The sequence below is a fragment of the Streptomyces sp. NPDC096176 genome, assembly GCF_044763255.1.
Classification (GTDB): Bacteria; Actinomycetota; Actinomycetes; order Streptomycetales; family Streptomycetaceae; genus Streptomyces.
On the sequence record NZ_JBIWFV010000004.1, the window covers coordinates 1 to 57671 of the forward strand.

The 57671-nt window shown below is 70.6% G+C and carries 41 protein-coding genes (1 of these 41 running past the window's edge); 22 read left to right on the forward strand and 19 right to left on the reverse strand.

Annotation, left to right across the window (positions count from 1 at the left end):
* Positions 1-162 precede the first annotated feature (162 nt).
* From ACIQ7Q_RS11835 to ACIQ7Q_RS11855, 5 genes are read right to left on the reverse strand one after another with little or no spacing between them, the layout of a single operon-like run.
* Positions 163-1473, reverse strand: coding sequence for a DUF58 domain-containing protein (locus ACIQ7Q_RS11835; RefSeq protein ID WP_403859200.1), 1311 nt, complete (start codon positions 1471-1473; stop codon positions 163-165).
* A 7-nt stretch (positions 1474-1480) separates the two neighbouring features.
* Entirely contained in the window at positions 1481-2464 is a 984-nt protein-coding gene (locus ACIQ7Q_RS11840; protein ID WP_403859202.1) for an AAA family ATPase, read from the reverse strand.
* The gene (locus ACIQ7Q_RS11845; protein ID WP_403859204.1) at positions 2461-3705 is read right to left on the reverse strand and encodes a DUF4350 domain-containing protein; all 1245 of its coding nucleotides are present in this window, start codon (positions 3703-3705) and stop codon (positions 2461-2463) included. Before ACIQ7Q_RS11845 ends, ACIQ7Q_RS11840 begins: the two co-directional genes overlap by 4 nt.
* Positions 3702-4388, reverse strand: coding sequence for a DUF4129 domain-containing protein (locus ACIQ7Q_RS11850; RefSeq protein WP_403859206.1), 687 nt, complete (start codon positions 4386-4388; stop codon positions 3702-3704). The genes ACIQ7Q_RS11845 and ACIQ7Q_RS11850 overlap by 4 nt, the downstream gene beginning before the upstream one ends.
* 4 nt (positions 4389-4392) lie before the next feature.
* The gene (locus ACIQ7Q_RS11855) at positions 4393-5610 is read right to left on the reverse strand and encodes a glycerophosphoryl diester phosphodiesterase membrane domain-containing protein (RefSeq protein WP_403859208.1); all 1218 of its coding nucleotides are present in this window, start codon (positions 5608-5610) and stop codon (positions 4393-4395) included.
* 182 nt (positions 5611-5792) lie between these two features.
* Here ACIQ7Q_RS11855 and mtnA point away from each other — a divergent pair, with 182 nt between their 5' ends.
* The 7 genes from mtnA to ACIQ7Q_RS11890 all read left to right on the forward strand — a co-directional run bounded on the left by mtnA (position 5793) and on the right by ACIQ7Q_RS11890 (position 14319).
* Entirely contained in the window at positions 5793-6938 is a 1146-nt protein-coding gene (mtnA, locus tag ACIQ7Q_RS11860) for an S-methyl-5-thioribose-1-phosphate isomerase (RefSeq protein WP_403859210.1), read from the forward strand.
* A 4-nt stretch (positions 6939-6942) separates the two neighbouring features.
* Positions 6943-7632, forward strand: a complete 690-nt coding sequence (gene mtrA, locus ACIQ7Q_RS11865) for a two-component system response regulator MtrA (protein WP_219852863.1) — start codon at positions 6943-6945, stop codon at positions 7630-7632.
* 1 nt (position 7633) lies between these two features.
* The gene (gene mtrB, locus ACIQ7Q_RS11870; RefSeq protein ID WP_403859212.1) at positions 7634-9649 is read left to right on the forward strand and encodes an MtrAB system histidine kinase MtrB; all 2016 of its coding nucleotides are present in this window, start codon (positions 7634-7636) and stop codon (positions 9647-9649) included.
* A complete protein-coding gene (locus ACIQ7Q_RS11875; protein WP_403859214.1) occupies positions 9639-11492 on the forward strand; it encodes an LpqB family beta-propeller domain-containing protein in 1854 nt (617 codons plus the stop codon). Before mtrB ends, ACIQ7Q_RS11875 begins: the two co-directional genes overlap by 11 nt.
* A 101-nt stretch (positions 11493-11593) precedes the next feature.
* Positions 11594-12319, forward strand: coding sequence for a ComF family protein (locus ACIQ7Q_RS11880; RefSeq protein ID WP_403859216.1), 726 nt, complete (start codon positions 11594-11596; stop codon positions 12317-12319).
* A gap of 334 nt (positions 12320-12653) precedes the next feature.
* Complete coding sequence (gene hpf, locus ACIQ7Q_RS11885) at positions 12654-13346, forward strand: ribosome hibernation-promoting factor, HPF/YfiA family (RefSeq protein ID WP_403859218.1); 693 nt, start codon at positions 12654-12656, stop codon at positions 13344-13346.
* Positions 13347-13554: 208 nt separating this feature from the next.
* Positions 13555-14319 (forward strand): response regulator, encoded by a 765-nt coding sequence (locus tag ACIQ7Q_RS11890; RefSeq protein WP_403859220.1) that lies wholly within the window; start codon positions 13555-13557, stop codon positions 14317-14319.
* Between the two features lie 64 nt (positions 14320-14383).
* On the opposite strand, the gene ACIQ7Q_RS11895 is transcribed toward ACIQ7Q_RS11890, so the two are convergent.
* A complete protein-coding gene (locus ACIQ7Q_RS11895; RefSeq protein WP_403860502.1) occupies positions 14384-15538 on the reverse strand; it encodes a winged helix-turn-helix domain-containing protein in 1155 nt (384 codons plus the stop codon).
* Between the two features lie 53 nt (positions 15539-15591).
* Positions 15592-16167, reverse strand: coding sequence for a GNAT family N-acetyltransferase (locus ACIQ7Q_RS11900; protein WP_403859221.1), 576 nt, complete (start codon positions 16165-16167; stop codon positions 15592-15594).
* A gap of 239 nt (positions 16168-16406) precedes the next feature.
* Between ACIQ7Q_RS11900 and secA the strand changes: the two genes are divergently transcribed.
* A complete protein-coding gene (gene secA / locus ACIQ7Q_RS11905; protein WP_403859223.1) occupies positions 16407-19226 on the forward strand; it encodes a preprotein translocase subunit SecA in 2820 nt (939 codons plus the stop codon).
* A gap of 944 nt (positions 19227-20170) precedes the next feature.
* Here the strand turns inward: secA and ACIQ7Q_RS11910 are convergent.
* Positions 20171-20581 carry an Rv3235 family protein gene (locus ACIQ7Q_RS11910; protein WP_403859225.1) on the reverse strand — a complete coding sequence of 137 codons (411 nt, stop codon included), beginning with the start codon at positions 20579-20581 and terminating at the stop codon, positions 20171-20173.
* Between the two features lie 277 nt (positions 20582-20858).
* Here ACIQ7Q_RS11910 and ACIQ7Q_RS11915 point away from each other — a divergent pair, with 277 nt between their 5' ends.
* Both ACIQ7Q_RS11915 and ACIQ7Q_RS11920 read left to right on the forward strand, forming a co-directional pair.
* Complete coding sequence (locus tag ACIQ7Q_RS11915) at positions 20859-21365, forward strand: DUF6912 family protein (RefSeq protein WP_403859227.1); 507 nt, start codon at positions 20859-20861, stop codon at positions 21363-21365.
* A gap of 78 nt (positions 21366-21443) precedes the next feature.
* Positions 21444-22115: an HAD family hydrolase gene (locus tag ACIQ7Q_RS11920; protein WP_403859229.1), complete on the forward strand. Its 672-nt coding sequence runs from the start codon at positions 21444-21446 to the stop codon at positions 22113-22115.
* A 110-nt stretch (positions 22116-22225) separates the two neighbouring features.
* Here ACIQ7Q_RS11920 and ACIQ7Q_RS11925 read toward each other — a convergent pair whose 3' ends face one another.
* The gene (locus ACIQ7Q_RS11925; protein ID WP_403859231.1) at positions 22226-22792 is read right to left on the reverse strand and encodes a DJ-1/PfpI family protein; all 567 of its coding nucleotides are present in this window, start codon (positions 22790-22792) and stop codon (positions 22226-22228) included.
* Positions 22793-23156: 364 nt separating this feature from the next.
* Here ACIQ7Q_RS11925 and ACIQ7Q_RS11930 point away from each other — a divergent pair, with 364 nt between their 5' ends.
* Positions 23157-28124, forward strand: coding sequence for an NAD-glutamate dehydrogenase (locus tag ACIQ7Q_RS11930; protein ID WP_403859233.1), 4968 nt, complete (start codon positions 23157-23159; stop codon positions 28122-28124).
* A gap of 120 nt (positions 28125-28244) precedes the next feature.
* On the opposite strand, the gene ACIQ7Q_RS11935 is transcribed toward ACIQ7Q_RS11930, so the two are convergent.
* The 3 genes from ACIQ7Q_RS11935 to ACIQ7Q_RS11945 are packed head-to-tail and all read right to left on the reverse strand — an operon-like array spanning position 28245 to position 30980.
* Positions 28245-29219, reverse strand: coding sequence for a serine/threonine-protein kinase (locus ACIQ7Q_RS11935; protein WP_403859235.1), 975 nt, complete (start codon positions 29217-29219; stop codon positions 28245-28247).
* A 41-nt stretch (positions 29220-29260) separates the two neighbouring features.
* Complete coding sequence (locus ACIQ7Q_RS11940) at positions 29261-30064, reverse strand: ABC transporter ATP-binding protein (RefSeq protein ID WP_403859237.1); 804 nt, start codon at positions 30062-30064, stop codon at positions 29261-29263.
* Positions 30057-30980, reverse strand: coding sequence for an ABC transporter permease (locus tag ACIQ7Q_RS11945; RefSeq protein WP_403860505.1), 924 nt, complete (start codon positions 30978-30980; stop codon positions 30057-30059). Before ACIQ7Q_RS11945 ends, ACIQ7Q_RS11940 begins: the two co-directional genes overlap by 8 nt.
* Before the next feature lie 176 nt (positions 30981-31156).
* Here ACIQ7Q_RS11945 and ACIQ7Q_RS11950 point away from each other — a divergent pair, with 176 nt between their 5' ends.
* The 5 genes from ACIQ7Q_RS11950 (at position 31157) to ACIQ7Q_RS11970 (ending at position 38691) form a co-directional block, all read left to right on the forward strand.
* Complete coding sequence (locus ACIQ7Q_RS11950) at positions 31157-31762, forward strand: TetR/AcrR family transcriptional regulator (protein ID WP_403859239.1); 606 nt, start codon at positions 31157-31159, stop codon at positions 31760-31762.
* Positions 31763-31903: 141 nt separating this feature from the next.
* Entirely contained in the window at positions 31904-35338 is a 3435-nt protein-coding gene (locus ACIQ7Q_RS11955; RefSeq protein ID WP_403860508.1) for a CDP-glycerol glycerophosphotransferase family protein, read from the forward strand.
* Between the two features lie 126 nt (positions 35339-35464).
* Positions 35465-36709, forward strand: a complete 1245-nt coding sequence (locus ACIQ7Q_RS11960; protein ID WP_403859241.1) for a hypothetical protein — start codon at positions 35465-35467, stop codon at positions 36707-36709.
* A gap of 43 nt (positions 36710-36752) precedes the next feature.
* Positions 36753-38282, forward strand: coding sequence for a methyltransferase domain-containing protein (locus ACIQ7Q_RS11965; protein WP_403859243.1), 1530 nt, complete (start codon positions 36753-36755; stop codon positions 38280-38282).
* A gap of 34 nt (positions 38283-38316) precedes the next feature.
* Positions 38317-38691, forward strand: a complete 375-nt coding sequence (locus ACIQ7Q_RS11970) for a hypothetical protein (protein WP_356631761.1) — start codon at positions 38317-38319, stop codon at positions 38689-38691.
* Here the strand turns inward: ACIQ7Q_RS11970 and ACIQ7Q_RS11975 are convergent.
* From ACIQ7Q_RS11975 to ACIQ7Q_RS12000, 6 genes are all read right to left on the reverse strand, one after another.
* Positions 38663-40915, reverse strand: coding sequence for a bifunctional glycosyltransferase family 2 protein/CDP-glycerol:glycerophosphate glycerophosphotransferase (locus ACIQ7Q_RS11975; RefSeq protein WP_403859245.1), 2253 nt, complete (start codon positions 40913-40915; stop codon positions 38663-38665). The genes ACIQ7Q_RS11970 and ACIQ7Q_RS11975 overlap by 29 nt on opposite strands.
* 33 nt (positions 40916-40948) lie before the next feature.
* Entirely contained in the window at positions 40949-43258 is a 2310-nt protein-coding gene (locus tag ACIQ7Q_RS11980; RefSeq protein ID WP_403859247.1) for a CDP-glycerol glycerophosphotransferase family protein, read from the reverse strand.
* 156 nt (positions 43259-43414) lie between these two features.
* The gene (locus ACIQ7Q_RS11985; RefSeq protein WP_403859249.1) at positions 43415-44314 is read right to left on the reverse strand and encodes a carbohydrate ABC transporter permease; all 900 of its coding nucleotides are present in this window, start codon (positions 44312-44314) and stop codon (positions 43415-43417) included.
* Positions 44315-44411: 97 nt separating this feature from the next.
* On the reverse strand, positions 44412-45758 hold the full coding sequence (locus tag ACIQ7Q_RS11990) for a carbohydrate ABC transporter permease (protein ID WP_403859251.1): 1347 nt from the start codon (positions 45756-45758) through the stop codon (positions 44412-44414).
* A gap of 4 nt (positions 45759-45762) precedes the next feature.
* The gene (locus tag ACIQ7Q_RS11995; protein ID WP_403859253.1) at positions 45763-47127 is read right to left on the reverse strand and encodes an ABC transporter substrate-binding protein; all 1365 of its coding nucleotides are present in this window, start codon (positions 47125-47127) and stop codon (positions 45763-45765) included.
* A 237-nt stretch (positions 47128-47364) separates the two neighbouring features.
* Positions 47365-50628 carry an FHA domain-containing protein gene (locus ACIQ7Q_RS12000; RefSeq protein WP_403859255.1) on the reverse strand — a complete coding sequence of 1088 codons (3264 nt, stop codon included), beginning with the start codon at positions 50626-50628 and terminating at the stop codon, positions 47365-47367.
* 455 nt (positions 50629-51083) lie between these two features.
* On the opposite strand from ACIQ7Q_RS12000, the gene ACIQ7Q_RS12005 reads away from it, so the two are divergent.
* From ACIQ7Q_RS12005 to ACIQ7Q_RS12020, 4 genes are all read left to right on the forward strand, one after another.
* Positions 51084-52721: a serine/threonine-protein kinase gene (locus ACIQ7Q_RS12005; RefSeq protein ID WP_403859257.1), complete on the forward strand. Its 1638-nt coding sequence runs from the start codon at positions 51084-51086 to the stop codon at positions 52719-52721.
* Between the two features lie 132 nt (positions 52722-52853).
* Complete coding sequence (locus ACIQ7Q_RS12010) at positions 52854-54125, forward strand: serine/threonine-protein kinase (RefSeq protein WP_403859259.1); 1272 nt, start codon at positions 52854-52856, stop codon at positions 54123-54125.
* A gap of 117 nt (positions 54126-54242) precedes the next feature.
* Positions 54243-55349 carry a peptide chain release factor 2 gene (gene prfB / locus ACIQ7Q_RS12015; RefSeq protein ID WP_403859261.1) on the forward strand — a complete coding sequence of 369 codons (1107 nt, stop codon included), beginning with the start codon at positions 54243-54245 and terminating at the stop codon, positions 55347-55349.
* Between the two features lie 270 nt (positions 55350-55619).
* Positions 55620-56288 carry an LPXTG cell wall anchor domain-containing protein gene (locus tag ACIQ7Q_RS12020; RefSeq protein WP_403859263.1) on the forward strand — a complete coding sequence of 223 codons (669 nt, stop codon included), beginning with the start codon at positions 55620-55622 and terminating at the stop codon, positions 56286-56288.
* A 114-nt stretch (positions 56289-56402) separates the two neighbouring features.
* Here ACIQ7Q_RS12020 and ACIQ7Q_RS12025 read toward each other — a convergent pair whose 3' ends face one another.
* Positions 56403-56594, reverse strand: coding sequence for a hypothetical protein (locus tag ACIQ7Q_RS12025; protein ID WP_356631783.1), 192 nt, complete (start codon positions 56592-56594; stop codon positions 56403-56405).
* A 255-nt stretch (positions 56595-56849) separates the two neighbouring features.
* Between ACIQ7Q_RS12025 and ftsE the strand changes: the two genes are divergently transcribed.
* Both ftsE and ftsX read left to right on the forward strand, forming a co-directional pair.
* On the forward strand, positions 56850-57539 hold the full coding sequence (gene ftsE, locus ACIQ7Q_RS12030) for a cell division ATP-binding protein FtsE (RefSeq protein WP_389226477.1): 690 nt from the start codon (positions 56850-56852) through the stop codon (positions 57537-57539).
* Positions 57540-57568: 29 nt separating this feature from the next.
* On the forward strand, positions 57569-57671 hold the 5' portion of the coding sequence (ftsX, locus tag ACIQ7Q_RS12035; RefSeq protein WP_403859266.1) for a permease-like cell division protein FtsX. Its footprint extends 815 nt past the window's final position; the window shows 103 of its 918 coding nt (coding positions 1-103); its start codon is at positions 57569-57571; the stop codon falls past the right edge of the window.

Genomic DNA, 57671 nt, shown 5'->3' on the forward strand with positions numbered 1-57671 from the left:
TACTGCAGGGGGGACCCTGTGGGAGAGTAGGACGCCGCCGAACAATCATTGTGGGAAAGCCCCGCACCGTCATGGTGCGGGGCTTTTCTGCGTTTACCCGCCACCCCCTGTACGAGCCGGCGATACGTCCGCCCTGTACAGGAATGATGGCAGCGCCCGCTTTCAGAGGCGGCCGGCGGCTTTCAACGCCAGATATGCGTCGGCGAGGGCAGGCGCGAGTTTCTCGGGTGTCGCGTCGACAACGGTGACGCCGTGGCGCTTCAGCTGCTCTGCCGTGCGACGCCTCTGCGCCTGTGCTTGGGTCCCTGCCGCGGCGTCGTAGACGCCCTCGATGGAACCGCGCGCATTCGTCATCCGTTCGACGTGCGGATCGGCCACGGAGGCCACCAGGACGGTGTGGCGCTGGGTCAGCTGCGGGAGGACGGGCAGCAGGCTCTCCTCGATCGGAGCGGCGTCCAGGCTCGTCAGAAGCACGATCAGCGAGCGGCGGGGAGCGTTCTGCAGAGCGGCCGCGCTGAGTCCTCGTGCATCGGTCTCGACGAGTTCCGGCTCCAGCGGAGCGAAAGCGTTGACCAGGGCGGGAAGGATGTCGCCGGCGGAGCGGCCCAAGACCTGGGCCCGGATACGGCGGTCGTAGGCCAGCAGGCCGACCCGATCACCCGCGCGCGACGCCAGTGCACTGAGCAGGAGAGCGGAGTCCATGGCGGCGTCGAGCCGCGGCACGTCTCCCACACGACCGGCCGATGTGCGGCCCGTGTCCAGGACGACCAGGATGTGCCGGTCCCGCTCCGGGCGCCACGTGCGTACCGCGACGGTGGTCCGACGCGCCGTGGCACGCCAATCGATGGAGCGGGTGTCGTCCCCTGGGACGTAATCCCGGAGGCTGTCGAATTCGGTGCCCTGCCCGCGGATGAGAACGGTTGTACGGCCGTCGAGCTCACGCAGCCGCGCCAGGCGTGAAGGCAGGTGCTTTCGGCTGGTGAAAGGCGGCAGGACGCGGACCGTCCACGGGACGTCGTGATGTCCCTGCCTGGCCGCGAGTCCCAGCGGTCCGAAGGAACGGACGGTGATGCGTTCGGCGTGGCGGTCTCCCCGCCGCGTGGGGCGCAGCGCCGTGGTGACACGGCGGCGCTCGCCGGCCGGCACTGTCAGCTTGTGGCGCGACGCAGCCTGTTCCGACCCCGGTAGCCAACTGCTCGGCGGCCACGCATCGCGGAGTTGCGCCCGGAGCCTGCGCCTGGAGGGGTTGGTGACGGTCAGCTCTACCTTGGCGGCGTCACCGAGTCGAACGGTTGTGTCACCGCTTCGAGTGAAACGGAGCGTTCGCACTGGCGCGGCGAGGGCGTAGTCGCACAGGATTGCGAGTGAGAGAGGCGCGTTGACGGCGAGCATCCCCGTCCAGCTCGGGGCGAGGATGCCCACGGGGAGAGAGCCGAGAGCGGCCAGGAGCGCGGTTCGTCCGGTGAGGGCCATTGCAGCCTCAGCGGGGGACAGGGACGTGGGCGAGGATCGCGGTGATGACGGAGTCGGCTGTGACTCCTTCCATCTCCGCCTCGGGCCGGAGCTGAAGCCGGTGCCGAAGGGTGGGCAGGGCCAGGGCCTTCACATCATCGGGGATGACGTAGTCGCGTCCGGTGAGCCAGGCCCAAGCGCGCGCGGTGGACATCAGCGCCGTGGCGCCTCGAGGAGAGGCGCCGAGAGTGAGTGAGGGGGACTCGCGGGTGGCACGACAGATATCGACGACGTAGGCGGCGATCTCGGCCGAGACCGAGGTCTTGGCGACAGCGGCACGGGCCGCTGCCAGGTCGGCGGGGCCGGCGACGGGACGTACGCCCGCCGCCGCGAGATCCCGCGGGTTGAACCCGTCGGCGTGACGGGTCAGGACGTTGATCTCGTCGTCGCGGGACGGAAGGGGGACCGTCAGCTTGAGCAGGAAGCGGTCCAACTGCGCTTCCGGGAGCGGGTAGGTGCCTTCGTACTCGACGGGGTTCTGGGTCGCGGCGACGAGGAAGGGCTCGGGGAGCGGACGAGGCGTGCCGTCGACCGTGACCTGACGCTCCTCCATCGCCTCGAGCAGTGACGCCTGCGTCTTGGGAGGGGTGCGGTTGATCTCGTCAGCGAGCAGGAGGTTGGTGAACACCGGCCCGGGCTGGAAGGAGAATTCGGAGGTGTGCGTGTCGTAGACCAAGGACCCGGTGACATCGCTGGGCATCAGGTCGGGGGTGAACTGGACCCGCTTCGTCTCGAGTTCGAGCGAGGCCGCCAGAGCGCGGACGAGGAGAGTCTTCGCGACGCCGGGAACTCCCTCGAGGAGGACATGGCCGCGGCAGAGCAGGGCCACGACGAGACCGGTGACAGCGGGGTCCTGGCCGACCACCGCCTTGGAGATCTCGGAGCGCAGGGCCTCCAGGGAGGCTCGGGCGCGGTCCGAGTTCTCGGCTGTCTCGGGGGTCGGGGCGCTCATGAGGTGCGTACCTCTCTTTCGAGGGCGTCGAGTTGGTCTGCAAGTCGGACGAGTGCGCTGTCGTCGGCCGGAGGAGGGCCGAAGAGCAGCTCGCGGATGTCCCACTCTCCGTCGGAGATCTGGGCCGAGACCGCGGGAAGCAGAGCTTCGGGGGAGTGGGTGTCGGCTGAGGAGACACCGAGGAGCGGGGCGAGGCGGGTTCTGGTAGCGGCGCGCAGGGAGGCGGCGGCACGGTCGCGTGCGTTCACCTTGCGGTAGAGGCGGGCGCGTCCTTCGGTGGACTCGGATGCGCGGATGGCCACCGGGAGTCGCTCAGTGACCAGCGGCCCGAGCCGACGGGCGCGCCACACGGCGGCCAGGGCGGCCGCGACTGCGAGTTGCAGCGCGCCCCAAAGCCAGCCGCCGGGGATCAGATCGAAGAAGGCGTCCTCGTCCTCGCCCTCGCCGCGGTTGTCGCCGCCGGGCTCGCCGTCGCGTTCCCCATCGGGTTCGCCGTCGGCGGTTTCTGCGGCCGAGGGGTCGTCGAGTGACGGGATGTACCAGACGAGCTCGGGTCGGGACCCGAGGAGTTGCAGGGCGAGGGAGGCGTTGCCGTGCTGGTCGAGACGTTCGTTGTAGAAGATGTCCGGGGAGCCGAGGAGGACAGTGTCGCCGGTGCCGGGGCCGTCGAGCCTGAGCAGGGTGGGAAGTCCGTCGCTCGGGTAGCAACTGTCGGCGCCCGGAGCGTCGGTGGAGTAGCGCTCACCGCCGAGGTCGGCGCTGCCCGCTCTGCGGGCGGCGGGGTAGTCGCACTGCGGCTCCCTGGCGTCGATCTTGGAAGGGAAGTCCACGGTCACGCCGGGGACGAGGACGCCGAGGGAGTCCGGGCCGGGGGAGAGCAGGACCGTGCGTCCCTCGGACGACTCCGTCGTGGACCGAAGCCGCTGCTGCTGACCATTCGTCAGCATGTCGGGTTCCGTGACGAGAAGGGTCGTGTCGGGGCCCGCCGAAGCGGTGACCTCGTCGAGGGTCGTCACCACTCGGGTGGAGACTTCGCGGTCCTTGAGGAGCTCGGCGACGGCACGGCTGCCGTACGGGTCGGCGGAGCGCGGATCAAGTTGGCCGTGGTGGTCACCGGAACGCAGGGCGGCCATGGCGATGCCCGCCGCGATGAGGAGGGCGAGCGCCAGGAGAAGGCCACGGACGCGGTTCCACACGTGGCGCGTGGTGGGGGACATCGAGGTGGTGCTGGGCGCGGTCATTCTGCCGCTCCCCAGGCAGCGCTGGTCACCTGTGGTTTGGCGCGTTCCAGATTGAGGTCAAGGTCCCGCAAGCGCTCGTACGCCCGCCGGTCGGCGGTGCGACCGCCGTATGTGACGTCGTCGAAGGCGCGGGCTGCCGCGCGCAGCTCGTCGGCGTGGTCGGGGAGGGAGTGGCCCGCCTCGGCTGCCGCCTCGTCGGCGGTGCGGCCGGGCCGGGCGTCGAGGAGGGTCCGTTCCTCCAGCGACCGGACGATGGCGCGCATGCGTTCCTGTACGGCCTGGTTCCAGCGTTCGGCGGCTGCGTGTGCTTCTGCCGCCGTGCGGTGTGCGGAGGCGCTGCGCGGGCTGTCGTCGAACAGCGAGTCGGCGGCGCCTGGCGCGCGCTGGGGCTTTCCGAGCCGCCACCAGAGCGCGGCCGCCAGGGCGACGACCACCAGGATGATGGCGATGAGTCCGATCATGCCGCCCGGTCCACCTCCGGCTACGGTGCCGAAGAGGCTGTCGACCCATTCCCAGAAGCGGTTCAGCGCGCGCTGGAGCAGGTTCGGCTCGTTCTCGTGGTACATCGGCCTGGACAGTTCACGCTCCGCCGCCTCGCGGGCGGGAATGCGCGGAGTGTCCACCGGTACGTCGTCGCTGGTTCGGATCAGCAGTGCTGCCGTCACGCCCCCCGTGCCCAACACCGCATCAGCCCCCGGTGGCGTTGCTGCCGGGCGGCTCGGCCCCGTAGCCGGGGAGACCGGCTGCCCGTGCGAGTTCGAGGTCAAGGGCTTCACGGCGGATGCGCTGGTCCACGTAGAGGAGCACCGTCACGCCGGCGGAGATCGGGTAGGTGATCGAGGAGGCGATCACGGAGCCGATGCCCGTGATGATGAGGAACGCCCAGCCGAAGTCGGGGCTGTTACCGCTGAAGAGATCGCTGAGCGCGACCCCGTCGACGGCAAACGCGATGATCGTGAACGGAATGGCGATGATCATGTTCACGAGAAAGGCCAGCAGCACGGTCAGCAGCGTGATGCCGAAGATGCGCCACCAAGCGCCCTGGACCAGCTTGGCGGAGCGGCGCAGGGACGCGATGACGCCCTGACGTTCCAGTACGAGCGCGGGGGAGGCGAGGGCGAAGCGGATCACCAGCCAGATGATCAGGGTGAGGGCGGCGAGGCCTCCGAGCACGGACAGGAGGACACCCGCGCCGCCGATCAGCAGCCCGGGCAGTACGCCCACCGTCATGACCACGGTGCTGCCCAGGGGGAGGAGCAGGGTGAGACCCAGCAGGTGAGGCAGCCGGGGCCGGGCCTCGCGCCAGGCCTCGGCGAGAGTGACAGGGCGGCCCAGCACCGAGCGGCTGATCACCACGGTGAGCAGTGCGGTGGTGAGCAGTGTGCCGATCAGCATGATGAGCAGGGCCGGGCCAAGAGCCAGCAGGCTGGCCTGCAGAGAGTCGACCGACTGCTGCAGCGCCTCCTCGGGCGTCGCGTTCGGGTCGACGTCGGGAGGGGCGGGGAGCAGGTAGCGCTCCACGAGGATGCTGCAGATCTGCGAGACGACCGAGACCGTGATCGTCACGGCCAGGATCGGGCGCCAGTGCGCGCGCAGCGTCGAGACCGCGCCGTCCAGGATTTCCCCGACCCCCAGGGGGCGGAGCGGAATGACACCGGGCTTGGCCGCGGCCGGAGGCCGGCCCCAGCCGCCGTCCTGCCGGCCTCCGCCCCAGGAGGGAGGGGGCGGTCCGGGGAGCCGGCCGGGGCCGGTCGGCGCAGACCACTGCCCCGGGGGCGGCTGCTCCTTGGACCACTTCGAGGAGGGACCGCTTCCGTCGACGGGCGGGGCAGGGTGCGGCACACCGGAGTTCTGCCCTTCGGAGGGAGCCGATCCGGGCGATGCCCAGCCCGGAGTGTCGTTCACGGTCGTCCACCTCATGGATTGGTCGCGGGGCCGTCTCGTGGAGCCGGCACGTTCACGGCGGCCTTCCGCCTGTCGGGGCGGCCGGTTGGCAGCCATCGTGCCACGCGCAGGCCCTCGGTGGACCGGGGCCCGGGTCTCCTTCGTGCCTTCATTGTCGAAGCCTCAGCGGGCAGACTGGGCGGATGGCTGATCAGTACGCACAAAACCAGGCCGGTGCAGAGCCGCCCAAGCTTCCGGTGCTGCGCTGGGACGAGCCGCCCGAAGGGCCTGTACTGGTACTTCTCGATCAGACCCGACTGCCTGCCGAGGAGGTCGAGCTGGTCTGCACCGACGTTCCGGCCCTGGTGCGGGCGATCCGCACGCTTGCCGTGCGCGGGGCACCGGTCCTCGGCATCGCCGGCGCCTATGGTGTGGCGCTCGCCGCCGTGCGGGGCTTCGAGGTCGAGGAGGCCGTGGCGCTGCTGGAGACGGCGCGGCCCACCGCGGTGAACCTCGGGTACGGGGTGCGGCTGGCGGCCTCGGCTTACCAGACGGCCCTCGCGCAGGGCGGCGACACCGTGCAGGCGGCGGCCGCCGCGCTCACGGCGGCCAAGGAGCTGCACCGGACGGACGCTGAGGGCAGCAGTCGCATGGCGGTGCACGGGCTGGAGCTTCTGGAAGAGCTGCTGCCCGGGGGCGGTCATCGGATCCTGACGCACTGCAACACCGGGGCTCTGGTGTCAGGCGGCGAAGGAACGGCATTCGCCGTGGCTCTCTCCGCGCACCGGGCCGGCCGGCTGCGGAGGCTTTGGGTGGACGAGACGCGGCCGCTGCTGCAGGGCTCCCGGCTGACGGCGTACGAGGCGGCACGCAACGGGCTGCCCTATACGCTGCTCACCGACAACGCCGCAGGGTCGCTCTTCGCGGCCGGCGAGGTGGACGCCGTACTGATCGGGGCCGACCGGATTGCCGCCGACGGCTCGGTGGCCAACAAGGTCGGGAGCTACCCGCTGGCAGTCCTGGCCAAGTACCACCATGTGCCGTTCATCGTGGTCGCGCCGACGACGACCATGGACCTGGCCACCCCGGACGGGGCGGCGATCGAGGTGGAGCAGCGACCGGGGCATGAGGTGACGGAGGTAACATCCCCGCAGTCCGCAGCGGCCGGCGCCGGAAGCGGCGGGCTGTCCGTGGCCCCCCTGGGAACCCAGGCGTACAACCCCGCGTTCGATGTCACGCCGCCGGATCTGGTGACGGCGATCGTCACCGAGGAGGGTGTGTTGTCGCCGGTCACCGGGGGCGGAATAGCGGAGCTGTGTGCCAGGTCACGCCGGGTAACGATTAGCTAATGGGATGATGTCGAATATGAAGGGACGAGTCCTTGTCGTCGACGACGACACCGCACTTGCCGAGATGCTCGGCATTGTGCTGCGTGGTGAAGGTTTCGAGCCGTCGTTCGTAGCGGACGGTGACAAGGCGCTTGCCGCTTTCAGGGAGGCCAAGCCGGACCTGGTGCTGCTGGACCTCATGCTGCCCGGTCGGGACGGCATCGAGGTGTGCCGGCTCATCAGGGCCGAGTCGGGTGTTCCGATCGTGATGCTCACCGCCAAAAGCGACACTGTCGATGTCGTGGTGGGTCTCGAATCCGGGGCCGACGACTACATCGTCAAGCCGTTCAAGCCGAAGGAGCTGGTCGCCCGGATCCGGGCGCGGCTGCGGAGGTCGGAGGAGCCCGCGCCGGAGCAGCTGACAATCGGGGACCTGGTCATCGACGTCGCGGGTCACTCGGTGAAGCGGGACGGGCAGTCGATAGCTCTCACCCCGCTGGAGTTCGATCTGCTGGTCGCGCTCGCGCGCAAGCCCTGGCAGGTCTTCACCCGTGAGGTGCTGCTGGAGCAGGTGTGGGGTTATCGCCACGCCGCGGACACGCGGCTGGTCAATGTCCACGTGCAGCGGCTGCGCTCCAAGGTCGAGAAGGACCCGGAGCGGCCGGAGATCGTGGTGACCGTCCGTGGTGTCGGTTACAAGGCCGGGCCGAGCTGACATGACCGGTGGCAGCGTTGCTCCGAAGCCCGGCGAGCCGGGAGTCCGTACGGGGCCGGCTGCCGGACCGGGGCGGGGGCCCTCGCGATTCGGCCGTCTGCTCCATGGGGGCCGTTTGCTCCATGGCGGACGGCTGCTCCAGGACGGCGCCCCCGGCGGGCCCGTCCCGCGGCTCGTCATGCGCTGGGTCCGCCGTCCGTTGCTGCCCACGCTGAGGCTGTGGCGGCGGAACATCCAGCTCCGCGTGGTGGTGAGCACGCTGCTGATGTCGCTCGGCGTCGTGGTGCTGCTGGGCTTTGTCGTCATCGGGCAGGTGCGCAACGGTCTGCTCGACGCGAAGAGCAAGGCGGCGCAGAGCCAGGCAGCCGGCGGGTTCGCCGTGGCCCGCGAGAAGGCGAACGCACCGGTGGGACCAGGCGGCGGGCAGGACGACAACGCGGCCGACGGGAACGCCCGCACGTGGCGGTCCGACCTGGTCGTGCAGCTGTCCAGTGGCGGGCAGGGCGCGTTCGATGTGGTGGCGCTCAGCGCCGATGCGCAGGGAGCCGGTTCCAGTCGGGCGCCTCGGACGTCCGGCGGCGTGGACCCGGCGAGCATCCCGCAGGACCTGCGGGACGCCGTCGGGCAGGGCGCTGGGACGTTCGAGACGTACCTCAGCATCAAGTACACCGACGACGTGCTCGACCCGGAGCCCGGGCTCGTGGTGGGCACCCAGCTGAACGACATCGAGGGAAACCCGTACGAGCTGTACTACCTCTTCCCGCTGGCGCAGGAGGAGCAGTCGCTCAATCTGGTCAAAGGCACCCTCGCGACAGCCGGGCTGTTCGTGGTCGTGCTGCTCGGGGCGATCGCCTGGCTCGTGGTGCGACAGATCGTCACGCCCGTCCGCATGGCGGCGGGGATCGCGGAGAGGCTCGCGGCCGGCAGGCTCCAGGAACGGATGAAGGTCACCGGCGAGGACGACATCGCCCGTCTCGGCGAGGCCTTCAACAAGATGGCGCAGAACCTTCAGCTGAAGATCCAGCAGCTGGAGGAACTCTCCAGGATGCAGCGCCGTTTCGTCTCGGACGTCTCGCACGAGCTGCGCACACCACTGACGACGGTGCGGATGGCGGCCGATGTGATCCACGAGGCGCGCATCGACTTCGATCCGGTGACGGCTCGTTCCGCGGAGCTCCTCGGTGACCAGCTCGACCGCTTCGAGTCGCTCCTCTCCGACCTGCTCGAGATCAGCCGCTTCGACGCGGGGGCGGCGGCGCTCGAGGCCGAGCCGATAGACCTGCGCGAGGTCGTCCGGCGGGTCATCGGCGGTGCCGAGCCGCTGGCGGAGCGCAAGGGCAGCCGGATACGGGTGGTGGGCGACGAGCAGCCGGTCGTCGCCGAGGCCGACGCCCGCCGTGTCGAGCGCGTGCTGCGCAATCTCGTGGTCAACGCCGTCGAGCACGGTGACGGCAAGGACGTCGTGGTGCGCATGGCGGTGGCCGGCGGTGCCGTCGCGGTCGCGGTGAGGGACTACGGGGTGGGGCTGAAGCCGGGCGAGGCGACTCGGGTGTTCAGCCGGTTCTGGCGGGCTGATCCGGCGCGGGCGCGTACCACCGGTGGTACCGGCCTGGGCCTGTCCATCGCCGTCGAGGACGCGCGGCTGCACGGCGGTTGGCTGCAGGCCTGGGGCGAGCCGGGCGGCGGCTCGCAGTTCCGTCTGACGCTGCCGCGCACTGCCGACGAGCCGCTGCGGGGCTCTCCGATTCCCCTGGAGCCGGAGGACTCGCGGCAGAACACGGAGCGTGCCCGCTCGTCGGGAATACCTGAGGCGAACGGGCACCGCCTGACGTCCGTGCCCGTCCAGGCGGCGCCGGATCGGTCGCCGTTGCCGCCGCGCGCGGCACCCCCCGAGGTCGATCCCGCGGCGCTGCCGGGCAGCGGCTCCCGTGTTGTGGCACGGCCCGGTGGAGAGCGGGGCGACGACTCCGTGGCACAGGCTTCTTCGGACCGGAAGGACACGACTCGTGGGCGCTGAGACCCGTCGTTACGGGCGACTGGGGGCGCGGCGGGCCTCCGCGCTGCTCGGCTGCAGCGGTGTGCTGCTGGCCGGTTGCGCCTCGATGCCGGACAGCGGTGACGTCCACACGGTGAAGGCGTCCCAGCGGGCCGACTCACAGGTCCGGGTCTATGCGGTTCCGCCGAGGAAGGACGCGACCCCGGACGAGATCGTCACGGGCTTCCTGGAGGCGATGACCAGTGACGACACCAATTTCGACACGGCCCGCTCCTATCTGACGCCCGACGCGTCGAAGAAGTGGCGGCCGCAGGAGAGCACCACCGTGCTGGTGTCGGCTCCCGACCCGGGTACGCCGGTGCCCGGCCGCCGGGACAACCCGGGGATGAGCTATTCGCTGCTCGGTCAGCAGATCGCCACGGTCGACGCCCAGCACGCGTATCAGCCCGTCCCTCCCAGCGACTACCGCAGGACCATCCACCTGTCGCAGAAGGGCGGCCAGGACGGCAAGCAGTGGCGCATCGACAGCCTGCCGTCCGGGCTGCTGCTGGGCGCGTCCGACTTCGAGCGCAACTACCGCTCGGTCAACAAGTACTACTTCGCCTCCGGGCGCGACGTGATGGTCGCTGACCCCGTCTTCATACGACAGCGGCAGGATCCGGTGACCCGGATGGACCCGGTGACCCAGGCGGTCAAGGCGCTCCTGGAGGGTCCGACGAACTGGCTGAAGCCGGTTGTCGAGTCGAGATTCCCCAGTGGCACGGGGCTCAAGCTCGACGGCGCCAGGTCGCTGGCTTTCGACGACCGCAACGGCCTGAAGGTGCCGCTCGGCGAAAAGGCCTCGCATGTGGGCCGGCCGCAGTGCATGAAGATGGCGGCACAGATCCTGTTCACCATCAGGGACCTCACATCGGCCCGCCTCGAGCAGGTGGAGCTGCTCCGCGCGGATGGTGCGCAGCTGTGCGTGCTGAGCGCCGGGCAGGCGGAGGAGTACGCGCCGGACCATTCCACCGGCCGGCCCGACAACCAGTACTTCGTCGACAACAAGCAGCGGTTGGCGGTCCTCGAGGCCGACGACAACGCAACCGGTGAACCGCAGAACGTGGCGGGGCCGTTCGGCGACGGCCGGCTCGAGATGAGCTCGGTCGGTGTCGCCAGGGACGAGCACAAGGCAGCGGCGGTGTCGGACGACGCCGGCGGGCTGTACGTCTCGTCGATCGTCTCCAACAGCGAGCTGGGCGACCCCGTGATCACGAGTTCGGGCAAGGGGCGTGACAACCGCCTGTCCGCGCCGAGCTGGGACGGCCGCGGCGATGTGTGGGTGGCCGACCGTGATCCGAGCCGGCCGGCGTTGAAGCGTTTGGCGAACGGCGCGGAAGCACCGGAGGAAGTCAAGATCGTCCCCGGGCTGGACGGGGCGCGGATCGAGGCGGTGAAGGTGTCGGCCGACGGCGCGCGGATCGCGCTGCTGCTGACGAAGGACGGCAGTACGACCCTGAAGATCGGACGGGTGGAACGGCAGGGCGGCGGTGACGACGCTGTGGTGACCGTCACCGAACTGCGGCCCGCCGCACCGCAGCTGGAGACGGTGACGGCCGTTTCGTGGGCCGGGCCCAGCCGGCTGGTGGTCGTCGGCAAGGAGGCGGGTGGGGTGCAGCAGGTGCGCTACATCCAGACCGACGGCTCGACCGTCCCCAACGGGATCCTGCCCGGCCTCAACCAGGTGAAGTCCGTAGCCGCGTCGGACGACGAGAGCCGGCCGCTGGTTGCGTATTCGGCGGAGGACGGCATCGTGCGTCTTCCGGTCGGCGCCAACTGGCAGACGCTGGTCAAGAAGGGTTCCTCGCCGGTCTATCCGGGGTAGGCGGCACGGCTCCAGCTCCCCGGCCGCCAAGCCGCCGGGCCGCCGACCGCCGTTTTCCACAGGGGTGGCGGGATGCGTGCCATGTCGGCACAGTGAAGGCCATGCGGGGGTGGTGGCGGGAGATCTCCGGGCTGGTCCTTCCGGCCTTCTGCAATGGCTGCGGCGTGCCGCGTACGCAGCTGTGCGTGGAGTGCGCCGATGCGCTGCACGGGGCTGCAGCACGCCGGGCCAGGCCGGTGCCGGAACCTGCGGGGCTGCCCGTGGTGCATGCCGCCGCCGTCTACGCGGACTCCGTCCGCGCGGTGCTTCTGGCGCACAAGGAGCGGGGCGCCATGGGGCTGGCCGGTCCCCTCGGTGCGGCGTTGGCCGGAGCGGTTCGCGCGGCTGTGGCGGACGTACCGGGTTCGGATGGGCCGTTGCTGCTGGTGCCCGTGCCGTCGGCCCGCAATGTCGTCAGGGCACGCGGCCATGACGCGGCACGGCGTATCGCCCGGGCGGCGGCGGGTGACCTGAGGCGTACGGGAAGAGCGGCCGGGGTGCTGCCGGTGCTGCGGCAGCGGCGCTGGGTCGCCGATCAGGCGGGTCTCACGGGCCGCCAGAGGCTCGAGAACCTCTCAGGGGCACTGGAAGTACGACCCGGCGGGCGACGCCTTCTGGCGGACGGCAGGGCGGTGATCGTGGACGATGTCATGACGACCGGTGCTTCTTTGGCCGAGGCTGCGCGGGCACTGAGTGCCGCGGCGGACCTGGATTCCGCCTGGTTCGATCAGCCGATTGCAGCCGTTGTTGCAGTTTCGCCGCTGTCCTTCGAATTAAACCGGAACTGACCGGGAACTTGCATCGTTGCAGGTAGTGAGGGGGCAAAAACGCCTGATCGGAGGTACCTCCGGGTAGCGGGTGCCGACACCCGTCCGAGAGAGCTATGTTCGGTGTGAGGAATGGCGAACGGGCTCCCTCACCGAATGTGCTGCCGGTTTTCCCGGCCGGGAACGAGCGGCGGCGTCACTCTCGAAAAGTCGGGTGAGTGGAGATGTTGTCGGCTGGGGAGGAGGAGTGAAAGTCGCCAAGTCCGAGGCTTCGGAGACCACCGGAGCCTGGTGCAAGTGGGAGGAGCTCCGCAGCCGCTGAGCGGGCGGAGCAAATCCGGGAACGGAGTTCTGCGTGGACATCGTCGTCAAGGGCCGCAAAACCGAGGTGCCCGAGCGGTTCCGCAAGCACGTGGCCGAGAAGCTGAAGCTGGACAAGATCCAGAAGCTCGACGGCAAGGTGATCAGCCTCGACGTCGAGGTGTCCAAGGAGCACAACCCGCGGCAGGCCGACCGTTCCGACCGCGTGGAGATCACACTCCGCTCGCGCGGCCCTGTGATCCGGGCGGAGGCCGCTGCCGGCGACCCGTACGCAGCGCTGGACCTCGCAACCGGCAAGCTGGAGGCACGACTTCGCAAGCAGCACGAGAAGCGCCACAACCGACGTGGCAACGGCCGTCTGTCCGCGGCCGAGGTGGCCGATGTCGTCCCGGGCGTCGCAGAGTTGAGCGCCGGCAACGGTCGGCCCATCGCCGAGCAGGTGGCGGAGGCCATTCCCACCACCAAGATCGGCTCGATCGAAGTGCAGGGCGAAGGGCCGCTGGTGGTCCGCGAGAAGCTGCACACGGCAGCACCGATGACGCTCGACCAGGCGCTCTACGAGATGGAGCTGGTCGGGCATGACTTCTATCTCTTCGTCGACTCCGAGACGAAGCAGCCCAGTGTCGTCTATCGGCGACACGCCTATGACTACGGTGTCATCCACCTGGAGACCGACCCGCTGGCCGGGTCGGAGGCGGGCGGTGCCGGAGGAGCGCTCGGCGGCTGACGCCGAAGAACCCGTAGCCCCGCCGGCGAAGAATTGGGTGCCCCTGGAGTGCGCTGTGCGCCCCCAGGGGCACCCTCGTGCAACCACAGGATCACCGTTCTGGCGTCCGGGCATGAAAGCATGACGTTGCAAGCCAACCGGTGCGCCGCGTACTGAGGTTGGCGAACCACACATGATCTTCGGGCCACGGCCTTCAGGGGGAGGAACGATGGCGGACGGTTTCGGTCCGGTGCACGGCGATGCGGACCACCCCGGTGAGACACACAGGGACACCGAAGCGCACAGCGACGAGGAGACGGCCGGCTCCGGCAGGGAGCCGATCCGGGTCCTCGTGGTCGACGACCACGCCCTGTTCCGGAGAGGACTCGAGATCGTCCTCGCGCACGAGGAGGGCATCGAGGTCGTCGGCGAGGCGGGCGACGGGGCGGAGGCCGTGGACAAGGCGGCGGATCTGCTGCCGGACATCGTGCTGATGGATGTACGGATGCCGAAGCGCGGCGGCATCGAGGCGTGCACCTCGATCAAGGAGGTGGCGCCGAGCGCGAAGATCATCATGCTGACGATCAGCGACGAGGAAGCCGACCTCTACGAGGCGATCAAGGCCGGTGCCACGGGTTACCTCCTCAAGGAGATCTCCACGGACGAGGTGGCGACAGCCATCCGTGCGGTGGCTGACGGGCAGTCGCAGATCAGCCCCTCCATGGCGTCCAAGCTGCTCACCGAGTTCAAGTCGATGATCCAGCGCACGGACGAGCGCAGGCTGGTGCCGGCCCCGCGGCTGACCGACCGGGAGCTGGAAGTGCTCAAGCTCGTGGCCACGGGAATGAACAACCGGGATATCGCCAAGGAGTTGTTCATCTCGGAGAACACAGTCAAGAACCATGTGCGCAACATCCTGGAGAAGCTGCAGCTGCACTCCCGGATGGAGGCGGTCGTCTACGCCATGCGGGAGAAGATCCTGGAGATCCGCTAGCCGTCGGCCGCCGGATCGTTCCTGAGATCCGCCGACCGAGCGGTCGACACTCAAGCCGCCGCGCTCAGCCCAGGGCCTTGATCAGGTCCGCGGTCAGCTCGGGGCGGTCGACCCGATCGATGCGGACGGTGTCGCAGCCCACCCACTCCGCGGCCTCCCGAAGCGCCTGCGCCATCGGCGCCACGGCCTTCGGTGTCTCCAAGGAGACCTGGCGGGCCACGAGGGTTCTGCCCTCGCGCGCCGGGTCGACGCGGCCCACCAGCTTCCCGGCCGCCAGCAGAGGCATCGCGAAGTACCCGTGGACCCGCTTCGGCTTGGGGACGTACGCCTCGAGCCGGTGGGTGAAGCCGAAGATCCGTTCGGTGCGCGCCCGTTCCCAGATGAGGGAGTCGAACGGTGAGAGCAGGGTCGTCCGATGCCGGCCGCGCGGTGGCGAGGCGAGAGCCTCCGGGTCCGCCCAGGCCGGCTTCGCCCAGCCCTCGACGGAGACCGGCACCAGCCCGGAGTCCGCGACCACCGCGTCGAACTGCTCGCCCTTGAGGCGGTGGTAGTCGGCGATGTCCGCGCGCGTGCCCACGCCGAGCGACTGTCCGGCGAGGCGGACGAGTCGCCGCAGACACTCGGTGTCGTCCAGAGCGTCGTGCAGAAGGGCATCCGGAATGGCGCGCTCCGCAAGGTCGTAGACCCGCTTCCAGCTGCGCCGCTCGGTGCACACCACTTCGCCGTACATCAGCGCGCGCTCCACGGCGACCTTGGAAGCCGACCAGTCCCACCACTCGCCACCGTTGTTGGCGCCGCCCAGGCCGGTGGCGGTCAGCGGTCCCTCGTCGTGCAGACGCTTGATCACCGCGTCGTAGGCGCCGTCCGGCAGGTCGTGGTACCACTGCGGGCGGGCGCGGTATGCGCGGCGGCGGAAGGCGAAGTGCGGCCATTCCTCGACGGGCAGGACGCACGCCGCGTGCGACCAGTACTCGAAGCTGTGCCCGTCCGTCCAATAGGCGTCCTCGACCGCCTTGCGGCCGACGGCGCCCAGCCTGGCGTACGGAATCAGCTCATGAGAACGCGCCAGCACCGAGATCGTGTCCAGCTGTACCGCGCCGAGGTGGCGCAGCACCCCCCGCACCCCGCCGCGGCGGTCCGGCGCGCCCAGGAACCCCTGGGCGCGCAGCGCGATACGGCGGGCCTCGTCGGCGGAGAGTTCGAGCGTGGGTGGCGGCATCGTCATGTCCCGCACGATAGAGGCCGCCACTGACAGCCGGACCGGGGCCGGGGTCAGGAGCGGCTGGGCAGATACGGATGGTTGCTCTTCAGGCCCAGGTCGGAAGGGAGCAGCCCGCCGACCCACACGTCCCGCAGGGTGTCCTTGTTGAGCAGTGCCGCGCGCAGCTCCCCCTCCATACGGAAGCCGACCTTTTCGACGACCGCGCGCGAGGCTGTGTTGCCCACCTCGGCCCGCCATTCCATCCGGGTCGCGCCGAGCCTCATGAACGCCCAGTGCGACACGGCGGTCACGCTCTCCACCATCACGCCGCGGCCCCGGTGCTCCTTGCCCGTCCAGAAGCCGATCTCCCACGTTCCGGAAAAGGTGCGCATGGTCACGGCGACCGAAGCCATCAGAGGTCCGCCCTCGCGCGGCAGGACGGCGAATGTGCACATGGTGCCGTTGCGCCAGCCGTCCGGGACCATGTGCTCGGTGAACTCGGACGCGTGCTGATGCTCGTAGGGGGAGGGAACCGTCGTCCACCGCTGGATGTCGGGATCCTGGCAGGCCTGATGCACGGCCTTCGTGTCCTCAGGGGTGAAGGTCCGCAGCAGCAGGCGTTCGGTGGTGAGTGTGATCGGCTCCATGTCGGGATTCTGGTCAGACCGGCGAGCCGATGCGAGCACTTTTGCCGGTCTCCCGGCACCTTCGGCGCTTCCCGCGCGTTCACCTGATGGCGGACAGCAGGCCTCAGTGGTGATGGACCTCCCGACGCGGCGGGGTCCTCGCTTACGATGGCCGATGCGGTAGGGCCCACCTGCCGTGCCCGCGCCAGTGTCCATCACAGACCCAGTGCCAGGCCCGACCGGCAAGGAGACCAACCTCAGTGTCCGTCTTCAACAAGCTCATGCGTGCAGGCGAAGGCAAGATCCTGCGCAAACTGCACCGCATCGCGGACCAGGTCAACTCCATCGAAGAGGACTTCGTCAACCTCTCCGACGCCGAGTTGCGCTCCCTCACCGATGAGTACAAGCAGCGCTACGAAGACGGTGAGAGCCTGGACGACCTCATGCCCGAGGCGTTCGCGACCGTCCGTGAGGCCGCCAAGCGAGTGCTCGGCCAGCGCCACTACGACGTTCAGATGATGGGCGGCGCCGCGCTGCACCTGGGTTATGTCGCCGAGATGAAGACCGGTGAGGGCAAGACCCTCGTCGGCACGCTCCCCGCCTATCTGAACGCCCTGTCCGGCAAGGGCGTCCACATCATCACGGTCAACGACTATCTCGCCGAGCGCGACTCCGAGATGATGGGCCGGGTCCACAAGTTCCTGGGCCTGTCCGTCGGCTGCATCCTCGCCAACATGTCGCCCTCCCAGCGCCGCGAGATGTACAACTGCGACATCACGTACGGCACGAACAACGAGTTCGGCTTCGACTACCTGCGCGACAACATGGCGTGGTCCAAGGACGAGCTCGTCCAGCGCGGCCACAACTACGCCTGTGTCGACGAGGTCGACTCCATCCTCGTCGACGAGGCGCGTACGCCGCTGATCATCTCCGGCCCCGCCGACCAGGCCACGAAGTGGTACGGCGACTTCGCCAAACTGGTCACCCGCCTGACCAGGGGCGAGGCGGGCAACCAGCTCAAGGGCATCGAGGAGACCGGCGACTACGAGGTCGACGAAAAGAAGCGCACCGTCGCCATCCACGAGGCCGGTGTCGCCAAGGTCGAGGACTGGCTCGGCATCGACAACCTCTACGAGTCGGTGAACACCCCGCTCGTCGGCTACCTGAACAACGCCATCAAGGCCAAGGAACTGTTCAAGAAGGACAAGGACTACGTCGTCATCGACGGCGAAGTCATGATCGTCGACGAGCACACGGGCCGTATCCTCGCCGGCCGCCGCTACAACGAGGGCATGCACCAGGCGATCGAGGCGAAGGAAGGGGTGGACATCAAGGACGAGAACCAGACCCTTGCCACGATCACCCTGCAGAACTTCTTCCGCCTCTACGACAAGCTCTCCGGCATGACCGGTACGGCCATGACCGAGGCCGCGGAGTTCCACCAGATCTACAAGCTCGGCGTCGTCCCGATCCCGACGAACAGGCCGATGGTCCGGCTGGACCAGTCCGACCTGATCTACCGCACCGAGGTCGCCAAGTTCGCCGCCGTCGTCGACGACATCGCCGAGAAGCACGAGAAGGGCCAGCCGATCCTGGTCGGCACCACCTCGGTCGAGAAGTCCGAGTACCTCTCGCAGCAGCTCAGCAAGCGCGGTGTGCAGCACGAGGTGCTCAACGCCAAGCAGCACGATCGTGAGGCGACGATCGTCGCCCAGGCCGGCCGCAAGGGCGCCGTCACCGTCGCCACGAACATGGCCGGCCGCGGTACGGACATCAAGCTCGGCGGCAACCCGGACGACCTCGCCGAGGCGGAGCTCCGCCAAGCGGGCCTGGACCCGGTCGAGCACGTCGAGGAGTGGGCCGCGGCCCTGCCGGCGGCGCTCGAGCGTGCGGAGGCGGCCGTCAAGGCCGAGCACGACGAGGTCAAGGAGCTCGGCGGCCTCTACGTGCTGGGCACGGAGCGCCACGAGTCGCGGCGCATCGACAACCAGCTGCGCGGCCGTTCCGGCCGACAGGGCGACCCCGGTGAGTCGCGCTTCTATCTCTCGCTCGGTGACGACCTGATGCGCCTGTTCAAGGCGCAGATGGTCGAGCGCGTGATGTCGATGGCGAACGTGCCGGACGACGTCCCGATCGAGAACAAGATGGTGACGCGCGCGATCGCCTCCGCGCAGTCCCAGGTCGAGCAGCAGAACTTCGAGACCCGTAAGAACGTCCTCAAGTACGACGAGGTGCTCAACCGGCAGCGCGAGGTCATCTACGGCGAGCGCCGCCGCGTCCTGGAGGGCGAGGACCTGCACGAGCAGGTGCGTCACTTCATGGACGACACCATCGACGCCTACATCCAGGCCGAGACCGTCGAGGGCTTCGCCGAGGAGTGGGACCTGGACCGGCTGTGGGGCGCGTTCAAGCAGCTCTACCCGGTGAAGGCGACCATCGAGGAGCTCGAGGAGGCGGTCGGCGACCGCGCCGGGATCACCGCCGAGTTCATCGGTGAGGCGATCAAGGAAGACATCCACGAGCAGTACGACGAGCGTGAGAAGCAGCTCGGCTCGGACATCATGCGTGAACTCGAGCGGCGCGTGGTGCTGTCCGTCCTGGACCGCAAGTGGCGTGAGCACCTCTACGAGATGGACTACCTCCAGGAGGGCATCGGCCTGCGCGCGATGGCCCAGAAGGACCCTCTGGTCGAGTACCAGCGCGAGGGCTTCGACATGTTCACCGCGATGATGGAGGGCATCAAGGAGGAGTCCGTCGGCTACCTGTTCAACCTGGAGGTCCAGGTCGAGCAGCAGGTCGAGGAGGTCCCCGTGCAGGACGCGGCCGCGAAGACCTCGCTGGCCAAGGAGGACGCGGTGCCGGCGGGCGCGGGCCGTCCCGAGATCCGTGCGAAGGGCCTCGAGGCGCCGCAGCGTCCCGACCGGCTGCACTTCTCCGCGCCGACGGTGGACGGCGAGGGTGGTGTCGTCGAGGGCGACTTCGAGACCGACGGCGGTCAGTCGCGGTCGGACACGGACGGACTGACGCGGGCGGAGCGCCGCAAGGCGGCGAAGAGCGGCGGACGCCGCCGCAAGAAGTAACGGGTACGTCGTACTCGGGACCGGGGCCGGACACCGTTGGTGTCCGGCCCCGGCCGTGTATCCCGGCCGGCCTTCCCCGGCTCCGGGTGCGCCCCGGAGCCGCGCGCCCAGCCCCTGGGGGCGGTCGTGTGGCACTGCGCCCCGGGGGCCGCCCGGCGCCGGGGGCCGAGGGCCGCGGGTGCGGAGGCCTCTGCGGCGTGTCCTCCCGGTCAGGGGGCCGCGGTGGTCGAGCTGACTGAGCGCCCGGCCCGGCGCGCCCGTATGACCTCGGCCCGTGAATCGGGTGCTGTGTGCCGGGAGCGCGCGCCTCGGGGGCTTCCGCAGACCGTTCACCCCACGGCCTTCAGCGCGCGCTCCGGCCCTCGGCCCGCCCGACGCCCGCGGCCCCGCGTGGCCCCCGCCCGACGCTCCGCCCTGGGGTCCGCCAGGGAGCCGTCCTGGGGCCCATGGGATCGGGACCGGGCTGGCCTTCCCCGTATGTCCGGGTCCGGCCGCCGAAGGGGCCGCAGAGGCCGGGCGTGGAAGGGGCGCTACGGGCCAGGTCCGCCGTCCCCTTGCCGGGAGCGCACGCCGGGTGCGCCCCCGGGGACCGCACGCCCCATGGCTCCATGGCCCGGCCCAGCCCGCGGACGAGGCCGCCCCACGGTTTCCAGCGCCCCCGGGCCCCGGCCCTGGGCCTCCCGTGCGCCCCACAGCCCCGGCCCCGGGGTCGTCCCGGGCACGCCCTCGCCCCGGCCCGGGGGCGACGCGCGCCCCGGTTCCGGGCATGCCCGTCGGGCGAGCCCCTTCGGTAGGGGCGGCCTGCTCCTGGGCCCTCCCCACGCGCCGCCCAGGGGCCCGCCATGCGGTCTCGGCGGGGCCAGGGGCCCAAGGCCGGCTTTCGGGTGCCGGGTGCCCGGCAGCGGCCGTAGGGGGCCGGGTGCCCGGCAGCCCCGGAGCGGGCGTCATCGGTCTGCGGCGACTTCGATCGCCGCGCAGCGCCAGCGGCGGTCGGCGCCCTGTTCGAGGCGGAAGGCCATCGCGCTGACCCGGTCGCCGGAGCCGATACGGGCGAAGGCCTCGATGACGCCGGGGCCCGGGTGGAATTCGCCGCAGTGGCGGACCACCGGCATCACCCGCTCCTGGGGTCGTAGCGGTGCTCCCGGGGCGAGGCGTACGAGTTGTTCGTAAGCCTCGCCGATCGTGTGTCCGAGTATCCAGTGGACGGGTCGCTGGCCGCTGAGCACCGCCAGCAGGCGGTCGGCGAACCAGTAGTGGGGCAGATGCTGCCGCCGCGCGCGTGCCATTGCCGCTGCAGCCGCAGCGGCGGCCGGCCGTCGCTGGTCGCGTCGGCCTGCGGGCCGGGTCCTGTCCATGGAGATCGCCCCCGAGGTGCCGTCCCGGTCGTGTACCGGGAGGTGGCTTTGGTCGGTGATCTTCTATGGCGTCGGGAGACGCGCCGCAACGTGCGTCCCCTGCTGTCGAGCGGGGCAGGAAGAGTCACCTATCTGGGTGATGAGGGCCAGCAGGGGCCGGGAAGAAGAGCCGTCGACGGGGCACGAGGTGGACGGCCGACGGGGGAGGGAGCGCACCCCGATGGGGGACGTCGCACGTATCCTGTGGGCGTCCCGAAGACTACGAAAGCGGCCTGCCATGCGCGTGTACGTCCCCCTGACCCTCCCCGGTCTCGCAGCGGCGCACGAGGCGGGCGAGCTGGGCCCCGGACCGCTGGCCGCGTATGCCGTTACGCCCGGGTTGCGCGAGTGGTACGTCTCCGACGACATCGAGGAGCTGGAGTACGCCGCGTTGAACCGTGCTGCCGCCGCGTCGCTGCGCCTGTTGGCCGGTGCCCCGGAGGCGGCCAGGCGGCGTGTGGTCGTGGCCGTCGACGTGGCGGACCAGGACGCGGTCGCCGACCCCGACAGCGTGCTCGACGCGAGCGCGCTCGGTGAGGTGCGGATCGCCTCGGCCGTGCCCTTGGCCAAGGCGGCGGCCGTGCACGTCGACGCCGACGACGCCGTGGACGACGTGTCCGCCGCGGTGGACGCGCTCGGCGCCGCCGACCACGGCGACGACGACGCGCAGTTCACGGTCGACGGAGCGGAGGACCACGAGCTGCTCTGGTTCGGCGTGCAGGAGATCCGGAACATCGTCGCCTGACCGCCTGACCGCCTGACCGCCTGACCGCCTGACCGCCTGTGCCCGGCGTTGTCGTACCCCGCCTGTACGGTTTTCGGCATGGTGAAGACGGGGAACCGCAGCGCTCATCTGGTCTGGGACTGGAACGGCACGCTGCTCGACGACATCAGCACCGTGATCGCGGCGACCAACGCCGCCTTCGCGGAGACAGGCCTCGCGCCGATCACGCTCGAGCGCTACCGCGAGCTGTACTGCGTGCCTGTCCCGCGGTTCTACGAGCGGCTCATGGGGCGCCTTCCGACGGACGACGAGTGGCTCGTCATGGACGCCGCGTTCCACAAGCACTACTGGGCACGGGCCGACGCGTGCGGTCTCGCGGCGGGGGCCGCCGAGCTGCTGGTGCGGCGGCAGCGGTCGGGGCTGACGCAGTCCCTGCTGTCGCTCGCCCCCCATGAGCATCTGATACCGGTCGTGCGGCGTCACGGCATCGAGGAGCGGTTCGTCCGGGTCGACGGCCGGGTCGGCGCGTCGACGTCCGGCAAGGCGGAGCACATGGTGCGCCACCTCGCCGGCCTGGCGGGCGTGAGCGCCGAGCGGGTCGTCGTCATCGGTGACGCGGCCGACGACGCCGTCGCGGCAGCCCACGTCGGTGCGAAGGCGGTCCTCTACACCGGGGGATCGCACAGCCGGGCGAGCCTGAAATCGGTGGGGGTGCCGGTGGTGGACACGCTGGAGGAGGCCGTGGCGGTGGCGGAGGAGCTCGTCGCCTGATGCCGCGTGGCGCTCGCGGCGCCAGCGGCCGGCACCGTAGGCGCCTCGGCGCTCCGGCGCCCGCCCTCGGCCCCGCCGGTGTCAGGCTCGCGGCCGACGCCGACAAACGCCTACGTCGCCGGCGCCGTCGCCCGCAGCACCTTGAGGAACTCCCGCATCCAGGCCGGATGGTCCGGCCAGGCACGCGAGGAGACCAGTGAGCCGTCCACGACCGCCTCGATGTCCTGGAACGTCGCCCCGGCAGCCTGCATGTCCAGCTCCAGCGCGGGATAGGACGTCACCCGGCGCCCCTCCAGGCCACCGGTCGCCGCCGTCAGCAGCGGCCCGTGGCAGATCTGTGCCACGGGCTTGTCGGAGTCGAAGAACGCCTTCAGAATCTTGCGGAGCTCGGGGTCGTTGCGCAGGTACTCGGGCGCGCGTCCGCCGGGGATCACGATGGCGGCGTACGCACCCGGGTCGACCTCCGAGAAGGCCAGGTCGGCCTGCCAGGTGTAGCCCGGCTTCTCCGTGTACGTGTCGAAGCCCGGCTCGAAGTCGTGCACGACGAACTGCAGCTTTTTGCGGGCAGGGGCCGCGATGTGCACCTCGTACCCCTCCTCCAGCAGCCGCTGGTAGGGGTAGAGGACCTCCAGGGACTCGGCGGCGTCCCCGGTGACGATGAGGATCTTCGTGGTCATGGCTGCTCCCGGTGGTTGCTTGCCAAGAGGGCCTGTGTCGCTGTCCAGAGTGTCAAACTTCGGGCCCCGCTTTTGTACACATACGGCTCATGACGGGTCGGGGGTGCGGGGAGATAGCCTGGGGGCGTGATCAGCGCGATATGCCGTGGGGGCAGCGAAGCCCCCGGCCCTCGCCCGGAGCGCTACAGCGCCCGGGCTCTCGCTGACCCTTCCCGTCCGGCCGGCCAGACCGAATTGGCCGATATCGACTCGGACGACTCTCATCGCGGCATAACGTCGACTGCGAACGGACACCCCGTGTCGCGGCGATTCGTCGCATCTTTCACCTACGTCACGCAACGGCGCGCGACAGGAGCCAGAGGACATGCAGACCAAGCTGGACGAAGCCAAGGCCGAGCTGCTCGCACGGGCCGCCCGGGTAGCTGAGAACAGCCCGGCCGGGGGGCACCTTCCGACTGGGACCGAGCAGGGAAAGCGTCCCGACCGGGACACCCTCCTCACGTACCTCCAGCGCTACTACCTGCACACCGCCCCGGAGGACCTGACCGGTCGCGATCCGGTCGATGTCTTCGGTGCGGCACTTTCCCACTACCGGCTCGCCGAAAACCGTCCCCAGGGCACGGCGAACGTCCGGGTCCACACGCCGACCGTCGAGGAGAACGGGTGGACCTGCAGCCACTCCGTCGTGGAGGTCGTCACCGACGACATGCCCTTCCTCGTCGACTCCGTCACCAATGAGCTCTCCCGCCAGGGCCGTGGCATCCATGTCGTGATCCATCCGCAGGTCGTCGTCCGGCGCGACGTGACCGGCAGGCTCATCGAGGTGCTGCCCTCCGGGACGACCGCCAAGGACCTGCCGCACGACGCCCTCGTCGAGTCCTGGATCCATGTCGAGATGGACCGCGAGACCGACCGCGCCGACCTGAAGCAGATCACCGCCGATCTGCTGCGTGTCCTCTCCGACGTCCGCGAGGCCGTCGAGGACTGGGAGAAGATGCGCGACGCCGCGCTGCGCATCGCCGAGGACCTGCCGAACGAGCCCAAGGCCGACGACCTGCCCGACCAGGAGGTCGAGGAGGCGCGTGAACTGCTGCGCTGGCTCGCCGCCGACCATTTCACCTTCCTCGGCTACCGCGAGTACGAGCTCACGGACGCGGACGCGCTGGCCGCCGTGCCCGGCACCGGTCTCGGAATACTGCGCTCCGACCCGCACCACAGCGAGGACGAGACCCACCCGGTCAGCCCGTCCTTCAGCCGGCTGCCCGCCGACGCGCGCGCCAAGGCCCGTGAGCACAAGCTGCTCGTCCTGACGAAGGCCAACAGCCGCGCGACGGTGCACCGCCCGAGCTACCTGGACTACGTCGGCGTCAAGAAGTTCGACGCCGAGGGCAACGTCGTCGGCGAGCGCCGCTTCCTCGGCCTGTTCTCGTCCGCCGCGTACACCGAGTCCGTGCGCCGTGTGCCCGTCGTGCGCCGCAAGGTCGCCGAGGTGCTGCAGATCGCCGGGTTCTCGCCCAACAGCCACGACGGCCGCGACCTGCTGCAGATCCTCGAGACGTACCCGCGCGACGAGCTGTTCCAGACCCCCGCCGACCAGCTGCAGGCGATCGTCACCAGCGTGCTGTACCTCCAGGAGCGCCGCCGGCTGCGGCTCTACCTGCGCCAGGACGAGTACGGGCGCTACTACTCCGCCCTCGTCTACCTGCCGCGCGACCGCTACACCACCGGTGTCCGGCTGCGCCTGATCGACATCCTCAAGGAGGAGCTCGGCGGCACCAGCGTCGACTTCACCGCCTGGAACACCGAGTCGATCCTCTCCCGTATCCACTTCGTGGTCCGGGTGCCGACCGGCACCGAGCTGCCGCACCTCACCGACGCCGACACCGAGCGGATCGAGGCCCGGCTGGTGGAGGCCGCCCGCTCCTGGGCGGACGGCTTCGGCGAGGCGCTGAACGCCGAGTTCGGCGAGGAGCGCGCCGCCGAGCTGCTGCGCCGCTACGCGGGCGCCTTCCCCGAGGGCTACAAGGCCGACCACTCGCCGCGCTCCGCCGTGGCCGACCTCGTACGCCTCGAGGAGTTGACCCACTCCGAGAAGGACTTCGCCCTCTCGCTGTACGAGCCGGTCGGCGCCGGCCCCGGCGAGCGGCGCTTCAAGATCTACCGGACCGGTGAGCAGGTCTCGCTGTCCGCCGTGCTGCCCGTGCTGCAGCGACTCGGCTGCGAGGTCGTCGACGAGCGCCCGTACGAGCTGCGCTGCGCGGACCGTACACACGCCTGGATCTACGACTTCGGGATGCGTCTGCCGCGGACCGCCGCGGGCGGCGACTACCTCGCCGACGACGCCCGCGAGCGCTTCCAGGACGCCTTCGCCGCCGTATGGATGGGTGAGGCGGAGAACGACGGGTTCAACTCGCTGGTCCTCGGCGCCGGGCTCAACTGGCGCGAGGCGATGGTGCTGCGCGCCTACGCGAAGTACCTGCGCCAGGCCGGTTCGACCTTCAGCCAGGACTACATGGAGGACACCCTCCGTAACAACGTCCACACCACCCGGCTGCTGGTCTCACTCTTCGAGGCCCGGATGTCGCCGGACCGCCAGCGGGCGGGCACCGAGCTGATCGACGGCCTGCTCGAGGAGGTCGACGGCGCGCTCGACCAGGTCGCGAGTCTGGACGAGGACCGCATCCTGCGTTCCTTCCTCACCGTCATCAAGGCCACCCTGCGCACCAACTTCTTTCAGCGCGCGGGGGACGGAAGCGGCAAGAAGGGCAAGGAGACGGCGGCCGGCGCCGCGCACGGCTATGTGTCGATGAAGTTCGACCCGCAGGCCATCCCCGACCTGCCCGCGCCGCGCCCGGCGTACGAGATCTGGGTGTACTCGCCGCGGGTCGAGGGCGTCCACCTGCGCTTCGGCAAGGTCGCGCGCGGTGGTCTGCGCTGGTCCGACCGGCGTGAGGACTTCCGTACGGAGATCCTCGGCCTGGTCAAGGCGCAGATGGTCAAGAACACCGTGATCGTGCCCGTCGGCGCGAAGGGCGGATTCGTCGCCAAGCAGCTCCCGGATCCGTCCGTGGACCGCGACGCCTGGCTGGCCGAGGGCATCGCCTGCTACAAGACCTTCATCTCGGCGCTGCTCGACATCACCGACAATTTGGTCGCGGGCGAGGTCGTCCCGCCGGCGCAGGTCGTCCGCCACGACGAGGACGACACGTACCTCGTCGTCGCCGCGGACAAGGGCACCGCGTCCTTCTCCGACATCGCCAACGAGGTCGCGCTCGCCTACAACTTCTGGCTCGGCGACGCGTTCGCCTCCGGTGGCTCGGCCGGTTACGACCACAAGGGCATGGGCATCACCGCACGTGGTGCGTGGGAGTCGGTGAAGCGGCACTTCCGCGAGCTCGGCCACGACACGCAGACCGAGGACTTCACCGTCGTCGGCGTCGGCGACATGTCCGGTGACGTGTTCGGCAACGGCATGCTGCTCAGCGAGCACATCCGGCTCGTCGCCGCCTTCGACCACCGGCACATCTTCATCGACCCGAATCCGGACGCGGCCGTCGGATACGCCGAGCGCCGCCGGCTCTTCGATCTGCCCCGCTCCTCCTGGGCCGACTACAACAAGGACCTGCTGTCGCACGGCGGCGGCATCCACCCGCGCAGCGCCAAGTCGATCCCGGTCAACGCGGCGATGCGCGAGGCCCTCGGCATCGAGCCCGGCGTCTCCAAGATGACCCCGGCCGACCTGATGCAGACGATCCTCAAGGCCCCGGTCGACCTGCTCTGGAACGGCGGCATCGGCACGTATGTCAAGGCCGTCGGCGAGTCGAACGCCGACGTCGGCGACAAGGCCAACGACGCCATCCGCGTCAACGGTGAGGACCTGCGCGTCCGTGTCGTGGGCGAGGGCGGCAACCTCGGCTGCACCCAGCTGGGCCGTATCGAGTTCGACCGCAGCGGCGGAAAGATCAACACCGACGCGATCGACAACAGCGCCGGTGTGGACACGTCCGACCACGAGGTCAACATCAAGATCCTGCTCAACGGCCTCGTCGCGGACGGCGACATGACGGTCAAGCAGCGCAACCAGCTGCTCGCGCAGATGACCGACGAGGTCGGCGCGCTCGTGCTGCGCAACAACTACGCGCAGAACACCGCGCTCGCCAACGCCGTCGCCCAGTCCCCCTCGCTGCTCCACGCCCACCAGCGCTTCATGCGGCGTCTCGAGCGTGACGGCCACCTGAACCGGGCGCTCGAGTTCCTGCCGACCGACCGCCAGATCCGTGAACTGCTGGGCCAGGGCAAGGGTCTGAGCCAGCCCGAGCTGGCCGTTCTCCTCGCCTACACGAAGATCACGGTGGCGGAGGACCTGATCGGGACGGAGCTGCCGGACGACCCGTATCTGCGCCGCCTGCTGCACGCGTACTTCCCCAAGCCGCTGCGCGAGACGTTCGGCGACGCGATCGACGCGCACGCGCTGCGCCGCGAGATCGTGACGACGGTGCTCGTCAACGACACGGTGAACACCGGTGGTTCCACCTTCCTGCACCGGCTGCGGGAGGAGACCGGGGCGTCGATCGAGGAGATCGTGCGGGCGCAGACCGCGGCGCGCGAGATCTTCGGTCTCAGCGGGGTGTGGGACGCGGTCGAGGCGCTCGACAACAAGGTCGCCGCGGACGTCCAGACCCGTGTCCGGCTGCACTCGCGCCGCCTCGTGGAACGCGGTGCGCGCTGGCTGCTGGGCAACCGGCCGCAGCCGCTGGAGCTCGGGGGGACCATCGAGTTCTTCGCCGACCGTGTGGAACAGGTGTGGGCGGCGCTGCCGAAGATGCTGCGCGGTGCTGACCTGGACTGGTACCAGGGCATCCTCGACGAGCTCACCGGGGAGGGCGTCCCGGAGGATCTCGCGCTGCGGGTGGCCGGATTCTCCTCCGCGTTCCCGACGCTCGACATCGTGGCCATCTCGGACCGCAGCGGCCAGGACCCGCTGGCGGTGGCCGAGGTGTACTACGACCTCGCGGACCGGCTCTCCATCACGCAGCTGATGGACCGGATCATCGAACTGCCGCGGGCCGACCGCTGGCAGTCGATGGCCCGCGCCTCCATCCGCGAGGACCTGTACGCGACGCACGCGGCGCTGACGGCGGATGTGCTGACCGTGGGCAACGGGACCTCGACGCCGGAGGAGCGGTTCCAGGCCTGGGAGCACGAGAACGCGGCGATCCTGGGCCGGGCGCGGGCGACGCTGGAGGAGATCCACAGCTCGGACACGTTCGATCTGGCGAACCTGTCGGTGGCGATGCGGACGATGCGGCAGCTGCTGCGTACGCACAGCTGACGGGCCATGCCCTTGGGCGGCGGGCCGGGTCGTGCGTATGCGCGGCCCGGCCCGCCGTTGTTTCCGGGCGCGGCCGGTCCAGGTACGTACGGGGTCCTGCCACAGGCCGCGACAGACCCGTCAGGGCCTGTCGCGGCGGCGCGGGAACCAGCTTGTGGTGCGGGGGTCCTGTGTGCGGTGGGCCGATGCCTTGGTCGCCGCCCGGCCGATGGCCGTCACCGACGACGCGAGCCGCTTCGGCAGCCAGCCTGTGAAGTCCGGCGGCCCGCACATCTCGGCCACCTCCGACCCCGACGGGCGGTCCTCCGGGCGGGCCGCGAGGGTGGCGGTGAGTAGCCGGCGCAGCTCCGGCGGGTGGGCCGACAGGTCCGGCGGCTCGCGGTCGGTACCGGCGATGCGGGTCGCGACGACGAGGCCGCCGCCCTCCCCGTACGGATGGCGTCCCGTGGCCGCCTCCGCGGCGACCAGCCCGAGAGTGAACACGTCGGACGCCGGGGTGAGTCGTCTGCCGAGGGCGTGCTCGGGTGACATGTACTTCGGCGTGCCGACCATGCGGCCGACGGTGGTCAGCACGGATGTACCGTCGGCGGCGCGTGCGATGCCGAAGTCGAGCAGCCAGGGCCCCTCGGCGGTCAGCAGGATGTTGCCCGGCTTCACATCGCGGTGGATGAGGCCGGAGGTGTGCACGGCGTCCAGCGCGCGGGCAGCGCCCGCGGTCAACCGCAGGACGCACGCCGGCGGCAGCGGCCCGAAGTCGACGAGTGCCTCGTCGAGCGGCAGCCCCGGCACGTAGAGGGTCGCGAGCCAGGGCCGTTCCGCTTCCGCGTCGTGGTCGACGACCCGCACCAGGTGGGGGCCGTGGACCCGTCGTGCGGCTTCGACCTCGCGCGCGAACCGCCGGCGGAACTTCTCGCTCTGCGCGTGCTCGCGGCGGATCAGTTTCAGGGCGACGGGCAGCGTGCCGGCACCGCTGTCGCGGGTTCGGGTGAGGAAGACCGTGCCCATCCCGCCCTCGCCGATCCGTGCCTCGAGCGGGTATCCGGCGATCTCGCGCGGATCGTCGTCCCGCAGTGGTTCAGGCCCTCGACCGCCCACTGCCCACCCCCACCATCCCCGTCGGCGTCCGGCACGGGAGCCTACCGCGCGGCCTTCCTGACGGCCCTGGCTCCGGTGAACTCCTCGTACGCCGCGACGACCTCCTTCGCCGGGCCGTCCATTCTCAGGGTGCCTGCCTCCAGCCAGAGAGCGCGGTCGCAGCTCTCCGTGACGGTCGAGTTGCTGTGGCTGACGAGGAACACCGTGCCTGCCTCCTGCCGCAGTTCGTCGATGCGTTCGCGGCTGCGGCGGCGGAAGCGCGCGTCGCCGGTGGACAGCGCTTCGTCGATCAGCAGCACGTCGTGGCTCTTGGCGGCGGCGATGGAGAAACGGAGCCGTGCCCCCATGCCGGAGGAGTACGTGCGCATCGGAAGGGAGATGAAGTCGCCCTTCTCGTTGATGCCGGAGAAGTCGACGATGTCGTCGTAGCGGTCGTGGATCTGCGCGCGGGTCATACCCATCGCGAGGCCGCCGAGGACGACGTTGCGCTCGCCGGTCAGATCGGACATCAGGGCGGCGTTGACGCCGAGGAGGGACGGCTGGCCCTGCGTGTACACGGTGCCCTTGGCCGTGGGGAGCAGCCCGGCGATGGCCTTGAGCAGGGTGGACTTGCCCGATCCGTTGGAGCCGATGAGGCCGATCGCCTCGCCTCGGTACGCGGCGAAGCTGACGCCCTTGACCGCGTGCACCTCCCGCACGCCGGGGGTGGCCCTGCGGGAGACGATGCGGCTGAGTGCGGAGGCGGCGCTGCCCCGGCCTGTGCGGCCGCCGTTGACCTTGTAGGTGATGTGGACGCCGTCGACGACGACGGTGGGGGTGGGTTCGTCGGTCCGGTTGTCAGCCACGGCCGTAGCGCTCCTCAGCCTTCCAGAAGTACAGGAATCCGCCGGCGGCGCAGAGCACGGCCCAGGCCAGGGCCACGGCCCAGACGTGCGGCGGCAGCCGGTCGGCGGTGAACGAATCGATGAGCGCGAAGCGCACGAGGTCGATGTAGACGGCCGCCGGGTTGTACTGCAGCGCGAGGGCCACCAGGTGCGGCAGGTTCCGGTCGCCGACGACCTTGTCGACCGACCACATCACGCCCGACGCGTACATCCAGGTGCGCAGCAGGAACGGCATCAGCTGCGACACGTCGGGCGTGTGGGCGGCGATCCGGGCCATGGCCATCGACAGGCCGGTGTTGAAGCCTGCCTGCAGCAGCAGGGCGGGGACGGCGAGCAGCCAGGAGGCGGTGGGGAACTGGCCGAATCCGACGAGGATCACGATCAGCGCGCCGAGCGAGAAGAGCAGTTGCTGCAGCTGCTGCAGCGCGAGTGCGATGGGCAGGGCGGCGCGCGGGAAGTGCAGGGCTCGCACCAGGCCGAGGTTGCCGGAGACGGCACGGGTACCGGCCGTGATCGAGTTGGCCGTGAAGGTCCAGATGAAGACGCCGGTGACCAGGAACGGCACGAAGTCGGGCACGTGGTCGGCGGTGCCGAGCAGCACGCCGAAGATGAGGTAGTAGACGGCGGCGTTGAGCAGCGGGGTCATCAGCTGCCAGAGCTGGCCGAGGCGGGCCTGGCTGTACTGGGCCGTGAGTTTGGCGGTCGCGAACGCGCTGATGAAGTGGCGGCGCGCCCACAGTTGGCGGACGTACTCGGGGAGGCTGGGGCGCGCCCCGCTGACGGTCAGCCCATGACGTGCGGCGAGCGCGGCGAGGTCGGTGGGGCCCGCGGGGGCAGGGGAACCCGATGGTCCCGCGGGGCCGGTGGAGCCCGCCAGGCCCGTGAGTTCGGCGGCGGTCGCTGTGGTCACGGGGACTCGCTTTCCGGGGTGCGGTCACAGGCGGACAGTGGCCCCGGTTCGATGGAACGGGTCCGTATCGTCGCTACGGCGAGAGTAGGACGACCCAACGTCGGAACGCAACCGTTCCGTCCTTGCGGCGTATGCTCCTGCGCATGACGACGGACTCCAGAAGCCCACGACGCGCCCCCGCAGGAGCAGCCGTGCTCCGAGAGGATGTGACCGACGCCATCCGGGGCGCCGTCTTCGAGGAACTCGCGGCGGTCGGATTCGCCCGGATGTCGATCGAGGGCATCGCGCGCCGGGCGGGAGTCGGCAAGACGGCGGTCTACCGGCGCTGGAAGTCCAAGCTCTCGCTCGTCCTCGACCTGGTTTCCGCCTTCGCCGCCGACGGGCTGCCCGCACCGGCCATGGGTTCGCTGTACGGGGACGTACGAGCGCTCCTGGAAGTGGCCGCGCACGCCCTGCGGCACCCCGTGGCCTCGCAGGTCATCCCCGATCTGCTCGTCGAGGCGGCGCGCAACCCCGAGATCTCGGACGCGATCAAGGCGGCGCTGCTGGACAGTCAGCGGGGCGTGGCCGCCCTCATGGTCCGCGACGCCGTGGAGCGGGGTGAACTCCCCCGATCGACGGACCCGGACCGGGCGTTGGACGTGATCGTCGGGCCGCTGTACTGGCGGCTGGTCGTGGTGCGGGGCGAGCTGCCGGAGGGGTACCTGGACGAGCTGGCGCGGGGAGCGGTGGCGGCACTCCAGGCGTGAGGGTGGGCTTGGACGCACGTTCCCGCCTGCGCCGTCCCGGTGCCGGGGCGTCACCCGGACGGGGGAAGGGGGGTGACCCCGCTGCGGTGGGCGGGTTGTTCTCCGCAGCAACCCCACGCTTCTTGAATGGACGTGCCCACCATGCCGCTTCGGCTCAGCGTCGTCGTTCCCGTGTACAACGTGGAGGACTTCCTCGAGGAGTGCCTGAGCTCGCTCGCCGAGCAGAGCCTGCGTGAGCTCGAAGTCGTCATGGTGGACGACGGATCCACGGACGGGAGCGCGGCGATCGCCCGGCGGTTCGCGGACGAGGACGAGCGGTTCAGGCTCGTCTCACAGGAGAACGCCGGACTCGGCGCGGCCCGTAACGCCGGCACGCGCGAGGCCCGCGGCGAGTTCCTGGCATTCGTCGACAGCGACGACATCGTGCCACCCGACGCGTACGGGAAGATGCTCGGCGCGCTCGACGCCTCGGGTGCCGACTTCGTCAGCGGGAACGTGAGCCGGCTGCGGGCGAGCGGCAGGATCCAGCAGTCACCCATGTTCCGCGAGCCCATGGCCACATCCCGTGCGGCCACACACGTCACACGGCACTGGCCGCTCCTCTACGACCGGATCGCCTGCAACAAGGTGTTCCGCAGGGAGTTCTGGGACCGGCATTCCCTCGACTTCCCCGAGGGCGTCCTGTTCGAGGACATCCCGGTGATCCTTCCGGCGCACTTCCTCGCCGCGTCCGTCGACGTCCTGCACGACACGGTCTACTTGTGGCGTGACCGGGACGGGTCGATCACCACACGGAGGGCGCGCCCGAACGCGGTGCGCGACCGCACCACGTCGGTCACCTCGGCGCGCGACTTCCTGGCACGGGAGCCCAAGTGGGCCGAGGGCAGAAGGCGTTACGAGAGCAGTGTGCTGAGCAGTGACCTCTGGCTGTTCATGGAGGCGCTGCCGGAGGGCGACATCGAGTACCACGAGGCCTTCATGAAGCACGCCGGTGCGTTCGCGGACTCCGCCGACCCGGCCGTCCTCAAGGCGCTTCCGCTCCATTTCCGCGTCAAGTGGCAGCTCGTACGGGAGCGCCGCGTGGCCGAACTGCTCGACCTGCTCGCCTTCGAGAAGAAGCACGGGCGGGACGCGTTCCGACTCCGGGGGCCGCGAGGTCGACGCGCCGAATACCCCGTTCTCACCGCACCGCTGCCGCGCGGTGTCGACCGGCCGGCCCCCGGCGATCTGCCCGTGATGTCCGACATCACGGGGGCGGAGTGGCGTGACGGCAAGCTGTACCTCAAGGGCTACGCGTACATCCGCAACCGCCCGGCGGGGGAGCGGCGCCCGCTCACCCTGGGCTGGCTGCGGGCCGGCAGGCGGCGGGTGGTGCCGCTGCGGCTGCGCGCCGCCGACGCGCCGGAGGCGACCGCCGCCTCGCGGCAGGGGCTGCACTGCTACGACCGGGCCGGTTTCGAGACCGTCGTCGATCCCGCACGGCTCGACGGCCCGACCGCCACATGGAACCTCGAGGTCGGCGTCTTCGGCGGTGGAACGCTGCGCCGCGGGCCGCTGCGGATGCTCGGCAACCGCGCCGCCCCTGCCGTCCACCACGTCCGTGACGATCTGCGCGTCGTGCCGGTGCTCAGCGGCGACAAGTTGCGTTTGAGGACGGAGAAGGTCGCCGCGCTGTGCACCGGGCACACGGGCACATCCGACGGGCAGGTACGCATCGAGGGCGCCGTGCTGGACGGCAGAAGCGCGGCCAAGGCTTTGTGGCTGGAGAACCGGCACACCCAGGAGCAGCTGGAGCTGCCGGTACGGACCGCGGAAGGCGGCGCGTTCGCCGTGGAAGTGGCCGTGGACTGCCTCGGCGGCGCCCCTTGGACGGTCCGCCTCCTGCGCGCCGACGGCAGCCGGGTGCCCCTCGCGACGCGCGACACGACGCCCACCGGCCGCTACCCGTTCGGTGACCGTGACATCGCCGTCGGCGCCGACGCGTCCGGCAACCTCGTCCTGTCCGACCGGCGTGTCCAGCCTCTTGTCGACACGTTCGCCTGGGCGATCCCCGGCGAGCTGGTCATCGAGGGACGGTTCAACGCATCCGCTTTCGAGGACGCCGAGTTGGTGCTGCAGCACAGCAGCACCCATGAGGAAGCCGTCGTGGGGCACGAGCGCCAGGGCGACGGCCGCTTCCGCGCCGTCATCGCGCCAGGGGCCGTACACGGCCCCGGAGGCGAGCTGCCGCTCGCCGAGGGCCGCTGGTATCCGTTCTTGCGTGAGCGCGGTGAGAGCGACCCGGAGCAGTACGCCCCGATGCGGCTGGCGTGCGCCACGCACTCGACCGTGCCGGCCGTGCAGCACGTCCGCGGAAGGGACTTCACCCTCACGCGCCGCTACCATGATCAACTCGTCCTGGAGTCCGGTCCGGTGCTGCCGCTCCATGAGCGGGGCGGCTTCAACGAGCGCCGGATGCGGGACAGGTCGGCCGGCCTGCGGGTCAGGCCGCGCCGCGACACCGTGCTCTTCAGCAGCTTCGACGGCCGCCAGTTCTCCGACTCGCCCCGCGCCCTCCACGAGGAACTGCTGCGCCGCGACACCCCGTTCGAGCCGCTGTGGGTCGTACGCGACCAGCAGGCACGCCTGCCCGCCGGGGTGCGCGCCGTCGCGTACGGCGGCGCGGAATGGCACGAGGCGCTGGCGACCAGCCGTGCGGTGGTCACCAACACCCAGCTGCCCGACTGGTTCGAGCGCGGCACGGACCAGTTCGTGGTGCAGACCTGGCACGGCACGCCCCTCAAGCGCATCGGACGGGACCTGCTCGGCACGGCCCAGGCCAACCACGCGTACATCGAGTCGCTGCCTGGACGCGCCGCGCAGTGGAGTCTGCTGGTGTCGCCCAACCGCTTCTCCACCCCGATCCTGCGGCGCGCCTTCGGCTACGACGGGGAGGTGATCGAGTCCGGCTACCCGCGCAACACCCTGCTGCACGCGCACGACCGGGCGAAGGTCGCCGCCTCCGTGCGCGAACGCCTCGGCATCCCCGAGGGGAAGCAGGTCGTCCTGTACGCGCCGACCTGGCGCGAGGACCGCCCCAAGGGCGGAGGACGCTATGCGCTGGACCTGCGGCTCGACCTGGCGGCCGCACGCGCCGAACTCGGCGACAGCCATGTCCTGCTGGTCCGCAGGCACTATCTCGTCGGCGACCGGCTGCCGGACACGGGCGGCTTCGCGCTCGACGTCTCGCGCTACCCGGACGTGGCCGAGCTCATGCTGGTCAGCGATGTGCTCGTCACCGACTACTCCTCTCTGATGTTCGACTTCGCGCAGACCGGCCGCCCGATGGTGTTCCACACGTACGACCTGGAGCACTACCGGGACTCCCTGCGCGGCTTCTACTTCGACTTCGAGACCAAGGCGCCCGGACCGCTGATCCCGGGGGGCGTGGAACTGGTCGAGGCACTGCGCGACCCGGCGGGCGCCACGGCGCGGCACGCCGAGGCGTACGAGGCGTTCCGCCAGGTGTTCTGCGATCTCGACGACGAGCACGCGGCCGCGGCGGTGACCGACCGGATGCTCGAGGCGATCGGCTGACGCCGCCGTACGGGTGATTCACGCGCCGGGCAAGTGCCGAAGATCGCAGCGCAGTGAACTCCCCAGCATTTAAGTGTGTTTATCGGTGCGGGATGTTGACGTTTCGGATTGCTACGTTCGGCGGCCATGGACCAGCGAACGCGAACACAACCGGCAACTCCCGAGGTACGGCGAGCAAGGGCCGTTGTCATCGGCGTCTCCGCACTCGCCTTCACCGCCAAAATGGTCCTCGCCGCCCTGACGCGAGGACCGGCCGACGTTCGCTTCTTCGACGCCTTCGCCGCCGCGATCGCCCAGGTCGGACCGGTCCGCATCTACGAGCACCCGATGCCGCGGCTGCCCGTCTACAACCATCCGCCGCTCGCGAGCTGGATGCTTCTCGGGTTCGACGAACTGGAGAAACTCGGTATCGCGTTCGGCAGTCTGATCCGCACGCCCGCGTGCCTCGCGGATTTCGTGTCCGCCGTTCTCGTATTCGAGATCCTGCGCCGTCGCCGCTCCCTCGGGGCGGCCATGGCGTGCGGAATCGGATGTGCGCTCAGCCCTGTCCTTTTCGCCACGTCCGGATATCACGGCAACACCGATTCGGTCGCCATCATGTTCGCCGTCCTGGCGGCCTATCTGCTCGCCGACCGGCGCGCCCCGCTCGCCGCCGGTATCGCCGCCGCGCTCGCCGTGAGCGTCAAACTCATCCCGATCGTCGCCGTTCCCGCCCTCGTCGTCGCCGCCGCCCGCGCCGGCAGGCCGGCGCTGACCCGGCTCTGCGCGGGATTCGCTGCCGTTGCGCTGCTGTTGTGGGGGCCGGTGCTCGCCACCGTGCCCGTACCGCTGCGGGAGAAGGTCCTCGAATACGAGGGCGGGCGGGCCCGGCTGTGGGGATTTGTTCGCTTCTCCGACTGGGCGGGCGCGTCCGACTCGTTCATCCTCGCCCTGCACAGCGACTTCCACTTCGTCTTCGTGCTGCTGTGCATGGCCGCCGGTGCCTGGCTCGCCTGGGTGCGGCCCACCGCCCCCGCCTACGCGGTCGGCCTGTCGCTGACCCTGCTGCTCCTGCTCAGCACCGGATCGGCCGTCCAGTACCTGGCCTGGCCCGTCGTCGGCCTCTGCCTCTTCGGACTGTGGGAAGGCCTCGGTTACGGCGTCGTCGTCGGCATCGTCACCGTCTGCGTGTACTCCGGCGCCAGCGCCGTCAGCTGGAACGGCTGGGCGCTGCATCTCGCCGAGGCCGGCTGGCTGCTGCTCGCCGCCGGGATCGTGACCGGCCTGCGCAGAGTGCTCGCCGAACCGCCCGCAAGGGCACCGGACGAGCCGGTGCCCGTCGTGGCCCCACGCACCGAGAAGCCCTCCGCCTCCGCCTCATCGGTCAACTGACCGCACCGAAGACCCGCACCGACGAAAGAGTAGAGAAGCCCTCGTGAAGGAAAGCCCCAGCCCGCGGATCGGCATCCTTGTCGTGGCCTACAACGCCGAGTCGACGCTGGAGAAGACGCTCGACCGCATCCCCCAGGACTTCCGTTCCCGCATCGCCGAGATCCTCATCCTGGACGACGCGAGCAGCGACGAGACGTTCACCGCGGGCTGCCGCTGGTCGCAGCTGGAGGGCATGCCGCCGACCGTCGTCATGCGGCACACCAAGAACCTCGGCTACGGCGGGAACCAGAAGGCCGGCTACGCCCTGGCCGCCGAACGCGGACTCGACATCGTGGTGCTGCTGCACGGCGACGGCCAGTACGCCCCCGAGCTGCTGCCCGACATGGTCGCCCCCATCGAACGTGGCGAGTGCGAGGCGGTGTTCGGCTCCCGCATGATGCGTTCGGGCAGCGCCCTCCAGGGCGGCATGCCGTTCTACAAGTGGCTCGGCAACCGCGTCCTCACCCGCTTCGAGAACAGCCTCCTCGGTTCAGAACTCACCGAGTTCCACTCCGGCTACCGCGCCTACAGCGTCGCGGCGCTGCGCAGGCTGCCGATCGACCGGAACACCGACGCGTTCGACTTCGACACCCAGATCATCGTCCAGCTGCTCGACGCCGGGATGCGGATCAAGGAGATCCCCGTCCCCACCTACTACGGCGACGAGATCTGCTACGTCAACGGCATGCGCTACGCCAAGGACGTCGTCAAGGACGTCCTCGAATACCGCCTCGCGCTCAAGGGTTTCGGCACCTGCCCCTGGATCCCCAAGCCCGTCGAGTACGCCTTCAAGGAGGGCGACGGCTCGTCGCACTCCGCCATCCTCCGCATCCTGCGCTCGATGCCGCCCGGACGCGTCCTCGACGTCGGCTGCTCCGGCGGCCTGTTCGCCGAACGACTGGAGGACCTCGGGCACACCGTGACCGGTCTGGACTTCGTCGAGGTCCCCGGCGTCAGGGAGCGCTGCTCCGAATTCGTGCTGGCGAACCTGGAGGAGGGCCTGCCGCCGGACATCGGCGCCGACTACGACTACGTCGTCGCCGGTGATGTCATCGAGCACCTGTCCCGGCCGGAGCACGTACTGCGGGAGCTGCGCGAAGTGCTGCGCCCCGGCGGCCGGATGCTGTTGTCCGTGCCGAACTTCAGCCACTGGTACTCGCGGCTCCGGGTCGCCGTCGGCGCCTTCGGCTACGACCGGCGCGGCATCCTCGACGAGACCCATCTGCGCTTCTTCACCCGCAGCAGCCTGCGCCGCACCGTACGGGCCGCCGGCTTCGACCAGCTGCGGCTCACCTCGACCGGCGCGCCCTTCTGGTCCGTGCTCGGCGGCGGCCTCACCGCCAGGGCTCTGGGCGGAGTCTCCCGGCTCCTGACCCGCATGCGGCCGACACTCTTCGGCTACCAGTACGTCGCCGTGCTCACCCCGCACGCGGCGCAGACGATCGTCGCCGGGGAGCACATCGATGTCCAAGACATTCTCGACCGTCAGTATGTCCCGGCCGAGCAGGCCGGCCGCGTGGGCGTCGGAGCCTGACTCCCGGTTCCGACCGCCGGCCAGGAGGAAGACCTTGACCCTGCCCAGCCTGCTGCTGCTGCTCTTCGCGGTCTTCTCGTCGGCGGCCGGGCAGATCATGCTGAAACACGGCATGCGGTCGGCCGCCGCCGTGGCCGAGCACAGCGGCGGGTCGCTGGTGATGCGAGCCGCGACGACCCCGTGGGTCGTCGTCGGCCTCGTCGTCTTCGGCGTCTCCGCGGTCGCCTGGATGTCGACCCTGGCCCAGGTGCCGTTGAACGTCGCCTACCCGTTCAACGCCCTGGGCTATCTGCTGATCGTGCTGGCCAGTTCCACCGTGCTGCACGAGCGGACCTCGATGTGGACCTGGGCCGGCTCGCTGATGGTGGTGGCCGGCCTGGTCACGGTGATGGCCGGCCAGCAGCGCTGAGCGCGCCCTCCGGCGCGGTGCCGTGCGCCTGGCGGAGCACCGCCGCTTGATGGCGCTTTGCGGGCGGTGTCACGGGCAGCAGTTCCTCGCCCAGCAGCACATGGCGCACGACCCGTTCCGCGGCCCGGCCGTCGTCGAACGCGCAGAAGCGCGACCTGAAGGCCGCGCGCAGCTCGCGGTTGGCCTCGTTGTCCCAGGTGCCGTCGGAGAAGACCCGGATCAGCTCGTCCGTCGTACGGGTCACGGCGCCCGGTGTGTCGCCGGGCGCGCCGGAGAGCAGGTCGAAGCACACGCCGCGCACCGCGCGGTAGGTCTCCCAGTCGGGGGCGTGCACGACGATGGGCCGGTCGAGGTTGGCGTAGTCGAACATCGCGGACGAGTAGTCGGTGACGAGGGCGTCCGCCGCCAGGTACAGCTCCTCGGCCCACGGATGGCCGGAGACGTCGATGATGCCGGGGTGCGTGGCGAGCCCGCTGTCGTCGTGGAAGTAGTGGGCGCGGACCAGGAGCACGGTGTCCTCGCCCAGGGCGTCGGCGACGCGCTCCAGGTCGAGCCGGGAGGTGAAGGTCCGCTCGTAGTCGCGGAACGTCGGTGCGTAGAGCACGGCCCGCTGACCCGGCCGGACCGAGAGCGACTCGCGGACGGCGCGGATCCGCTCGGGTTCCGCGTCGACGAGGACGTCGTTGCGGGGATACCCCGTCTCCAGGTGCCGTACGGCGCTGGGATAGGCGCTCGCCCAGCACTCCGTCGAGTGCGGGTTGGAGGACAGACTCAGGTCCCAGCGGTCCACCCGGCGCAGCAGATCCTTGAAGTTCAGCCCCTGCGCGGCCGCCGGATACCAGTGCTGGCCCACTCCCATGACCTTCAGCGGCGTGCCGTGGTGGGTCATCACATGGATCTGGCCCCGGCGCTTGACGACCTGGTTGGGGAAGTTGACGTTGCTGAAGAAGTACGTGGCGCGGGCCATCACCGCCCAGTAGCGGCGCGTGCCCGGTACGACGTGATCGATGCCGGGCGGCAGTTCGGCGGCAGCCTTCTGCGACACCACCCACACACCGCGCACATGCGGTGCCAGCTCGGCCGCCTTGCGCTGGATGGCCGCCGGGTTGCAGCTCACGCCGCGGTTCCAGTAGGCGCTGTAGACGGCGAGCTTGCGGTTCAGCGGCAGCAGCCGCTGGAGCCGGTAGTGCAACGGAGAGAGCCGGCGCGCGAGCCGCTTGCGCAGCGCCGGCGTGACGGCCAGCAGCCCTCGGCGGGTCGCGAGCGCCGCGTCGAGGGCCCGAAGCCGCGCGGCCCGGCCGCCGGTGAGCAGCCGCAGCCGCAGGGCCGCGAGACCTCCGGGAGCCCGGTACTCGCGCGGCCGGTGGTCCCGGTGGAACGCGGCGACCGCGCGGACATACGCACGGCGGCGGGTGACCGTCGTGTACGTCTCCAGCAGCTCCTTCGCCACCAGGTCGAACAGCGGCGCGTGCACCGCGTGGAAGCCGGGTTCCCCCTGCAACGTGCCGAAGAGTTCGCCGAACTGCTCGACCACGTCGACCGGACGCACCGTGTCCTCCGGCTCGGCGAGCTCCGGCACGTACCGCTGCTGACGGTGTTCCACACAGGGAACGGGCAGCGCCGCGACGCTGCCCGCCGTCGTGAGCGTGCCGAGCGCGTACGTGCGGTCGCCGTACAGCCCCGGTGCGAACGACAGCTGCCCGGCCTCGTGGAACTCGCGGCGCACCGCGCGGTTCCAACTCACCGCGGCCACACCGAGCAACTCGGGGCGGTCGGCGAGCGTACAGACCTCCGTGCCGCCCATCTCCTTCAGCAACTGGAGGGACCGGCTGGGCTGGGGCGTGCCGCGGAACGGCGTACGGGCATGACCGAACAACAGCAGGTCCGGGTCCTGCGCGGCACGGAGCCGGTCGGCGATGCGCTGCAGCGCACCGGGCAGCAGGATGTGTGTGGCCTCCAGGAACAGCAGGTAGTCGCCCTTCGCCCGCTCGGCTCCCGCGGTGCGTCGGCCGTCGGAGCCCGCCGGCTCCGCCAGGTGGACGGCATGCACCCGAGGGTCACCGGCCGCGATCTCGTCGAGCAACTGCCCGGAGCCGTCCGGTGATCCGTCGGCCACCCCGATGATCTCGAAGTCTGCGAAGGACTGGGAGAGCACCGAGTTCAGGCACTCGCGCAGGCTTCCGCGCACACGACGGACGGGGACGACGACGCTCAGGCGGGGCATGGACACTCTTTCTCGCGTTCTGTCTGCTCTGGTTCAGGCGTGGGGTGCGGGGACGAGGCCACCGACGGCCTCGGGTGCGGCCTTGGGCACGGAGACGGCTGCAGATCCGGGCACCGCCTCGGGCACGACTTCCTTGGCGGGCGCCGGCACCGGCACTCGCGCCGGGGTGCGCTGTTCCTGCGGGACGACGACCGGCAGGCCCGCGGACTCGCCGAGGAACACCCGGCGCACGACGCGCTCGGCGGCGTTCCCGTCGTCGTACGGGCAGAAGCGCTCGCGGAACGCGGCCCGCAGCTGGGCCGAGCGTGAGCCGCGCCAGTGACCGGTGGCGAAGATGTCGATCAGCTCGTCCTCGGTGCGGGCGACCGCCCCCGGCGGACACTCCCGTACGTCGAAGTAGGTTCCGCGCGCCGCCTGGTAGGCGTCCCAGTCGCCGGTGTGCAGGACGATCGGCCGGTCGAGGCACGCGTAGTCGAACATCAGGGACGAGTAGTCCGTGATGAGCCCGTCGGAGGCCAGACACAGGGATTCGACGGACGAATGGCCGGAGACGTCGAGGACGCGGTGGGCGGCGGCGCCGGCGAGCGGCGCGTCGCTGAAGTAGTGGGCGCGGGTGAGGAGTACGAACCGCGGGCCGAGAGCGGCGGCCAGCCGTTCGACGTCGAGCGGCGGGGTCTGGCTGCGGCGGTAGTCGCGGTGGGTGGGCGCGTAGAGGATGGCGGTACGACCCTTCGGGATCCCGAGCGAGGCGCGCAGCCGTGCCACGTCCTCGGCGCCGGTGCGCTGGTACACGTCGTTACGCGGGTACCCGTACTCGAGCACGGTGCAGGCCGACGGGTACGCCCTCTCCCACACCAGCGTGGAGTGGCGGTTGGCGGAGAGCGAGTAGTCCCACTTGTCGACGTTCGCCAGCAGCTGTTCGAAATCCATGGAACGGGCGGCGGCCGGGCGCTCCTGAAGGTCGATGCCCATCGTCTTCAGCGGTGTGCCGTGGTGGGTCTGGAGCATGATCTGGCCGCGCCGCTTGACCAGGCGGCGGTCGAAGTTGACGTTGTTGACGAGGTACTTGGCGCGGGCCAGCGCCGACCAGTATGCGAACGTCCCCGGCCGGAGCCGCCGGGTCCCCGCCGGGACGGTGTGGTGGTGGGCCTCCTGCGCGATCCAGGCCGTGCGGACGTGCGGGACAAGCTCGCGCACCTTCTCCTCGATCGCCGCCGGATTGCAGGAGTAGCCGCGGTTCCAGTACGCGGCGAAGACCGCCAGGTCCGAGCGGACCGGGAGCTGCAGCTGGATGCGGTAGTGCACCCGCAGGGCGGCGGCGAGCAGCACACGGCGGGCGCGCCCCGCGACACGCCGGGTGCGGGAGCGCAGCAGGTCGGCCGCCCACAGCGCACGGTAGACGCGGTGGCCGCCGCTGCGGATCAGCCCATGGCGCAGCCGGCCGCGCAGGGCGGGCGCGGCGCCCGGGGCGCGGTGTCGGCGGCAGTGCGCCCGGGCCCGGCGGAAGAACTCGGCCCGGCTGCCGCGCGGCAGCCGGCCGCGGGCGGTGGCCAGCGTCGAGAAGTGGTCGATCATGCGGCGGTAGAGGACCGGCTTCCAGTGCGCGAGCGCCGGCCGTGCGTCGAGGAACGCGAACACGCGGTCGTACTGGTCGAAGATGTCGAAGTGCTTGCGGCTGGTCGTGGCGAGGATGTTGCCGCCCTGGCGGCGCTGGCGGTAGTGCACGCAGACCCGGTCCAGCGTGGTGATGGTGGACGCGGCGAGCAGGGCGGGATAGGTCCAGGGGGTGTCCTCGTAGTAGCCGGGCGGGAAGGCGAAGCCCTCGCGCTCGACGAACTCCCGCTTGTACGCCTTGTTCCAGACCACCATGAGTAGGTGGAGCAGGCCCGGGCGGTCGTCGAGACGGAAGACAGCCGGTCCCTGATCGGTCAGCAGCGAGGCGAACGTGTTCCGGGCGACCTCGCCCGTCCAGTACGTGCGGGCGTAGTCGTAGATCAGGAGGTCGGGGTTTTCGGTCTCCTCGAGCCGGTCGGCGATGGCCGCGAGGGCGCCGGGGACGAGGCTGTCGTCGCTGTCGAGGAAGAGGAGGTACTCGCCGCTCGCACGGGCGAGGCCCGCGTTGCGCGCCTGCCCGAGGCCGACGTTCGCGGGGAGGTGGACGGCCCGCACGCGGGGGTCGCGCGCCGCGAACTCGTCGATGATCGCACCGCAGGCGTCGGGCGAGCAGTCGTCGACCGCGATCAGCTCGAAGTCGGAGAAGGTCTGTGTCAGCACCGAATCCAGGCATTCATGCAGGTAGGCCTGAACCTTGAACGCGGGCACGATGACGCTGAACCGGGGCACGTCACATCCATGGGTCGGCGCGGGCAGATGGCCCGAAAACGGCCAATGGGGTGACTTGGTTACGCCGCACGTGGCATACGGGGGACGAACACGTAGTGGCGGCCCGATTACGGGGTAACCGGGCCGCCGTCCTTCGCACGTTCTTGTGTCAGCCGGTCACTTGACGGCACCCGCCATGACACCGGAGACGAACTGCCGCTGGAAGGCGAAGAACACCGCCAGCGGAATGATCATCGACACGAACGCGCCGGGCGCGAGCACGTCGATGTTGTTGCCGAACTGCCGTACCTGACGCTGGAGCGCGACGGTGATCGGCGCACTGTCGGAGTCCGCGAAGATCAGCGCGACCAGCATGTCGTTCCACACCCACAGGAACTGGAAGATGCCGAGCGAGGCGATCGCCGGGCCGCCCAGCGGCATCACGACCCGGGTGAACAGCCGGATCTCACCGGCGCCGTCGAGCCGGGCCGCCTCCAACAGCTCACGCGGGATCTCCGCGAAGAAGTTCCTCAGCAGGAAGATCGCAAAGGGCAGACCGAACGCGACATGGAAGAGGACCACACCGATCGTCGTCTCGAAGATCCCGATCACACCGAAGAGTTCCGACACGGGAACGAGGGCGACCTGCACCGGCACCACCAGCAGCCCCACCACGACCATGAACCACCAGTCGCGGCCGGGGAACTCCATCCAGGCGAAGGCGTACCCGGCGAGTGCGCCTATGACCACGACGAGCACGGTGGCCGGGACGGTGATCATCACCGTGGAGAGGAGCGAGTCGGTGATCGCCTGGTTCTCCAGCAGCCGTGAGTAGTTCTGGGTGGTGAGCTCGGCAGGGGCGCTGAACACCTTCCACCAGCCGCTCTCCGCGATGTCGCCGCTGTCGCGCAGGGAGGAGAGCAGCAGGCCGATGGTGGGCATCAGCCAGAACAGGGCGGCCAGGACCAGGAAGACCCGCAGCACCCCGCCGCCGGTGCGGGCCGCGATCCGGGTGGCGAGGGAGTGCTTCGCCCCGGCCCGGGCGCCGGCCTTCGCCGTGGTGTCGGTCGCGCTCATCGCCGGGTCTCCCTTCGCATCCTGCGAATACTGCTGTGCCTGCCCGGGGGGTGACCCCCGGACCCCCGGCAGAGGGCGGGTGCGTTGCGGTGGGAGCTCATCGCCGGGTCTCCCTTCGCATCCTGCGAATGTTGAAGAACATCACCGGCAGCACCAGCAGAAGCAGCAGTACCGCGATCGCACTGCCCAGGCCCAGATCCGCGTCGGTGCCGAACGAGGAGCGGTAGAGCTGGAGCGCGAGGACGTTCGCGTCGTCCTGGGAGGAGCCCGGCGCGATGATGAAGACCAGGTCGAAGATCTTCAGCACGTTGATCATCAGCGTGACCAGGACGACCGCGAGCACGGGCGCCAGCAGCGGCACCGTGATCCTGCGGAACACCTGCCACTCGTTCGCGCCGTCGACGCGGGCCGCCTCCATGAGTTCGCGGGGCACACTCGCCAGACCTGCCGCGATCAGCACCATCGCGAAGCCCGCCCACATCCACACGTAACTGCCGATGATCGCCGGGGTGACCAGGTTCGGTCCCAGCCAGTTGACGCCGTTGTACGGCTCGCGGAAGTTCTCGGCGGGCAGCCGCAGCAGTGCGCCGTCCGCGGAGGCCGGGAGCGTGAACGTCCCGTCGGCTCCGGCGCGGGTGTCCGCGACGACCTTGCCGTCCTTGACCGCCTCCACCTTGATGCCCTTGAGCCCGAGCTCCTCGGTGTCGACGACGTTCGGCTTGCCGCCGCCGCCCCGGGTGAAGTCGAGCCACGCCGTGCCGTGGATCTTCCCGTCGCCCGTCCCGGCCGCCTTCGCCGGCTCGGCGTCCGACGGCATCTTCGCGGGTGCGACACCGACCAGGGGTATCTGTACCGGAGTTCCGGCGGTCACCGGTTCCTTGGTGACGAACGCACCGCCCGCGGCGGGTTTCAGCGGATGCACCGGCAGAGGACGGGCCCGCGGAAAACCGGCCGACTCGGAGAACGTGTCATGCACGCCCACCCAGACGGCGTTGGCCACACCGCGCTCCGGGTCCTGCTCGTACACGAGCCGGAAGATGATGCCCGCGGCGAGCATCGAGATCGCCATCGGCATGAAGACGAGCAGCTTGAACGCGGTTCCCCAGCGGACCCGTTCGGTGAGCACGGCGAAGATGAGGCCGAGGGCTGTGGAGACCGTCGGCGCGACGACGACCCAGATCGCGTTGTTCTTGACCGCGGTGAGGATGGTGTCGTCGGTGAAGATCTCCACATAGTTGCCGAGCCCGGCGAAGCCGCTGCCCGACTGGTCGAAGAAGGAGCGGTAGAGGGAGTACCCGATCGGGTAGACCACGAGCGCGCCCAGCAGCACCAGTGCGGGCAGCAGAAAACCGGCCGCCACCAACTTACGTGTGCCTGTCACGCTCTTGCGCTTGTCGGCGGGGGGCGTCGGACGAGCCGGGCCCCCCGCTGTCACGGCCGACACGACGTCAGCTCTTGTATGCCTTGGCCGCTTCCGACTCCAGCTTCTGCTGAGTGCCGGCGACGTCCTTCGGGTTCTTCAGGAAGTCCTGGAGGATCTTCCACTCGCCCTTGCCGGGCGTTCCGCCGAACGACTGCGGCATCTGGTCCGACATGTCGAAGCGGAAGTCGTCGCCCGACGCGATCAGCGCTTTCGCGATCTCACGCTGCACGTCGTTCGGGTACGCGGCCACGTCCAAGGACTTGTTGGGCGAGATGAACCCGCCGGCCGCCGCCTGGATGGCCGCCGCGTCGGGCGAGGCCAGGAAGGTCAGCAGCGCCTGCGCGCCCTTGCTGTCCTTCAGCGCCACCGCGGCGTCCCCACCGGTCACCACCGGCGGCTTCGCCCCGACGGCCGGGAACGGAAAGACCTTGGCGTCCGTACCGATCTTGGCGTCTGTCTGGCCGATGTTGACGGTCACGAAGTCGCCCTCGAAAACCATCGCCGCCTTGGGGGCGTCGCCGCCGCTGAACGTCTGGGTCACAGACGCGGGGAACTCCGTCTGGAGTGCGCCGTCCGTACCGCCCGCGATCAGGCTCGGCTTGCCGAACAGCTCGCCCAGCGTGGTCAGCGCGTCCTTCACCGACGGGTCGGTCCACTTGATCTCGTGCTTGGCCAACTGGTCGTACTTCTCCGGGCCCGCCTGGGAGAGGTAGACGTTCTCGAACCAGTCGGTGAGGACCCAGCCGTCGGCGCCGGCGATCGAGACCGGCGTGACGCCCGACGCCGAGACCGTCTCGGCCGTCGTCAGGAACTCCTTCCAGGTCTTCGGCGCCGTTGCCCCCGCGTTCTCGAAAACGGTGTTGTTGTACCAGATCAGGGACTTGTTGGCGGCCTTGTAGTAGACGCCGTACTGCGTGCCGTCGACGGCGCCGAGGTCCTGCCAGGCCTTCGCGTAGTTCTTCGCGAGCTGCGCCTTGGCCTCCGGCCCGACGGGCTTGGCCCACTTGCGCGCCACGGCCTGCTGGATCGCGCCGACCTGGGGCAGCATCGCCACGTCCGGCGGACTGCCGCCCGCGATCTTCGTACCGAGGAAGTTGACGATCGGGTCCTGCGCCGGGACAAAGGTGACCGTCGCGCCCGTGCGCTTCTCGAACTCGTCGAGAACCTTGGTGAAGTTCTCCTGCTCCGGGCCGCTCCAGACGGCGGCGACCTCGATCTTCTCGCCGTTCAGCTTGGGCAGCTGGACCGACGCGGGCTTCTCGGTGCCCTTCGTCGGGCCGCCGTCACCCGGCTCGTCGCCGTCCTTGTCGCCGCCACATCCGGCAAGTGCGAGCGCGCCGATCGCCGCGAACACCACTGCGGCCCTGCCCGTACGAAGAGTTCTGTGCATCACTGCCCCGTCTCTGCCGTGCGCTGCTGTCCCGTGTATCTGTTGCGAGTCAGTCCTGTTGCCGGGCCGTCGCCGGTCCGTCCGACAGGTCTACGCCCGCGGTTCGGGTGTCGCAATACCGCCCCCGGCGGCAATCACCCTTTCGTGATGCCCTTGTGACGTGATGTCAGGTCAAACCGGCCGGGCGGCCGGGAGCACTCCCGGGTCGTGCGGTAGCGCCCCGGCGCGGTCCGTCGATCAGGAATGCGCCGGGGTCAGCGGCGCGACGGGTGCCGCGTCCACCGATCGTGCCGCCCGCTCCAGGGCACTCGCCAGCAGCGCCAGGTCCGTCGGTCCGTTGCCCAGCTCCCGCACGGGGCGGCGGGTGGGTGGATCGCCCATCCGCTCCCACTCGAGCGGAACCACAGTGGGTCGCAAGGTCGCCGTTCGCGGAATGCGCCCGGTCACCCGCCCGCTCTGGAACGGCGTCACCCGCCCGTCTGGATGCCCCAGCCTGCCCCGGCCGGGCGCCGGATCGTCCGGCCCGGGCGCCACCGGCGGCGCCTCCAGTACGACCCGCAGCCGCGCCCCCTCGGCCAGCAGTGTGTCCGAGGTGCGGTCCGGTCGCGACGACGTCGCCACCAGATGTACTCCGAGGCGACCGCCGTCCCTGGCCACCGCCTCCAGGGCCCGCACGACGGAACCGGCCGCCGGCCGACCGGGGCTGCCCAGCGCCGGCGCCACCAGCGCGTCGAAATCGTCGACGAGGACCACCAGACGCGGCAGCGGGTCCGGCTCCTGGCTCCTCGTGCGCCCCCCGGGCCGGAGCCTGAGCGTCCCCGAGGACGGCGAGTCCAGATCGCCGCGCTGCTCGGCGGGGCTCGGCCCGCGCTGGCCGACCATGCGGTCCGCAACCTCGCGTCGCGTACGCCACTCGGCGAAGTCCTCACCGTCGAGCAGCTCCGCGCGCCGCTTCAGCTCGGCGCCCAGCGCCTGCGCGAACGCCCGCATCCGCACCGGGTCGCTCGCCACCAGGTGCTCCGTCACATGCGGCAGCTCGGTGCAGACCGCCAGGCCCTCGCCGCGCCCGCCGCCCGCCCCGTCGACCAGCAGCAGGCCGAGCCGGTCCGGACGGCCGGCCGCCGCGAGCGACGCGGCGACGGAGCGGAGCAGTTCCGTACGGCCGCAGCCCGCCGGGCCCTCGATCAGTAGATGCGGGCCCTCCTCGGCCAGATCGACGGCCAGCGGACCCCGGGGGCCCGCCCCGAGGACCAGGGTGCCGTCGCAGGCCGACGCCCAGCGCGCCATCAGCGACGCCGGGGTGGCGCGGGCCAGCTCCAGCTCGTCCAGCAGCCGGGCGGACTGCGGCAGCACCGCGGCCCTGCCCGGGTGCACACCGGCGCCCTCGGCGCGCAGCGGGGCCAAAGCCCTGCCGAACCGCTCCGCCCAGGCCGCGGACACCGCGTCCACCACGCCCACGGTGCCGTGGCCGACCGGCCGGCCGCCCGCCACCCGCATCAGCCGCAGCGCCGTGGCCACGTCCCCGCTCAGCAGGGCGACCGCCCCGCACTCCCGGAAGGGCAGCGAGGCGGCGCAGGCCGACTCGTACGTCGCGGCGACGGGGGACGACGGGGTGGCCGCGGGCGTCTCCGCCAGACAGATCAGGTGGATGCCGGCGGCCCAGCCGACCTCGGCCAGCCGGGCCGTCGTCTCGCGCAGCGCGGCGGAACCGGGGTCCCCGTCGACGATGACCACGGTGCGCGGCCCGCTGTGGCGGGAGGCGGCGTCCGTGACGGCCCACCGCTCGGCGCTCGGCCAGCCGGTGCCGAGCGGGCCCTCGTCCAGGCGGCGCGTCAGCTCCGAGGTGCGGGCGACCGCCTGGTCGCGGTCGTAGGCGAGAAGCAGTCGGCAGTCCTGACCGTGCGCCGGGCGCAGATGCGGCAGCCAGCCCAGCCAGGACCATTCGCTCCTGCGCTCCTCGAGGGTGCGGGTGCGGTCCGTAGTGATGAGCACGATCTCGAGGTCGCCCGGTGAGTGCAGCGCGGCGAGCTGGGCGACGGCGGACCGGGCGAGGCCCGCGAGGCGCGCGCGGGGGCCGGCGAGCCCGAGGGAGCCTGCCTCGCGCAGGGCGACCGTCACGGGCACGGACGGCAGCTCGGCGCGCTCGGCAGTGCCGAGCCTGAGGACGAGGGACTCAGGGTGCTCGGCACCCCGTTCCCACAGCCGGGGGCCGGGGCCGAGCGCGGTGAGCAGGACGGCCGCGGGATCGGGCCAGCTCTCCACGGCGGGCGCTGACGCGGTGAGCGCCGGAGCGGCCGCACCACTCTCCTCGGACGCCGCCCCGCTCCGCCCGCCGGTGAACCGTCGCGCCCAGGCACCTATGCCGCGCTTTCGCTGGGTGCGCTGCGGGTGCGGCACGCCAGGCCCGTCAGGGGTACGGCCGTGCGACTCGCCGCCCTGCTCTTCGGAGCCGGCTGTGCCCGACGCGTACTGCGCGGGAACCCGCGGGGCGGCGTCCCCGGGCGGGCTCTGCATGTGGTGCGTCGCCGCCGACCCGGTGTGCCCGAACGGCGCGTCCGGGGCGGTGGCTTCGCCCGCCGGGCTCGCGGTGCCGTCGGTGCGGAGGGTCGCGCCTGTGGCGCCGTGAACGCCGGCAGCGGCGTCCGGGCGTGACCGCGTACCCGTCGATGCCGGGGCGTCTTGGGCGTCGTGGGCGTCCGCGGCGGCCCAGGAGGGCACCGGTCGGGCGCCGCCGTGGTGCGACGATCGGGCGGGAGTGCCCGTGCGGCCGGCATCGAAGGCCCGCCCATGATCTTCCGGGCCGCCTCCGGGCGTCCGCGCCCCGTCGCCGGGTGAGGCGGCCGGGCTGTGGTCCGCGCGGCCCGGGACGCGGAGGTGGCCCTCGCCGTCCGGGGCGGTGGGGAGGGCCGGCGGCGGGGCTCCGGTGGACAGGCGGAGGGTGGACTCGCCCAGGCGCAGCAGCGCTCCGGCCGGGAGGCGGACCGGGCGGCTTTCCACAGGGGTGCCGTCGACCGTGGTGCCGTTCGTGGAACCGAGGTCGGACACCGTGACCCGGCCGTCGTCCTCGACCGTCACCGCACAGTGGAGCCGGGAGACGTCGGGGTCGTCGAGCGGCACGTCGGCGTCGGCGGACCGGCCGATGCCGACCCGGCCGCCGTGCAGCAGGTGGACGCCGCCCGCGTCGGGCCCGGCGACCACATGGAGCTGCGCGAAGACGTCCGTCCCGTGCGCCTCGTCCTCGGCCGGTGACTGCAGGGCCAGCACGGCCCCGTCCACCAGAGGCGGCTCGCCCAGGGTGCGGCGCTGCGGATCGAGGCGCTCCTGGCCCGCGTACAGCACAACGGTGCCGGAGACGTCGGGACCGGAGACGGCCGCGGCGAGGCCTGAGGCCACCGCGGCGAGCGCCGTCCCCGCGGGCGCGGTGACGATCACGTCGCAGGGGCGCCCGGGGGCCCCCGACGGTCCGCCGCGCGGCGCGAGAACAGTCAGCCGGATCTGCATCGCCGTCAGCCATCCCTTCTGCGCGGGGTACCCGGCAGGGGAGTGCCCTGATCGCCCCCGCCCGGCAGGTCGGCACGCGCCACGGGTCTCCCTCCCCACAGCTCCGTGCTGAGGGCATCCTCGCATCCGCCACTGACAACACGCCCGCCCCCCACCGGTAATTGATCTTGACCGGTCGACCCGCGGAACACATCACGAACAAATCGGGGGCAAATCCGGAAGGAAAAACTCCAGGCCGGGTCAGTTGGGCATGCCGTCCGTACTTACGGACGGCACCGATCGTGATGTTCAGTGCGCGCGGGCCCGGCAACCATCCGTACGATGCCCGCGTCTGTTCTTCGAACAGGGGCGACCGGAAGGACACCCCCTAAAGTGGGACGGAGACCCGGCGGGCCGAAGATCGTCCGATGGACCGGGACCCATGTGAGGATCACGATCAGCAGGGAGCGCATGACGTGCGGCCGGTAGGCAGCAAGTACCTGCTCGAGGAGCCGCTCGGGCGCGGCGCCACGGGCACCGTCTGGCGAGCCCGTCAGAGGGAGACCGCGGGCGCCGAGGCGGCCGTCGCGGGTCAGCCCGGTGAGACCGTCGCGATCAAGGTCCTCAAGGAGGAGCTCGCGAACGACGCGGACGTGGTGATGCGCTTCCTCCGGGAACGCTCCGTCCTGCTGCGTCTCACCCACCCGAACATCGTCCGCACCCGCGACCTCGTCGTGGAGGGCGACCTCCTCGCCCTCGTCATGGACCTGGTCGACGGCCCGGACCTGCACCGCTATCTGCGCGACAACGGCCCGCTCACCCCGGTCGCCGCCTCGCTCATGACGGCCCAGATCGCGGACGCGCTCGCCTCCAGCCACGCCGACGGGGTCGTGCACCGCGACCTGAAGCCGGCGAATGTGCTGCTCAAGACGGACGCCGACGGCCAGATGCACCCGATGCTCACCGACTTCGGCATCGCGCGCCTCGCCGACTCCCCGGGCCTGACCCGGACGCACGAGTTCGTCGGCACGCCCGCGTATGTCGCCCCCGAGTCCGCTGAGGGACGTCCGCAGACCTCCGCCGTGGACATCTACGGCGCGGGCATCCTGCTGTACGAGCTGGTCACCGGGAGGCCCCCGTTCGCGGGCGGCACGGCTCTCGAGGTGCTGCACCGTCACCTCAGCGAGGAGCCCCGCCGCCCCACGACCGTCCCCGAGCCGCTGTGGACGGTCATGGAGCGCTGCCTGCGCAAGGAGCCCTCGGAGCGGCCCAGCGCCGAGAACCTCGCCCGCGGCCTGCGCACGGTCGCCGCAGGCATCGGCGTGCACTCGAACGCCACCCAGGTCGACGCCGCCCTCGGCGTCGCCGCGCTGCTCGGACCCGACCTGTCACCGGCCCCGGTTCCCGGGACGCCGGGCGCCGCCGACCCCACCCAGGTCCTGCCGAACACCGGTGGCGGCAACCCGGCCTACGACCCTTCCGCCGCGACCAGCGTCATGCCGCAGACCGGCCCGTCCGGCGGCACGGCGGACCCGACCGCCGTGATGCCGCCCGTGCCGCAGGGTCAGCCGGGTCCGGAGGACCCGCACCCCTGGCAGTCGCAGCTCCGTGCCGCCCGGGACCGCAACGAGCAGACCCAGGTCCAGTACCTCGACCCGAGCCAGGACCCGCTGCGCCGCCGGCCGCAGCGCCAGGCCCCGCAGCAGCCGCCGCAGCGGCAGCAGCACCGCCCCCAGCCGCAGCCGTACGCGCCGGCGCCGCAGCAGCACCAGCCGCAGCGCCGTCAGTACGCACCGCCGCCACAGCAGCAGCAGTACGCACCCCCGCAGCAGCCGCCGCCCCAGCAGCCCGCGCAGCGTCCGCCCCGCCAGCCGAGGCAGCGGGCGAACCCCATGCGGATCCCGGGGCTCGGCTGCCTCAAGGGCTGTCTGTTCACGGTGCTGCTGTTCGTCGTGGCCGGCTGGCTGATCTGGGAGCTCACACCGCTGCAGGACTGGGTCGCGCAGGGCAAGAGCTACTGGGACGCGATCGGCGACGGCATCTCCGCGGTCACGAACTGGATCTCGGAGCTCGCCTCGGCCAAGGACACCGCCGATCAAGTCGGTAACCAGTAGTAACTCTGTCGTTTTGTCGACTTCTGCGGGCCGATTTATTCCGCAGAAGTGGAGGTTGGTGTCATCCGGGGCACACAGGCCCCGGATGCCCGCGTACGTTGTGGGGCAACGCCAGCCGCTGAGGGAGCAGTCTTGGCACGGAATATCGGCAGCCGGTACACGGCCCACCAGATCCTGGGGCGGGGCAGCGCCGGCACGGTGTGGCTCGGCGAAGGACCCGAGGGCCCCGTGGCCATCAAGCTTCTTCGCGAGGACCTCGCCTCCGACCAGGAACTGGTCGGGCGCTTCGTGCAGGAGCGCACCGCCCTGCTCGGGCTCGACCACCCCAACGTCGTCGGCGTCCGCGACCTCGTCGTCGACGGCAACGACCTCGCGCTCGTCATGCAGCTCGTGCGGGGCACCGATCTGCGTACGCGCCTGGACCGTGAGCGCCGCCTCGCGCCGGAGGCCGCGGTCGCGATCATCGCGGACGTCGCCGACGGCCTGGCCGCCGCCCACAGGGCGGGTGTGGTGCACCGGGACGTCAAGCCGGAGAACATCCTGCTCGACATGGAGGGCACGCTCGGGCCCGCCGGCGCCCACCCCGCGCTCCTCACCGATTTCGGCGTCGCCAAGCTGATCGACACCCCCCGCCGGACCAAGGCGCAGCGCCCCACCGGCACCGGCGCGCCCAACCCGTCGGGAATCATCGGCACCCCCGACTACATCGCGCCCGAGATCGTCGAGGGCCTGCCGCCCCGCGCCGCGGTCGACATCTACGCCCTGGCCACGGTCCTCTACGAGCTCCTGGCCGGTTTCACCCCCTTCGGCGGCGGGCACCCGGGCGCGGTCCTGCGCCGCCACGTCACCGAGACCGTGGTGCCGCTGCCCGGCATCCCCGACGAGCTGTGGCAGCTCGTCGTCCAGTGCCTGGCCAAGGCGCCCGCGTCCCGGCTGCGCGCCTCCGAGGTGGCGTCCCGGCTGCACGACCTGCTCCCGATGCTGGCGGGCATGCCGCCCCTGGACGTCGACGAGCCCGACGCGGAGCCGGCCGCCGAGCCGTACGAGGACACCGTGCGGCCCGCCACGGGGGAGCCCCGCCGACGCGGCGCCGTCCCGCTCGTCCCGGGCGCGGCTCCCGCGGACTCCAACCGCGACACCCACACCTCGATGCGCGTCCCCGCCCCCGACGAGCTCGCCGGCGGCGCCCACGGCACCGCCAGGGCCCCGCGCTCCCCGGGCCAACGCCGCCCGGGCTCGGCCCGCAACAGGTCCACCGCCGTGCGCAGGCGGCGCATCACGCTCTCCGTCGCGGCTCTAGCGGTGGCCGCGGCGGTCGGCGTCGGCGGCTGGCTGGCCACGAGCGACGACGACAGCCCCGCGCCCCCGAGGGATTCCCAGCAGTCGGCGCCCTCGGACCCCTAGGACCTCTCGTCCGGATCCGGCTCGCATGTCCCGGCATCCTGCCGCGAGAGGCCCCGGACGATCTGCGGGCGGTCGGGGCCATCACGGGTCCGTCCGCTCAGCCGTTACGCTGGACCCGTGGCAGTCGTCGATGTATCCGAAGAGCTGAAGTCCCTTTCCTCGACCATGGGGTCGATCGAGGCCGTTCTGGACCTTGACAGGATGAGGGCGGAGATCGCCGTGCTCGAGGAGCAAGCGGCGGCACCGTCCCTCTGGGACGACCCCGAAGCGGCACAGAAGATCACCAGCAAGCTCTCGCACCTGCAGGCCGAGGTCCGCAAGACGGAGGCGCTCCGCGGCCGTATCGACGACCTCGAGGTGCTCTTCGAGCTCGCGGAGGCCGAGGACGACCCGGACACCCGTGCCGAGGCCGAGACCGAGCTGGAGTCGGTGCGCAAGGCGCTGGACGAGATGGAGGTCCGTACCCTCCTCTCCGGCGAGTACGACGAGCGCGAGGCGCTGGTCAACATCCGCGCCGAGGCCGGCGGCGTCGACGCCGCGGACTTCGCCGAGCAGCTCCAGCGCATGTATCTGCGCTGGGCCGAGCGGCACAACTACGGCACCGAGGTCTACGAGACGTCGTACGCGGAAGAGGCCGGCATCAAGTCGACCACCTTCGTCGTCAAGGCGCCCTACGCGTACGGAACGCTCTCCGTCGAGCAGGGGACGCACCGGCTGGTGCGCATCTCGCCCTTCGACAACCAGGGCCGCCGCCAGACCTCCTTCGCGGGCGTCGAGGTGCTGCCCGTCGTGGAGAAGACCGACCATGTCGAGATCGACGAGTCCGAGCTGCGCGTGGACGTGTACCGCGCCTCCGGGCCCGGCGGCCAGGGCGTCAACACCACCGACTCCGCGGTGCGGTTGACGCACATCCCCACCGGCATCGTCGTCTCCTGCCAGAACGAGCGCTCGCAGATCCAGAACAAGGCGAGCGCGATGAACGTCCTGCAGGCGAAGCTGCTCGAGCGCCGCCGCCAGGAGGAGCAGGCCAAGATGGACGCCCTCAAGGGCGACGGCGGCAACTCCTGGGGTAACCAGATGCGTTCGTACGTGCTGCACCCGTACCAGATGGTCAAGGACCTGCGCACCGAGTGCGAGGTGGGCAATCCGCAGGCGGTGCTCGACGGTGAGATCGACGGCTTCCTCGAAGCCGGAATTCGCTGGCGCAAGCAGCAGGAGAAGTAGCGAAGCGCTTTGTCGACAAGGGAACTGCCGCCTACGGGGCGGCAGTTCCCTTTTATGTCACAGTTGCATCCCCGCAGGTCAGGCAACTGACAGTATTTCGGACATCGCGTCCGCTAATGACCTTGACGCTGCTGCGAAAACTGGGAATCGTGGCGCGCGGCATGCGTGTTTATGGGGCGTGTGCGAACGGGGGCCACAGAGCAACGGCCCCTGAACCGCTGCCCCTGACGCTGCTCCGACAACGAGATAGCTACTGGGGGTAGCAGCCAGATGACCAAGAAGACGCGGATCCGTGTCGCGCGTATAGCCGCCGGCGCCGTGATCGCCGCGGGTGCGTCGCTGACCGCCGCAGGCGCCGCGAGCGCCGTCGGGATCGGGATCGACGTCGGCCCCGTCGAGGTGTCCGCCAACGCCGATGAGAACGGCATCGACGCGGGTATCGGCATCAACGAGGGCGAGCCCTGCGAGATCGACCCGACGCTCTGTGAGGAGCCGGAGGAGCCTCCGACCGAGGAGCCTCCGACCGAGGAGCCTCCCACGGAGGAGCCTCCGACGGAGGAGCCTCCCACGGAGGAGCCTCCGACGGAGGAGCCGCCCACCGAGGAGCCTCCGACCGAGGAGCCGCCCACCGAGGAGCCTCCCACGGAGGACCCGGACCCGACCGAGGACCCGGACCCGACGCCCACCGACGACACCGGTAACGACAACGACACCGACGGTGGCGTCATCGACGGTGACGCCCCGATCGGCGGCGACGGCACCGACACCGACAACGCCGGCTCCGAGCCGGTCCAGCAGGGCGAGGCCAAGGAGGAGCTGGCGGAGACCGGCGCCGCCGAGACCACGTTCCTGCTGATCGGTGCCGCGACGATGATCGCCGGTGGCATCGGCTTCCGTATGCTGCCGCGTCTCGTCGGCGGTGGCCGCACCGTTGCCTAAGCGGCACGGTCGTAACCGACACAGCCCGTAACGGCACGGTCGGTGACGAAGTTGCAACGAGAAGGGCCCGGAGTGCTCAGCACTCCGGGCCCTTCTTCGACCGTGGGCGGACCGTCAGACGGTCTGATGTGCCAGCAGGGCCACTGCGGCCACCAGGACCACCAGTAGGGCCAGCAGGGCCGCCGGGCTGAGCCCGGCAAAGGGGCCTTCCTGCTGGAGCCGCTGGCGATTGGCTCGGCACACAGGGCAACGGCCTTCGGCCACGGGGGCCGCGCAGCTGGCGCACACCAACCGGTCATAGGTCATGCGCTCTCCTCCTCCCGCTCCCGCGCGCCGGGGCCGCAGAAGCGGACCGCAAGCACATTTCTCTCCCGACAACGCCCAGGGAAACGCGACTGTTCCCCTACCACTGTGCCAGCTCGCGCGCTTTTCGGCGCGGCCCGCCGGATTACACCCGATCCGCGAACGGACAAAACGCGCAATTCAGGACGTCGACTGCGCGGCCGCGGCGCAGTCGCGTAAGGTCACGCACACCTACTCCCGGCCGACCGTGGTGCACCCGTGATCCGATTCGACAACGTCTCCAAGACCTATCCCCGGCAGAACCGACCTGCCCTGCGCGACGTCTCCCTCGAAATCGAGAAGGGCGAGTTCGTCTTCCTCGTGGGCTCGTCCGGTTCCGGCAAGTCGACGTTCCTGCGGCTGGTCCTGCGCGAGGAGCGCGCCAGTCAGGGCCTGGTCCATGTCCTCGGCAAGGACCTGGCCCGGCTGTCCAACTGGAAGGTGCCGCAGATGCGCCGCCAGCTGGGCACCGTGTTCCAGGACTTCCGCCTGCTGCCCAACAAGACCGTCGCGGAGAACGTGGCGTTCGCCCAGGAGGTCATCGGCAAACCGCGGGGTGAGATCCGCAAGGCCGTGCCCCAGGTGCTCGACCTCGTGGGCCTCGGCGGCAAAGAGGACCGGATGCCGGGTGAGTTGTCGGGCGGTGAGCAGCAGCGTGTGGCCATCGCCCGTGCCTTCGTCAACCGGCCGATGCTGCTGATCGCGGACGAGCCGACGGGAAACCTCGACCCGCAGACGTCCGTCGGCATCATGAAGCTGCTCGACCGGATCAACCGGACAGGTACCACCGTGATCATGGCGACTCACGACCAGAACATCGTCGACCAGATGCGCAAGCGCGTCATCGAGCTCGAGAAGGGCCGTCTCGTACGCGACCAGGCACGCGGCGTCTACGGCTACCAGCACTGAGCCCGGACAGGAAAGGCTGAAAGCACGCCATGCGCGCCCAGTTCGTCATGTCGGAGATCGGCGTCGGTCTCCGCCGCAATCTCACGATGACCTTCGCGGTGATCGTCTCCGTCGCCCTCTCGCTCGCCCTGT

Bases quoted from the DNA above. Each gene is read 5' to 3' on its own strand.
- ACIQ7Q_RS11930 (WP_403859233.1), top strand. From the start codon at position 23,157: ATGCAGACCAAGCTGGACGAAGCCAAGGCCGAGCTGCTCGCACGGGCC.
- ACIQ7Q_RS11960 (WP_403859241.1), top strand. From the start codon at position 35,465: ATGGACCAGCGAACGCGAACACAACCGGCAACTCCCGAGGTACGGCGA.
- ACIQ7Q_RS11995 (WP_403859253.1), bottom strand. From the start codon at position 47,127: ATGCACAGAACTCTTCGTACGGGCAGGGCCGCAGTGGTGTTCGCGGCG.
- ACIQ7Q_RS11910 (WP_403859225.1), bottom strand. From the start codon at position 20,581: ATGGACAGGACCCGGCCCGCAGGCCGACGCGACCAGCGACGGCCGGCC.
- ACIQ7Q_RS11925 (WP_403859231.1), bottom strand. From the start codon at position 22,792: ATGACCACGAAGATCCTCATCGTCACCGGGGACGCCGCCGAGTCCCTG.
- ACIQ7Q_RS11840 (WP_403859202.1), bottom strand. From the start codon at position 2,464: ATGAGCGCCCCGACCCCCGAGACAGCCGAGAACTCGGACCGCGCCCGA.
- mtrA (WP_219852863.1), top strand. From the start codon at position 6,943: ATGATGTCGAATATGAAGGGACGAGTCCTTGTCGTCGACGACGACACC.
- ACIQ7Q_RS12025 (WP_356631783.1), bottom strand. From the start codon at position 56,594: ATGACCTATGACCGGTTGGTGTGCGCCAGCTGCGCGGCCCCCGTGGCC.
- ACIQ7Q_RS11900 (WP_403859221.1), bottom strand. From the start codon at position 16,167: ATGGAGCCGATCACACTCACCACCGAACGCCTGCTGCTGCGGACCTTC.
- ACIQ7Q_RS12000 (WP_403859255.1), bottom strand. From the start codon at position 50,628: ATGCAGATCCGGCTGACTGTTCTCGCGCCGCGCGGCGGACCGTCGGGG.
- ACIQ7Q_RS11950 (WP_403859239.1), top strand. From the start codon at position 31,157: ATGACGACGGACTCCAGAAGCCCACGACGCGCCCCCGCAGGAGCAGCC.
- ACIQ7Q_RS11835 (WP_403859200.1), bottom strand. From the start codon at position 1,473: ATGGCCCTCACCGGACGAACCGCGCTCCTGGCCGCTCTCGGCTCTCTC.
- ACIQ7Q_RS11985 (WP_403859249.1), bottom strand. From the start codon at position 44,314: ATGAGCGCGACCGACACCACGGCGAAGGCCGGCGCCCGGGCCGGGGCG.
- ACIQ7Q_RS11955 (WP_403860508.1), top strand. From the start codon at position 31,904: ATGCCGCTTCGGCTCAGCGTCGTCGTTCCCGTGTACAACGTGGAGGAC.
- ACIQ7Q_RS11895 (WP_403860502.1), bottom strand. From the start codon at position 15,538: ATGCCGCCACCCACGCTCGAACTCTCCGCCGACGAGGCCCGCCGTATC.
- ACIQ7Q_RS12020 (WP_403859263.1), top strand. From the start codon at position 55,620: ATGACCAAGAAGACGCGGATCCGTGTCGCGCGTATAGCCGCCGGCGCC.
- ACIQ7Q_RS11975 (WP_403859245.1), bottom strand. From the start codon at position 40,915: ATGCCCCGCCTGAGCGTCGTCGTCCCCGTCCGTCGTGTGCGCGGAAGC.
- ACIQ7Q_RS11845 (WP_403859204.1), bottom strand. From the start codon at position 3,705: ATGACCGCGCCCAGCACCACCTCGATGTCCCCCACCACGCGCCACGTG.
- mtrB (WP_403859212.1), top strand. From the start codon at position 7,634: ATGACCGGTGGCAGCGTTGCTCCGAAGCCCGGCGAGCCGGGAGTCCGT.
- ACIQ7Q_RS11920 (WP_403859229.1), top strand. From the start codon at position 21,444: ATGGTGAAGACGGGGAACCGCAGCGCTCATCTGGTCTGGGACTGGAAC.
- ACIQ7Q_RS11880 (WP_403859216.1), top strand. From the start codon at position 11,594: ATGCGGGGGTGGTGGCGGGAGATCTCCGGGCTGGTCCTTCCGGCCTTC.
- ACIQ7Q_RS11890 (WP_403859220.1), top strand. From the start codon at position 13,555: ATGGCGGACGGTTTCGGTCCGGTGCACGGCGATGCGGACCACCCCGGT.
- ACIQ7Q_RS11915 (WP_403859227.1), top strand. From the start codon at position 20,859: ATGCGCGTGTACGTCCCCCTGACCCTCCCCGGTCTCGCAGCGGCGCAC.
- mtnA (WP_403859210.1), top strand. From the start codon at position 5,793: ATGGCTGATCAGTACGCACAAAACCAGGCCGGTGCAGAGCCGCCCAAG.